Origin of the sequence: Mycobacterium sp. IS-1556 (assembly GCF_001499985.1) — a bacterium.
Lineage (GTDB): Bacteria > Actinomycetota > Actinomycetes > Mycobacteriales > Mycobacteriaceae > Mycobacterium.
Genome location: NZ_LQIM01000006.1, coordinates 57,672 through 114,735, shown reverse-complemented (window position 1 = coordinate 114,735; position 57,064 = coordinate 57,672). Strand labels below are relative to the sequence as shown.

Annotated in this window: 59 protein-coding genes (2 of these 59 only partly in view); 36 read left to right on the top strand and 23 right to left on the bottom strand. The window is 65.9% G+C overall.

Annotated elements, in window-relative coordinates:
• Together AU187_RS06670 and AU187_RS06665 are read right to left on the bottom strand one after the other, a co-directional pair.
• Window positions 1-344: the 5' portion of a CbbQ/NirQ/NorQ/GpvN family protein gene (locus AU187_RS06670; protein ID WP_059101968.1), read on the bottom strand. The gene continues 505 nt to the left of window position 1, outside the view; only the first 344 of its 849 coding nucleotides appear in the window; it begins with the start codon at window positions 342-344; the stop codon falls past the left edge of the window.
• Window positions 345-1,508, bottom strand: a complete 1,164-nt coding sequence (locus tag AU187_RS06665) for a spirocyclase AveC family protein (RefSeq protein WP_059101967.1) — start codon at window positions 1,506-1,508, stop codon at window positions 345-347.
• Between the two features lie 130 nt (window positions 1,509-1,638).
• Here AU187_RS06665 and AU187_RS06660 point away from each other — a divergent pair, with 130 nt between their 5' ends.
• On the top strand, window positions 1,639-2,241 hold the full coding sequence (locus tag AU187_RS06660; protein WP_059101966.1) for a TetR/AcrR family transcriptional regulator: 603 nt from the start codon (window positions 1,639-1,641) through the stop codon (window positions 2,239-2,241).
• 1 nt (window position 2,242) lies between these two features.
• On the opposite strand, the gene AU187_RS06655 is transcribed toward AU187_RS06660, so the two are convergent.
• The gene (locus tag AU187_RS06655) at window positions 2,243-3,409 is read right to left on the bottom strand and encodes a spirocyclase AveC family protein (protein ID WP_059101965.1); all 1,167 of its coding nucleotides are present in this window, start codon (window positions 3,407-3,409) and stop codon (window positions 2,243-2,245) included.
• A gap of 91 nt (window positions 3,410-3,500) precedes the next feature.
• Between AU187_RS06655 and AU187_RS06650 the strand changes: the two genes are divergently transcribed.
• A complete protein-coding gene (locus AU187_RS06650) occupies window positions 3,501-4,103 on the top strand; it encodes a TetR/AcrR family transcriptional regulator (RefSeq protein WP_059101964.1) in 603 nt (200 codons plus the stop codon).
• Between the two features lie 30 nt (window positions 4,104-4,133).
• On the opposite strand, the gene AU187_RS06645 is transcribed toward AU187_RS06650, so the two are convergent.
• Window positions 4,134-5,615: an aldehyde dehydrogenase gene (locus AU187_RS06645; protein WP_059166407.1), complete on the bottom strand. Its 1,482-nt coding sequence runs from the start codon at window positions 5,613-5,615 to the stop codon at window positions 4,134-4,136.
• A gap of 127 nt (window positions 5,616-5,742) precedes the next feature.
• On the opposite strand from AU187_RS06645, the gene AU187_RS06640 reads away from it, so the two are divergent.
• The 12 genes from AU187_RS06640 to AU187_RS06585 all read left to right on the top strand — a co-directional run bounded on the left by AU187_RS06640 (window position 5,743) and on the right by AU187_RS06585 (window position 15,350).
• On the top strand, window positions 5,743-7,008 hold the full coding sequence (locus AU187_RS06640) for an aromatic ring-hydroxylating oxygenase subunit alpha (RefSeq protein ID WP_059101962.1): 1,266 nt from the start codon (window positions 5,743-5,745) through the stop codon (window positions 7,006-7,008).
• Between the two features lies 1 nt (window position 7,009).
• Entirely contained in the window at window positions 7,010-7,348 is a 339-nt protein-coding gene (locus AU187_RS06635; RefSeq protein ID WP_059101961.1) for a hypothetical protein, read from the top strand.
• Window positions 7,345-8,607, top strand: a complete 1,263-nt coding sequence (locus tag AU187_RS06630; RefSeq protein WP_059101960.1) for a metal-dependent hydrolase family protein — start codon at window positions 7,345-7,347, stop codon at window positions 8,605-8,607. The genes AU187_RS06635 and AU187_RS06630 overlap by 4 nt, the downstream gene beginning before the upstream one ends.
• Window positions 8,608-8,629: 22 nt before the next feature.
• Window positions 8,630-9,082, top strand: a complete 453-nt coding sequence (locus AU187_RS06625; RefSeq protein ID WP_059101959.1) for a MarR family winged helix-turn-helix transcriptional regulator — start codon at window positions 8,630-8,632, stop codon at window positions 9,080-9,082.
• An 80-nt stretch (window positions 9,083-9,162) separates the two neighbouring features.
• The gene (locus AU187_RS06620) at window positions 9,163-10,182 is read left to right on the top strand and encodes a ferredoxin--NADP reductase (RefSeq protein ID WP_059101958.1); all 1,020 of its coding nucleotides are present in this window, start codon (window positions 9,163-9,165) and stop codon (window positions 10,180-10,182) included.
• 25 nt (window positions 10,183-10,207) lie between these two features.
• A complete protein-coding gene (locus AU187_RS06615; protein WP_059101957.1) occupies window positions 10,208-10,951 on the top strand; it encodes an SDR family NAD(P)-dependent oxidoreductase in 744 nt (247 codons plus the stop codon).
• Window positions 10,952-10,981: 30 nt separating this feature from the next.
• The gene (locus AU187_RS06610) at window positions 10,982-12,241 is read left to right on the top strand and encodes an aromatic ring-hydroxylating oxygenase subunit alpha (RefSeq protein ID WP_059101956.1); all 1,260 of its coding nucleotides are present in this window, start codon (window positions 10,982-10,984) and stop codon (window positions 12,239-12,241) included.
• A gap of 2 nt (window positions 12,242-12,243) precedes the next feature.
• A complete protein-coding gene (locus tag AU187_RS06605; RefSeq protein ID WP_059102102.1) occupies window positions 12,244-12,579 on the top strand; it encodes a hypothetical protein in 336 nt (111 codons plus the stop codon).
• Window positions 12,580-12,598: 19 nt separating this feature from the next.
• Window positions 12,599-13,444, top strand: a complete 846-nt coding sequence (locus AU187_RS06600; RefSeq protein ID WP_059101955.1) for a TauD/TfdA dioxygenase family protein — start codon at window positions 12,599-12,601, stop codon at window positions 13,442-13,444.
• Between the two features lie 114 nt (window positions 13,445-13,558).
• Window positions 13,559-14,857 carry a cytochrome P450 gene (locus AU187_RS06595; RefSeq protein WP_059101954.1) on the top strand — a complete coding sequence of 433 codons (1,299 nt, stop codon included), beginning with the start codon at window positions 13,559-13,561 and terminating at the stop codon, window positions 14,855-14,857.
• Complete coding sequence (locus tag AU187_RS06590) at window positions 14,854-15,045, top strand: ferredoxin (RefSeq protein WP_059101953.1); 192 nt, start codon at window positions 14,854-14,856, stop codon at window positions 15,043-15,045. Before AU187_RS06595 ends, AU187_RS06590 begins: the two co-directional genes overlap by 4 nt.
• Before the next feature lie 17 nt (window positions 15,046-15,062).
• Window positions 15,063-15,350: a DUF1330 domain-containing protein gene (locus AU187_RS06585; protein ID WP_059101952.1), complete on the top strand. Its 288-nt coding sequence runs from the start codon at window positions 15,063-15,065 to the stop codon at window positions 15,348-15,350.
• Window positions 15,351-15,448: 98 nt separating this feature from the next.
• Here the strand turns inward: AU187_RS06585 and AU187_RS06580 are convergent, their stop codons facing one another.
• The 10 genes from AU187_RS06580 to AU187_RS06535 form a co-directional block, all read right to left on the bottom strand.
• On the bottom strand, window positions 15,449-16,216 hold the full coding sequence (locus AU187_RS06580) for an alpha/beta fold hydrolase (protein ID WP_059102101.1): 768 nt from the start codon (window positions 16,214-16,216) through the stop codon (window positions 15,449-15,451).
• The gene (locus tag AU187_RS06575; protein WP_059101951.1) at window positions 16,216-17,421 is read right to left on the bottom strand and encodes a cytochrome P450; all 1,206 of its coding nucleotides are present in this window, start codon (window positions 17,419-17,421) and stop codon (window positions 16,216-16,218) included. The genes AU187_RS06580 and AU187_RS06575 overlap by 1 nt, the downstream gene beginning before the upstream one ends.
• Window positions 17,418-17,618 (bottom strand): ferredoxin, encoded by a 201-nt coding sequence (locus AU187_RS06570; protein ID WP_059101950.1) that lies wholly within the window; start codon window positions 17,616-17,618, stop codon window positions 17,418-17,420. Before AU187_RS06570 ends, AU187_RS06575 begins: the two co-directional genes overlap by 4 nt.
• A 28-nt stretch (window positions 17,619-17,646) precedes the next feature.
• On the bottom strand, window positions 17,647-18,849 hold the full coding sequence (locus AU187_RS06565; RefSeq protein WP_059101949.1) for a cytochrome P450: 1,203 nt from the start codon (window positions 18,847-18,849) through the stop codon (window positions 17,647-17,649).
• 112 nt (window positions 18,850-18,961) lie between these two features.
• Window positions 18,962-19,753 carry an NAD(P)-dependent oxidoreductase gene (locus AU187_RS06560; protein ID WP_059101948.1) on the bottom strand — a complete coding sequence of 264 codons (792 nt, stop codon included), beginning with the start codon at window positions 19,751-19,753 and terminating at the stop codon, window positions 18,962-18,964.
• On the bottom strand, window positions 19,750-20,568 hold the full coding sequence (locus tag AU187_RS06555) for an NAD(P)-dependent oxidoreductase (RefSeq protein WP_059101947.1): 819 nt from the start codon (window positions 20,566-20,568) through the stop codon (window positions 19,750-19,752). Before AU187_RS06555 ends, AU187_RS06560 begins: the two co-directional genes overlap by 4 nt.
• Window positions 20,568-21,413: an alpha/beta hydrolase gene (locus tag AU187_RS06550; RefSeq protein WP_059166406.1), complete on the bottom strand. Its 846-nt coding sequence runs from the start codon at window positions 21,411-21,413 to the stop codon at window positions 20,568-20,570. Before AU187_RS06550 ends, AU187_RS06555 begins: the two co-directional genes overlap by 1 nt.
• A 74-nt stretch (window positions 21,414-21,487) precedes the next feature.
• Window positions 21,488-23,143, bottom strand: a complete 1,656-nt coding sequence (locus AU187_RS06545) for a thiolase C-terminal domain-containing protein (RefSeq protein WP_059101946.1) — start codon at window positions 23,141-23,143, stop codon at window positions 21,488-21,490.
• Complete coding sequence (locus tag AU187_RS06540; protein ID WP_059101945.1) at window positions 23,140-23,454, bottom strand: ferredoxin; 315 nt, start codon at window positions 23,452-23,454, stop codon at window positions 23,140-23,142. The genes AU187_RS06545 and AU187_RS06540 overlap by 4 nt, the downstream gene beginning before the upstream one ends.
• Complete coding sequence (locus AU187_RS06535) at window positions 23,451-24,752, bottom strand: NADH-ubiquinone oxidoreductase-F iron-sulfur binding region domain-containing protein (RefSeq protein WP_059101944.1); 1,302 nt, start codon at window positions 24,750-24,752, stop codon at window positions 23,451-23,453. The genes AU187_RS06540 and AU187_RS06535 overlap by 4 nt, the downstream gene beginning before the upstream one ends.
• Window positions 24,753-24,788: 36 nt before the next feature.
• Between AU187_RS06535 and AU187_RS06530 the strand changes: the two genes are divergently transcribed.
• On the top strand, window positions 24,789-25,271 hold the full coding sequence (locus AU187_RS06530; RefSeq protein ID WP_059101943.1) for a hypothetical protein: 483 nt from the start codon (window positions 24,789-24,791) through the stop codon (window positions 25,269-25,271).
• Between the two features lie 40 nt (window positions 25,272-25,311).
• Here AU187_RS06530 and AU187_RS06525 read toward each other — a convergent pair whose 3' ends face one another.
• The 4 genes from AU187_RS06525 to AU187_RS06510 form a co-directional block, all read right to left on the bottom strand.
• Window positions 25,312-26,220: an alpha/beta fold hydrolase gene (locus tag AU187_RS06525; RefSeq protein WP_059101942.1), complete on the bottom strand. Its 909-nt coding sequence runs from the start codon at window positions 26,218-26,220 to the stop codon at window positions 25,312-25,314.
• A 112-nt stretch (window positions 26,221-26,332) separates the two neighbouring features.
• Window positions 26,333-26,725 carry a Rieske (2Fe-2S) protein gene (locus AU187_RS06520; RefSeq protein WP_059101941.1) on the bottom strand — a complete coding sequence of 131 codons (393 nt, stop codon included), beginning with the start codon at window positions 26,723-26,725 and terminating at the stop codon, window positions 26,333-26,335.
• Window position 26,726: 1 nt separating this feature from the next.
• Window positions 26,727-27,869 carry an amidohydrolase family protein gene (locus AU187_RS06515; RefSeq protein ID WP_059101940.1) on the bottom strand — a complete coding sequence of 381 codons (1,143 nt, stop codon included), beginning with the start codon at window positions 27,867-27,869 and terminating at the stop codon, window positions 26,727-26,729.
• A 46-nt stretch (window positions 27,870-27,915) separates the two neighbouring features.
• Window positions 27,916-29,010 carry an amidohydrolase family protein gene (locus tag AU187_RS06510; protein ID WP_172800179.1) on the bottom strand — a complete coding sequence of 365 codons (1,095 nt, stop codon included), beginning with the start codon at window positions 29,008-29,010 and terminating at the stop codon, window positions 27,916-27,918.
• Between the two features lie 282 nt (window positions 29,011-29,292).
• Here AU187_RS06510 and AU187_RS06505 point away from each other — a divergent pair, with 282 nt between their 5' ends.
• From AU187_RS06505 to AU187_RS06465, 9 genes are all read left to right on the top strand, one after another.
• The gene (locus tag AU187_RS06505; protein WP_059101938.1) at window positions 29,293-30,300 is read left to right on the top strand and encodes an acyl-CoA dehydrogenase family protein; all 1,008 of its coding nucleotides are present in this window, start codon (window positions 29,293-29,295) and stop codon (window positions 30,298-30,300) included.
• Complete coding sequence (locus AU187_RS06500) at window positions 30,284-31,459, top strand: acyl-CoA dehydrogenase family protein (protein WP_059101937.1); 1,176 nt, start codon at window positions 30,284-30,286, stop codon at window positions 31,457-31,459. Before AU187_RS06505 ends, AU187_RS06500 begins: the two co-directional genes overlap by 17 nt.
• Before the next feature lie 5 nt (window positions 31,460-31,464).
• Window positions 31,465-32,241 carry an enoyl-CoA hydratase/isomerase family protein gene (locus tag AU187_RS06495; protein WP_059101936.1) on the top strand — a complete coding sequence of 259 codons (777 nt, stop codon included), beginning with the start codon at window positions 31,465-31,467 and terminating at the stop codon, window positions 32,239-32,241.
• 18 nt (window positions 32,242-32,259) lie between these two features.
• Entirely contained in the window at window positions 32,260-33,558 is a 1,299-nt protein-coding gene (locus AU187_RS06490; RefSeq protein WP_059101935.1) for an acyl-CoA dehydrogenase family protein, read from the top strand.
• Window positions 33,559-33,573: 15 nt separating this feature from the next.
• A complete protein-coding gene (locus AU187_RS06485; RefSeq protein ID WP_059166397.1) occupies window positions 33,574-34,350 on the top strand; it encodes an SDR family NAD(P)-dependent oxidoreductase in 777 nt (258 codons plus the stop codon).
• An 82-nt stretch (window positions 34,351-34,432) separates the two neighbouring features.
• Entirely contained in the window at window positions 34,433-35,560 is a 1,128-nt protein-coding gene (locus AU187_RS06480; protein WP_059101933.1) for an LLM class flavin-dependent oxidoreductase, read from the top strand.
• Window positions 35,557-36,723, top strand: a complete 1,167-nt coding sequence (locus tag AU187_RS06475; RefSeq protein ID WP_059101932.1) for a sulfotransferase family protein — start codon at window positions 35,557-35,559, stop codon at window positions 36,721-36,723. The genes AU187_RS06480 and AU187_RS06475 overlap by 4 nt, the downstream gene beginning before the upstream one ends.
• Before the next feature lie 40 nt (window positions 36,724-36,763).
• A complete protein-coding gene (locus AU187_RS06470) occupies window positions 36,764-37,489 on the top strand; it encodes a sugar phosphate isomerase/epimerase family protein (RefSeq protein ID WP_059102099.1) in 726 nt (241 codons plus the stop codon).
• A 9-nt stretch (window positions 37,490-37,498) separates the two neighbouring features.
• A complete protein-coding gene (locus AU187_RS06465) occupies window positions 37,499-38,707 on the top strand; it encodes a DUF1214 domain-containing protein (protein ID WP_059101931.1) in 1,209 nt (402 codons plus the stop codon).
• A gap of 11 nt (window positions 38,708-38,718) precedes the next feature.
• Here AU187_RS06465 and AU187_RS06460 read toward each other — a convergent pair whose 3' ends face one another.
• From AU187_RS06460 to AU187_RS06440, 5 genes are all read right to left on the bottom strand, one after another.
• Entirely contained in the window at window positions 38,719-39,162 is a 444-nt protein-coding gene (locus tag AU187_RS06460) for a hypothetical protein (RefSeq protein ID WP_059101930.1), read from the bottom strand.
• A 67-nt stretch (window positions 39,163-39,229) separates the two neighbouring features.
• Window positions 39,230-40,591, bottom strand: coding sequence for a cytochrome P450 (locus AU187_RS06455; protein WP_059101929.1), 1,362 nt, complete (start codon window positions 40,589-40,591; stop codon window positions 39,230-39,232).
• A 43-nt stretch (window positions 40,592-40,634) separates the two neighbouring features.
• On the bottom strand, window positions 40,635-40,826 hold the full coding sequence (locus AU187_RS06450) for a ferredoxin (RefSeq protein WP_059102098.1): 192 nt from the start codon (window positions 40,824-40,826) through the stop codon (window positions 40,635-40,637).
• Between the two features lie 18 nt (window positions 40,827-40,844).
• Window positions 40,845-41,705, bottom strand: a complete 861-nt coding sequence (locus tag AU187_RS06445; protein ID WP_059101928.1) for a mycofactocin-coupled SDR family oxidoreductase — start codon at window positions 41,703-41,705, stop codon at window positions 40,845-40,847.
• Window positions 41,706-41,734: 29 nt separating this feature from the next.
• Window positions 41,735-42,433 (bottom strand): SDR family NAD(P)-dependent oxidoreductase, encoded by a 699-nt coding sequence (locus AU187_RS06440; protein WP_059101927.1) that lies wholly within the window; start codon window positions 42,431-42,433, stop codon window positions 41,735-41,737.
• Between the two features lie 332 nt (window positions 42,434-42,765).
• Here AU187_RS06440 and AU187_RS06435 point away from each other — a divergent pair, with 332 nt between their 5' ends.
• The 12 genes in view from AU187_RS06435 to AU187_RS06380 are tightly spaced (at most 19 nt apart) and all read left to right on the top strand, a layout consistent with a single transcriptional unit that may run on beyond the window.
• Entirely contained in the window at window positions 42,766-44,253 is a 1,488-nt protein-coding gene (locus AU187_RS06435; protein ID WP_059102097.1) for an aldehyde dehydrogenase family protein, read from the top strand.
• Window positions 44,253-45,461, top strand: a complete 1,209-nt coding sequence (locus AU187_RS06430; RefSeq protein ID WP_059101926.1) for a CaiB/BaiF CoA transferase family protein — start codon at window positions 44,253-44,255, stop codon at window positions 45,459-45,461. The genes AU187_RS06435 and AU187_RS06430 overlap by 1 nt, the downstream gene beginning before the upstream one ends.
• A gap of 19 nt (window positions 45,462-45,480) precedes the next feature.
• The gene (locus tag AU187_RS06425; RefSeq protein ID WP_059101925.1) at window positions 45,481-46,656 is read left to right on the top strand and encodes an OB-fold domain-containing protein; all 1,176 of its coding nucleotides are present in this window, start codon (window positions 45,481-45,483) and stop codon (window positions 46,654-46,656) included.
• On the top strand, window positions 46,653-47,822 hold the full coding sequence (locus AU187_RS06420; protein ID WP_059101924.1) for a thiolase C-terminal domain-containing protein: 1,170 nt from the start codon (window positions 46,653-46,655) through the stop codon (window positions 47,820-47,822). Before AU187_RS06425 ends, AU187_RS06420 begins: the two co-directional genes overlap by 4 nt.
• Complete coding sequence (locus tag AU187_RS06415; protein ID WP_059101923.1) at window positions 47,809-48,621, top strand: MlaE family ABC transporter permease; 813 nt, start codon at window positions 47,809-47,811, stop codon at window positions 48,619-48,621. Before AU187_RS06420 ends, AU187_RS06415 begins: the two co-directional genes overlap by 14 nt.
• 9 nt (window positions 48,622-48,630) lie before the next feature.
• The gene (locus AU187_RS06410) at window positions 48,631-49,488 is read left to right on the top strand and encodes an MlaE family ABC transporter permease (protein WP_059101922.1); all 858 of its coding nucleotides are present in this window, start codon (window positions 48,631-48,633) and stop codon (window positions 49,486-49,488) included.
• Between the two features lie 10 nt (window positions 49,489-49,498).
• The gene (locus tag AU187_RS06405) at window positions 49,499-50,695 is read left to right on the top strand and encodes an MCE family protein (protein WP_059101921.1); all 1,197 of its coding nucleotides are present in this window, start codon (window positions 49,499-49,501) and stop codon (window positions 50,693-50,695) included.
• The gene (locus tag AU187_RS06400) at window positions 50,692-51,717 is read left to right on the top strand and encodes an MCE family protein (protein ID WP_059101920.1); all 1,026 of its coding nucleotides are present in this window, start codon (window positions 50,692-50,694) and stop codon (window positions 51,715-51,717) included. Before AU187_RS06405 ends, AU187_RS06400 begins: the two co-directional genes overlap by 4 nt.
• Window positions 51,717-52,820 carry an MCE family protein gene (locus AU187_RS06395; RefSeq protein WP_059101919.1) on the top strand — a complete coding sequence of 368 codons (1,104 nt, stop codon included), beginning with the start codon at window positions 51,717-51,719 and terminating at the stop codon, window positions 52,818-52,820. Before AU187_RS06400 ends, AU187_RS06395 begins: the two co-directional genes overlap by 1 nt.
• Complete coding sequence (locus AU187_RS06390; protein ID WP_059101918.1) at window positions 52,804-54,303, top strand: MCE family protein; 1,500 nt, start codon at window positions 52,804-52,806, stop codon at window positions 54,301-54,303. The genes AU187_RS06395 and AU187_RS06390 overlap by 17 nt, the downstream gene beginning before the upstream one ends.
• Complete coding sequence (locus AU187_RS06385) at window positions 54,300-55,643, top strand: MCE family protein (protein WP_059101917.1); 1,344 nt, start codon at window positions 54,300-54,302, stop codon at window positions 55,641-55,643. The genes AU187_RS06390 and AU187_RS06385 overlap by 4 nt, the downstream gene beginning before the upstream one ends.
• Window positions 55,643-57,064: the 5' portion of an MCE family protein gene (locus AU187_RS06380; RefSeq protein ID WP_059101916.1), read on the top strand. It continues 282 nt past the right edge of the window; 1,422 of the gene's 1,704 nt are visible here — the first part of the coding sequence; the start codon lies at window positions 55,643-55,645; its stop codon lies beyond the right edge, outside the window. The genes AU187_RS06385 and AU187_RS06380 overlap by 1 nt, the downstream gene beginning before the upstream one ends.

Below are 57,064 nucleotides of genomic sequence, written 5' to 3'. Positions count from 1 at the left end.
TGGCGCGCCTCGACCACCTCGTCCAGATAGAAGATGGCGCCCTCGCGCACGGCGCGGGTCAACGGCCCGTCCACCCAGACCGTCTCACCGCCCTTCAACAGGAATCGGCCGACCAGGTCCGCCGACGTCATGTCCTCGTGACCGGCAACGGTGATCAGATCCCGGCCCAGCGCATGTGCCATCGCCTCCACGAATCGTGTTTTCCCGCAACCGGTAGGGCCCTTCAACAGCACCGGCAACCCTCGGCGGGCCGCCGCGCGGAAGACCTCCACCTCGTCGCCGACCGGACGGTAGAACGGTGCGTTCGAAACGGGGGTGACGACCGCGGATGTGCTGTTGTGCATTTACTCTCCTCGCTCGAGCGGAACGTTCTCGGGGAGCTCCACGCCCTCAGGGAGGACGAGTTCACCTTCGTGGTTGATGTACCCGGAATTCGTCAGCGGCATCGGCAACGCCGGGTCGGGGCACGGCCGATCGGTGTCTTCACCGCAGATGCCCATCAGGAAGTACGAACGCTTCAGGATGTCCTCCGGCCAGGGATCCTGGTGCATGGCGAAGAACTGTGCCGGAATGTTGTAGAACACGAAGAAGAAGGCGCTGCAGGCGGCGAAGATCGCCAGGAAGCGGGTGAGCTGCTGCCGGACGAAACCCCCTCGCACGCGGTCGAGTCCCCGCTCGACGAACGTGCGGCCACGGTCGTCGGTGAAGTAGCGCAAGCAGCAGAGGCCCGCCTGGACACCGCCCCACATGAGCCCCTCATAGAGCGGCCACTGGTAGTAGGTGCCGGCATTGACCGACAGCGCCTGAATGGCGCCGGGATAGGTGAACAGCCCCATCGGCATGAGGAACAGACCCTCGATGACGAAGTCGAAGACGAAGGTCCAGGCGATCACCACGCCGATCAGGCCCAATGTATTCATGTTGGGGAACCGCTTCTTGGCCAGGCGCATGACCCAGCAGCCGAGCATGGTGCACAGCAGGACGAAGAAGTAGCCCGGGGCGTTCATCAGGATGGGCTCGGCCATCATGGCGCCCGGTTCCCCGTACGACACCCAACCCGGAATGTCCTGGACCCAGGAGCCCATGTTCCACATCCAGGTGTTGTAGGTGCTCCACGTGTTGAAGTAGTTCAACAGCGGGTCTTGGAACCACAGCAGGCCGCAGGACACGAACAACATGCCGTCGAGGGTGATCCGCCGCTCCCGACGCCACGGCCGAATGAGGAACCACCAGATGGCAATTGGCATGCCGATCACGATCACGGCGGTCCAGGTGAACAAAATCGCCTTCATGAACGTCGGCGGATCGGTCGGCCCCGCGGGGACCCGTTCGAAGTGGGGCCCGGTCACCCATTTGCCCCACACGAACAGCTGGAAGGCGAGAATCAGGCCGCCGACGGTGGCCCAGATCTTCACCGCAGGGATCTTCGATTGAGGCTGCGTGGCAAGCGCCGCCTGGCTCAACGATTCGGTGAGAACGGGCGTGTTCTTGCTTGAAAGATCGCTCACCGCACCGTCTCCTCTGCATCTGTCGCTCGCATGGACCTCAGCGCTCCTCCCGGCAGTGGCTGATGCGCCGAAAATATACCAGTCAGTATCTGAATGACCAAGGAGTCAAAAATTGTGGCAAGATGGCGGCATGGTTGAGCGTTGGACGCGGGAGCGGCGCCTCGAGCGCACGCGCTCGTTGCTGCTGAATGCCGCAGAGCAGGTGTTCGCTGAAAGAGGCTTCATACCAGCAACTCTCGATGACATCGCCAAGGCGGCCGGATACTCCAAAGGCGCCATCTACAAATACTTCGCCACCAAGGAAGACCTCTTCCTGGCCGCCAGCGACCGGTACTGGCGCCGGTATTTCGACAATTTCGCCGAGGTGATGTCGTCGGCGGATCACATCGGAGCACGCGAACTCGAAGACATCGCCGAGCGCTGGCGCCAGCTGAGCCGCGACCGCGGCGCCGAACACGCGGCACTGGGCCTGGAGTTCAACCTGTACCTGCTGCGCAATCCGGAGGCGCGGGAACGGGTGGCCGCCAAGCGTTCTGAGGTCGTCGACCAGCTCGCCCGCTACATCGTCGAGGGCATCGACAGTCTGGGCGCGACCCTGTTGATCCCTGCGACGACGTTCGCGCACATCATCATCGCCACGACGGACGCCATCGAGTTGGGCAGCCACCTCGACGACATCGACCTTTACCCGGCCATGGTCGAGATGTACGTGTCCGCCGTCAAGATGGGTTGACTCATTCCCCTCGTTCGAAGGGGACGGGTTCGGGAATCTGCGCGCCTTCCGGTAGGACGAGCTCACCCTCGGTGTTGATGAAGCCCGACTCTCGCGTCGGGAACGGCAGCACCGGATTGGGGCATGGCACATCGGAGCCCTCGCCGCAGAGGCCGTTCATGAAGTAGGAGCGCTTCTGGGTGTCCTCGGGCCAGGGGTCAGGGTGCAAGGCGAAGAATTGGATCGGAAGGTTGAAGAAGAAGAAGAAGCAAGCGCTGATCGCGGCGAAAATCGCCAGAAAGCGGGTCAGTTGTTGCGCGACGAAACCGCCTCGCACATGGTCCAATCCGCGCTCGACAACAGTGCGGCCACGGTCGTCGGTGAAGAAGCGCAGACAGCACATGGCCGTCTGGACGCCGGCCCACATCATGCCCTCATAGACAGGCCACTGGTAGTAGGTGCCTGCGTTGAATGACAGCTCCCGAATGGCACCGGGATATGAGTACAGCCCGGTGGGCAGCAGAATAAGGCCTTCCATGACGAAATCGAGTAAGAACGCCGCCAGATAGGTGACGAGGATCAGCCGCAGATTGCTGATGTTTGGCCAGCGGTTTTTGATCTTGCGCATGACCCAGCATCCGAGGATGGTCAGCATGAGAACACCGGCGGCGTAACCGGGTGAGTTCGTGAAAATGGGTTCCGGCACCATCCGGCCCGGCTCGTCGGGTGAGACCCATCCGGGCACGTACGGGGTCCACGCGCCGAAGTTCGGCAGCCAACTGTTGTAGGTGCACCAGGTGTTGATGTAGTTCAGGAACGGATCCTGGAAGAACATGAGTCCCATGGAAACCAGGAGGATGCCGTCGAGGGTAATTCTGCGTTCGCGCATCCAAGGCCGGATGATGAACCACCACACCGCGATCGGGAAACCCACGCAGACGACGACCATGTTCAAGATGAGCGGGATCTTCATGTACAGCGGTGGATCGGAGGGGCCGGCGGGCACCCGTTCGAAATAGGGCCCGGTGATCCACCTGGTCCACACGTACAACTGCAGCAGCAGGATGGCGCCGCCGAAGACGGCCCAGATTCGGACGACGTTGCTCGGCCGTTGGGTCGAGGTTCCGAGGTCGACGACCTTCGTGGCCGACTCGGTCACGGCGGGCTTCTTGTCCGACAGATCGCTCATGACGCCTCCTGGATGTCTGCGTTCGTCGAAAGATACCAACCAGTATCTTGGTAGCCAATAAGATTCTCAGAATCTGTGGCAGAATTTTTTCATGGTCGAGCGGTGGACACGGGAGCGACGTCTCGAGCACACGCGCTCATTACTCCTCGACGCCGCCGAGGACGTGTTTGCCGAAAAGGGTTTTGCTCCAGCGACTCTCGACGACATCGCGCACGCTGCCGGCTACACCAAGGGCGCCATCTACAAGCACTTCGCCACGAAGGAGGACCTTTTCCTGGCGGTGAGCGACCGGTACTGGCGCCGCTATTTCGACAATTTCGCCGACGTGATGTCCTCGGCGGAGCAGATAGGGTCACGCGAGCTCGACGAGATCGCGGCGCGCTGGCGCCAACTCAGCCGTGACCGCGGTGCCGAGCACGCCGCGCTGGGCCACGAGTTTTCGCTATACCTCCTACGCAACCCCGACATCCGCGCGCGGGTGGCCGACAAGAGGTCGGAGGTCGTCGAGGCGCTCGCGAGATTCATCGTCGACGGCATCGACAGGCTCGGCGGAGCGTTGCTGATTCCGCCGTTGACTTTTGCGCAGATACTCGTGGCGACCAGTGACTCGGTCGTGCTCGGTAGCGAACTCGACGACGTCGACCTCTACCGGCCGGTCATCGAGATGTACGTGTCGGCGATCAAGTTGCCGTGAGCCTGCCGGCCCGCCGCGTCTGAAGTGCCGTCACGCTCCCTTGCCCGCGGCTGCTGCGGCCGTATCCTTTTTCGCCGCAACGGAGATCGACTTGGTCTCGGTGTAGCCGTCGATGCCCTCGCGACCGAGTTCGCGGCCGTAGCCGCTGCCCTTTACCCCACCGAAGGGCGCGAACGGGTCCATCGTGTAACCCTGGTTGACGCCGAAGGTGCCGGTGTGGATACGGGCGGCGACGTCGAGGCCGCGTTCGGTGTCCTCGGTGAACACCGACCCCGCGAGGCCGTAGTCGGAGTCGTTGGCGATCGCGACCGCCTCGTCCTCGTCGGAGTAAGGGATGACCGTCAGCACCGGGCCGAAGATCTCCTCGCGGGCGATGCGCATCGAATTCGTCGCGTCGGCGAACAGGGTGGGCCGTACGTACCACCCCTTGTCGACGCCGTCGGGCATCGCGGTGCCACCGGTGACGAGGCGCGCGCCCTCAGCGCGCCCGGCGTCGATGTAGCCGCGCACCCGTTCCTGCTGGCGTTGTGCCACCAGAGGGCCGACCTGCGTGGCGGCATCAGTCGGATCGCCGACCACCAGGGGCGCCATCTCGGCGGCCAGCGCATCGGTGAATTCGTCGGCCCGGCCGCTGGGGACCAGGATGCGGGTGAGCGCATTGCAGATCTGGCCGCTGTTGCTCAGGCTGGCCGACCGCACGCCGGTGGCAACGGTGGCGGGGTCGGCGTCGTCGAGCACGATCGCGGCGGACTTGCCGCCGAGTTCGAGGCTGACGCGCTTCAGGTCGGCCGCACATGCTGCGGCGACGGTCCGGCCCGCGGCCGTCGACCCGGTGAACGAAACCTTGTCCACCCCAGGGTGTCTCACCAGATACTCGCCGATCGATCCGTCGCCGGGCAGCACGCTCACCACGCCCGGCGGCAGGTCGGACTCGGCGATCATCTCGGCCAACAGCAGCGCATTGAGCGGTGACTCCGGAGCCGGCTTGAGAACCACGCTGCAGCCGGCGAGCAGCGCGGGGATCAGCTTCGTGACGATCAGGAACTGCGGCATGTTCCACGGCACGACGGCGGCGACGACGCCGACCGGCTCACGGCGGATGTGGATGTCCGCGCCGTACATTCCCGGGCGTACCTCACGCCACGGATAGCCGTCGGCCAGATTGCAGAACGCGGTCATCATCATCGCGGGCAACCCGACCTGGGCCCGCTGCGCGAAGCTGATCGGCGCGCCGATCTCCGACGTGATCACCTCGGCCATCTCGGCGCGACGTTCGTCGTAGAGGGCGGCCAGTCGCCGCACGACAGCGATGCGTTCGGCGGGGTCCAGTCGCGGCCACGGACCGGAGTCGATCGCCGATCGCGCGGCCGCCACCGCGTTGTCGACATGCTCGGGGCCGGCAGCAGCCACCTTCGCCACAGGTTCCTCGGTGTGAGGGGAGACGACTTGGATGCGCTGTCCGGTGCTCGCCTGCAACCATCTGCCACCGATGAACAGCTCATCCGAATGCACCTGCCCGACTCCCTTCGGCACCGACTCATGGACCAATATCAACTACTTGTGATTGCCTCGTTCAGGATATATCGTCGGTTAATCAGGCTCCCGCCGAATGCCGAAAAAGCAATGACAGGAGAAGCCGATGGCTCGCTTTCCCAAACCCCCGGAAGGCAGTTGGACAGAGCACTACCCGCAGCTGGGAACGGAGCCGGTCTCCTACGAGGACTCGATCAGCCCCGAGTTCTATGAGATCGAGCGTCAAGCCGTCTTCAAGCGGGCCTGGCTCAATGTCGGTCGCGCCGAGCAGGTTCCACGCAAAGGCAGCTACTTCACCAAAGAGCTCAAGGTGGTGAACACGTCGATCATCGTGGTCCGTACGACCTCGGGCGAGATCAAGGCGTATCACAACATCTGCCGCCATCGCGGCAACAAGCTGGTGTGGAACGACATGCCGCTGGAGGAGACCAGCGGTGTGTGCAGGCAGTTCACCTGCAAGTACCACGCATGGCGCTACGACCTCGACGGCAACCTGACTTTCGTTCAGCAGGAGGGCGAGTTCTTCGACCTCGACAAGAGCCGCTACGGTTTGGTGCCGGTCCACTGCGAGGTGTGGGAAGGCTTCATCTTCGTCAACTTCGCCAAGCAGCCCGAGCAGTCACTGCGTGAGTTCCTCGGTCCGATGATCACCGATCTCGAGGGCTATCCGTTCGACAAGATGACCTCGCGGTTCTACTACCGCTCCGAAGTAAAAGCCAACTGGAAGCTCTACATGGACGCGTTCCAGGAGTTCTATCACGCACCCGTACTGCATGCGAACCAGTCACCCACCGCGTACTCGAAGGCCGCTGCGGAGGCGGGTTTCGAGGCGCCGCACTATCGCATCGAGGGGCCGCATCGGTTGGTCAGCACCTCGGGTATCCGGGCGTGGGAGATGGCCGACGAGATGCGCAAGCCGATCGAGGACATCTGCCAGAGCGGCCTGTTCGGGCCCTGGGACAAACCGGATCTGGGGGAGATGCCCGTCGGACTCAATCCGGCCAAATGCGATCCGTGGGGGCTGGACTCCTTCCAGCTGTTCCCCAATTTCGTAATCCTGTTCTGGGGCCAAGGCTGGTATTTGACGTATCACTACTGGCCCACGTCACACAACACGCACCTCTTCGAGGGCACGGTGTACTTCCCTCAGGCGAGGACGCCTCGCGAGCGAATCGCCCAGGAACTCGCTGCGGTGTCGTTCAAGGAATACGGCCTCCAGGACGCGAACACGCTGGAGGCGACGCAGAGCATGGTCGAGTCGCGGGTCATCGACGAGTTCCTGCTGTGCGATCAGGAGGTGCTGATTCGCCACCTGCACAAGGAAACCGCGGCCTGGGTCGAGGACTTCCAGCGCAAGACGGCGGCGGTGTGACATGACGACCACGACGGCCAAGCTGCCGCCCGAATTCGCCGACCTGGAACAGTTTTCCGACTGGTGCCTGCCGACCGAGGCGGAGCGGTACGCCAAGCGACTGGCCAGCACCATGCAGGAGTTGCAGGCCTTCTATGACGCCATCACCGCGCGAGCAGAGGAGGCCATCGCTTATTGCGACAAGTTCTCGCTCGACGACATGCCCGAGGACGTACTCAACCTGATGCACCTGCTGTACTCGATGATCCAAGCGTCTTTCCCGGTCGAGTGCTGGAAGCAACCGAAGGTGCCCGACTCGGGCGCCACGACGCTGGACTGCGTGTCCGAACCCGTTCCGTGACCAGCCCCACCGTCCTGCGCGCCGCGCGCTGGGCCGATGTCGAAGCCGGCGAGGTGCGCTCACCGGCCGTGGTGGTCGTCGAGGGCAACCGCATCTCTGCGGTGAATCCGCCTGAACCGCCGCCGAATTCGACGATCGTCGAGCTGGGCGATGTCACGCTGCTGCCCGGCCTGATGGACATGGAGCTCAACCTGCTCATCGGCGGGCCCGGCGGTCCCGAGGGATTGCCCAGCCCGATGCACGGCGTACAAGACGATCCGGCGTATCGCACCCTGCGCGGTGCGGTGAACGCCCGCACCACCCTCGAGGCAGGTTTCACCACGGTGCGCAACCTCGGCCTGATGGTCAAGACCGGCGGCTACCTGCTCGACGTCGCCCTGATGCGCGCAATCGACCAGGGGTGGCACGTCGGCCCTCGAATCTATCCGGCCGGCCACGCCGTGACGCCGTACGGCGGGCATCTCGATCCGACCGTGTTCCAGCGACTCGCACCGGGGATCATGCCGCTGTCGGTGGCCGAGGGCATCGCCAACGGCGTCGACGACGTCCGCGCTTGCGTGCGCTATCAGGTACGGCACGGTGCCAAACTCATCAAGGTATCGGCGTCGGGCGGCGTGATGTCGCACAGCACCGCGCCCGGCGCGCAGCAGTACTCCGACGACGAGTTCGCCGCGATCGCCGACGAGGCTCACCGCGCCGGGGTACGGGTCGCCGCGCATGCGGTGGGCGACAGCGCGGTTCGCGCCTGCATCAGGGCCGGTATCGACTGCATCGAACACGGCTTTCTCGCCAGCGACGAAACCATTCAGCTGATGGCCGACACCCGGACATTCCTGGTCTCGACCACCTACCTGACCCAGGCGATGGCGATCGACCGCATCGCTCCGGAGCTGCGCAAGAAAGCCGAAGTGGTCTTCCCCCAGGCGCAGGCCATGCTGCCCAAGGCCATCGCTGCGGGTGTGCGCATCGCCTGTGGCACAGACGCACCCGCGATACCGCACGGGCAGAACGCCAAGGAACTCTGCGCGTTGGTCGAGCGCGGCATGACCCCGATGCAGGCGATCCGGGCCGCGACGGTTACCAGCGCCGAGTTGATCGAGGCCGACGACGAATTGGGCCTTCTCGCACCGGGATATCTCGCCGACATCATCGCCGTGCCGGGCGATCCGTCCGCCGACATCGCGACCACGCTGGACGTTCGGTTCGTGATGAAGGACGGACAGATCTACAAGCACGACGGGGGTGAGGGCCGTGGCTAGGGAGACAAACCCAGAACTGGGTATGGAGCTCGGCGACAACATCCTGTGGCATCTCAAGCAGGCGTGGTACTTCTCGCTCACCGCAGTCAACGACGCAGTCAGCCAACACGGCGTCAGCACCGCGCAGATCGGTGTGCTGCGCCAGCTCACGAACGAGCCGGGGCTGTCGGGAGCCGAGCTCGCGCGTCGGCTGTTGATCACGCCGCAGGGTGTGCAGCTCGCGATGAAGGCGCTCGAGCAGCGCGGGTTCGTCGAGCGCAAACCCGACCCGCAGCACGCGCGAATTCTGAAGGCCTACCTGACCGAGGAGGGGCGCAAGGTCGCCACCGCGGTCGTCAGCGACGCGATCGCCGCGCACGAGGCGGTGTTCGGCGTGCTCACCCCGGAAGAGCAGCAGACGTTGCGTGACCTGTTGGCGCGCGTGGTCGAGAAGGGCACCGGGCACACGCTGGTCGACGACCACATCGGCGACTAGCGGCTCAGCCATTTCCGAAGCCGATCCGGCTACGAGCTACTCCTTGAAACCAATCACAAGTACTTGATACTCTATGGGTGATGTCGGAACAAGCCGTCGAATTCGCGCCACTGCGCATCAAGCGGGTGGTGCGCGAAACCAGTGATGCGGTGTCGCTGGTGCTCGACGTGCCCGCCGATTGTTCGCAGCGGTTCCGGTACAGGGCCGGCCAGTTCCTGACCCTGCGGGTGAAAGTCGCCGGGGACGATCACCGGCGCTGCTACTCGATGTCGTCGTCGCCCCACAACGGCGAAGACCTGCAGATCACCGTCAAGCGTGACCCCGGAGGGCTGGTCTCCAACTATCTCAACGACACCGCATCCGCCGGCGACGAGATTCACGCCGCGCCGCCGGAGGGCCGCTTCGTCCTGGGCGAGGCCGAGCGCGACATCGTGGCCTTCGCGGGCGGCAGCGGTATCACCCCCATCTTCTCGCTGATCGGTTTCGCGCTGGTGAGCACCGACCGACGCGTCAAGCTGTTCTACGCCAACCGAAGCCGTGACTCGGTGATCTTCGGCGAGTCGCTGAGTGCCCTCGCCGATGACAATTCCGACCGATTGGCCGTGACCCATCACTTCGACGAGGAGTCCGGGGTGGTCCAGCGCGCCGCGGTCGAGGCGTTCGTCGATTCCGGTCGCGACGTCGAGTACTACATCTGCGGTCCCGGACCGTTCATGGACACCGTGGAAGCGACGCTTCTCGAGGCAGGGGTTCCGCGTGACAGGTTGCATCTCGAGCGGTTCGAGGTCGCGCCGCCGCCCGTTGACGTCGTCGAAGCCACCGAACAGACCGAGGAAGTGGTCATCGAGCTGGACCGCAAGACCGTCACCGCGCCCTACCGGGCGGGTAACACGTTGCTGCAGACGGCCCGCATCGCGGGGCTGCGGGCGCCGTCATCCTGCGAAACCGGTTCCTGCGGAACATGTATGGCGCGGATCGAGTCGGGCAGCGCCCGGATGCTGAACAACGATGCGCTCGATGACGACGAAGTGGCCGAGGGATGGGTGCTGACGTGCCAGTCCCTGCCGACCAGCCGAACAGTCCACGTGATCTACGAGTAGGGGTGCTGAAGATGAGGCGGAGGCGATGACACGGGTCGCGGTGGTGACGGGCGGCGCGTCGGGCATGGGGGAGGCAACCTGCCACGAGCTCGGCAGGCGGGGACACAAGGTCGCGGTGCTCGACCTCAACGGTGACGCGGCGCAACGAGTCGCCGAAGATCTGCGCGCACAAGGCTTCCCGGCGCTCGGCGTCGCGGCCGATGTCAGCGACCGCCAAGCGGTGGAGGATGCCTTCGCCAAGGTGCGAACCGAGTTGGGACCGGTGCACATCCTGGTCACCAGCGCCGGCGCGGTGGACTTCGCGCCGTTCACCGAGATCACCGTGCAGGCCTGGCAACGGCTGGTCGATGTGAACCTCACCGGAACGTTTCACTGCTGCCAGGTGGCGGTGCCCGACATGCTCGACGCGGGTTGGGGCCGCATCGTGATGATCTCGTCGTCGAGCGCCCAGCGCGGTTCACCTGGCATGGCCCACTACGCCGCGTCCAAGGGTGCATTGCTGTCGCTGACCAGATCGCTTGCCCGCGAATACGGTCCGGCGGGCATCACCGTCAACAACATTCCACCGTCAGCCATCGAGACGCCGATGCAACACCAGTCCCAGGCCGCCGGCCACCTTCCGCCCAACGAGCAGATGGCCGCGAGCGTTCCGCTCGGTCATCTCGGCACCGGCGAGGACATCGCCGCCGCCGTCGGGTTCCTGTGCTCCGAGGAGGCCGGCTTCATCACCGGTCAGACCCTGGGCGTCAACGGCGGGTCGGTGATGTGATGAGAGTTCAACCACGACAGGGAGGTTCGCATGGGAAAGTGGCCTAAGCCGGCGGAGGGCAGCTGGACTGAGCACTATCCGGATCTGGGTACCGGGCCGATCTCGTTCCGCGATTCCATCTCTCCCGAGTTCTACGAACTGGAATGTGAAGCGGTTTTCAAGCGGGCCTGGCTCAATGTCGGCCGGGTAGAGGATGTGCCGCGGGTCGGCAGCTACTTCACCAAGGAGATCGACGCCGCCCGCACGTCGGTGATCGTCGTCAGGGGCAAGGACCAGCAGATCCGCGCCTTCTACAACGTCTGTCGGCACCGTGGCAACAAACTGGTGTGGAACGACTATCCCAATGAGGAGGTCAAGGGCACCTGCCGCCAGTTCACCTGCAAGTACCACGGATGGCGCTACGACCTCAAGGGTGATCTCACCTTCGTCCAGCAGGAGGGGGAGTTCTTCGGCCTGGACACTTCGCGGTACGGGTTGAAGCCGGTGCACTGCGACGTGTGGAACGGCTTCGTCTTCATCAACTTCGATCCCGAACCTCGGTGGAGCCTGCGCGAGTTCCTCGGGCCGATGATCACCGCGCTCGATGACTACCCGTTCGACCTGATGACCGAGCGCTACGAATTCGAAGCGCACAACAACAGCAACTGGAAGATTTTCGCCGACGCGTTCCAGGAGTACTACCACGTACCGTCGCTGCACTCACAGCAGGTGCCCAGTGCGGTGCGTCAACCGAATGCGACGTTCGAGTGCGGACACTTTCAGATCGACGGGCCGCATCGCCTGGTGTCCACGGCGGGCACCCGGCGGTGGCTGCTCGATCCCGAGTACATGTACCCGGTCGAAAGGGTCACTCGCAGTGGTCTTGTCGGCCCATGGCGGACACCGGAGACCCACCAGTCGGCCGGTCTGAACCCGGGTGGGATCGAACCGTGGGGCATCTCCAACTTTCAGATCTTCCCGAATCTGGAGATCCTCATCTACCACGGTTGGTACCTGCTGTACCGGTACTGGCCGACGTCGCACAACACCCACAAGTTCGAGGCGTACAACGCTTTTCACCCGGCGCGCAACGTGCGTGAGCGCATCGAACACGAGGTTGCCTCGGTCGTGCTCAAGGAGTTCGCGCTACAGGACGCCGGGATGCTCGGCGGAACGCAGGCGGCGTTGGAGTATGACGTGGTCGACGATTTTCCGCTCAGTGATCAGGAGATCCTCGTGCGACATCTGCACCACGAGGCCGTCAAGTGGGTCGAGGAGTACAAGGCCGAGCGCAGTCCGGTGGGGGTGTGACCATGCCGCAGACCCGACTGCCCAGCGCATTCGCCGAGTTCGAGCCGTTTGCCGAGAAGTGGTGTCTGGCAACGGAACCGGAGCGATGGGAAGCGCGGCTGAGCACACCCATGCAGGAGATGCGGAAGTTCTACGACGCGTTCTCGCCCCGCTTCGAGGAGGCAATCGACTACTGCGACAAGTTTCCGCTCGACGATGTCCCCGACGACGCGCTGAACCTGTTGCATCTCGTCTACTCGATGATCATGGTCTCGATGGCCGTCGAGATCTTCGGTACGCAGAAACCCATCGACTCCGCTGACGCCGAGATGCACCGCGTCAGCGCGCCGGTGCCGTGATGACCAGGACGGGACGACCATGACTGTGCTGACGATCAACAAGCTCACCGCATCAGTCGGCGCCGAGGTGCTCGGCCTGGATTCCGACGCCCTGGCAGGAGACGATGCGCTGGGCGCCGCCGTCCTCGACGCCCTGGAAGACAACGGCGCGCTCGTGTTTCCGGGTCTCGGCCTGACACCGCAGGCACAGGTGGCGTTCTGCCGGCGACTCGGCGACATCGACCACTCGTCCGATGGCCACCATCCGGTGGCCGGCATCTATCCGGTGACGCTGGACAAGTCGAAGAACTCGTCCGCGGCGTACCTGCGCGCCACGTTCGACTGGCATATCGACGGTTGCACTCCGACCAACGGCGAGTGCCCGCAGAAGGCGACCGTGCTTTCCGCCAAACAGGTGGCCGAGCGCGGTGGTGAGACGGAGTTCGCCAACTCGTATGCGGCGTACGAGGCGTTCAGTGACGAGGAGAAGGAGCGCTTCGGAGCGCTGCGGGTGGTTCATTCGCTCGAGGCGTCGCAGCGCCGGGTCACGCCGGATCCGTCGCCGGAGCTGGTGGCCAAGTGGCGTTCGCGTCCCACCCACGAGCATCCGCTGGTGTGGACCCACCGCAGCGGTCGCAAATCGCTGGTGTTGGGCGCTTCGGCGGACTACGTCGTCGGCATGGATCTCGACGAGGGCCGAGCCTTGCTCGCCGACCTGCTCGACCGTGCCACCCGGCCTGACCTCGTCTACAGCCACCGGTGGTCCGTCGGCGACACGGTCATCTGGGACAACAACGGTGTCCTGCACCGCGCGGCGCCGTACGACCCCGATTCGCCGCGCGAAATGCTGCGCACGACGGTGCTCGGCGACGAGCCGATCCAATAGTGCTGAGCGGTTGCACAGCACCGGTCGTTGACGACGGCATTGCCGTATGGAAATCTGATACCCCGATATGAGAATCACGTTCTCGCCTGCTGAGATCGTCGAAACGGAGGGCCAATGACGGAGGACCTCACCTCGGTCGACTTCTTCCGGGACGGCCGTCTGACCGACGACCCGTACCCGTTCTACGCGGCACTTCGCGACAAGTGCCCGGTCAGCCGGGAGGACCACTACGGCGTGACGATGGTGACGGGCTGGCAAGAGGCCGTCGATGTCTACAACGACGCCGAGACGTTCTCGTCGTGTATCTCGGTGACGGGCCCGTTCCCCGGTTTTCCGGTCGCGCTCGACGGCTTGCAGGACGACGACATCACGGAGCTGATCAACCAGCACCGCGACGAGATCCCGTTCAGCGACCAGTTGCCGACGCTGGACCCGCCGACGCACACCAATCACCGCGCCCTGCTGATGCGGCTGATCACGCCCAAGCGCCTCAAGGAGAACGAGGATGCGATGTGGCAGCTGGCCGACGACATCCTCGACGAGTTCCTGGCGCCGGGTGAGGGCGAGTTCATCAAGGGCTTCGCCGGGCCGTTCACGTTGCGCGTCATCGCCGATCTGCTCGGCGTCCCCGACGAGGACCGCCCCGAACTGCTCGAGCGGCTCGCGCGCGGCACCCACGGCGGCGGGCTCGGCAACGCCGAGAAGACGCTCACCAAGACGCCACTGGAATACCTGTACGAGGTGTTCGCCGAGTACGTCGAGGATCGTCGTCGTGAGCCACGTGAGGACGTGCTGACCGGCCTGGCGACGGCCACGTTCCCCGACGGGACGATGCCCGAGGTGGCCGACGTCGTGCGGGTGGCGACCAACGTGTTCTCCGCCGGGCAGGAGACCACGGTGCGGCTGTTGTCGACGGCGCTGAAGGTGATGGGCGACAATCCCGACATCCAGCGCAAGTTGCGCGAGGACCGCAGCCTGCTGCCGAACTTCATCGAGGAGTGCCTGCGCATCGAAAGCCCCGTCAAGGGCGACTTCCGGCTGTCGCGGGTGCCGACGAACATCGGCGAGCAGTCGCTCGGCGCCGGCTGCACGGTGATGGTGATCAACGGGGCCGCCAACCGCGACCCGCGCCGCTTCGAGGATCCCGACAGGTTCGATCCCGAACGTAAGAACGCCCGACAGCATCTGGCGTTCGGTCGCGGCATCCACAGCTGCCCGGGAGCGCCGCTGGCCCGCGCCGAAACGCGTGTCGGGCTGGAGCGATTGCTGGACCGTACGACCGATATCCGGATCAGCGAAAAGCACCACGGCCCTGCCGGTTCGCGCCGCTACTCCTACATCCCGACATACATCCTGCGAGGCCTGACCGAACTGCACCTGGAGTTCGATCTCGTCGACGGTGGTGCCCGATGAAGGTCACCGTCGACGAGGACCGCTGTGCGGGCCACGGCATGTGCCTGACATTGTGTCCCGAGGTGTTCGAGATGACCGACGACGGCTGGGCGGTCGCCGATCCGGGCGACGTGCCTGTCGGCCTGGAGGATGCCGCCCGCGATGCCATCCAGAACTGCCCCGAGCAAGCGATCCGCGAAATCGATTGACCACGAAGGAGTTTTCAGTGCCCAAGGCGTACATCCTCATCACCGAGGACGTGAAGGACCCAGCAGGCATGGCCGAGTACGCCAAGCTGGCCGGCAAGGCGATGGCCGGCTCCACGCTGCTGTCGTTCGACCAGAAGCCCGAGCTGCTCGAGGGCGAGTGGCACGGTACGCAGACCGTGTTGCTGGAGTTCGAGTCGGAAGAGGCGGCCCGCGAGTGGTACAACTCCGACACCTATCAGGAGGCCGCCAAGTTACGCCAGGCCGCCGCGGACTGCAACGGGGTCATCTTGCACGGCCTCGGCTGATTTCTATCGCCCAAACCGACGTTCTGGCGGGAAAGTCCGAGTGAAACCCGCCAAAACGTCGATCTCGGCGCAGCGGTGAGCGGCGGTGATCAGCTGGGTCAGTGGGGCACCAGCGGGCCGCTCGGTGACGTGGTGGTGGCGTGCACCAATAGCCCGGCGAGCTCACGCGGCTTGCTGAGGAACGGCGAGTGCGACGCGTCGATCGTCAACTGCTCGACGCCGAGGCGGTGTGTCACGGTATCGGCCAGCCAGCGTGGCATCGAGCGGTCCTGCATACAGCGGATGAAGCTGCGGGGCAACTCGGCGGCCCAGAACGACGGCACCGACACCGGCGTCACCGTGGTGTCGCCGAACCGCTCCGGGCCGAGGCGGTCGAACGCCCAGCGCGCGGTGGCCTCGTCGCAGTCGTGATAGAAGTACTGCCACGCGCCGTCGAAATCGGCGAACCACATCGCACCGTCGTCGTCGAACTTCAGATAGCTCAACATCTCTCCGACGTCGGCATCGAACTCGCCGTCTTTGATATCGCTTGAGTCCCGCATCGCCATCGCCTCGGGATAGGTGCGGCCCTCGCGGGGTAGCGCCGCCGCCAGGTAGACGATGTGGCTGACCAGATCCGGGCGGGCGTCCGCGGCCAGGGTGGCGTCGAACCCGCCGCCGGAGTGCCCGACGAGCACGTCACCGGGTTGCATGACCGACACGATCGCGTCGCGCCGGTTGGCCAGCGTCGACTCCTGCTCGGTGCGCGCGCCGTGGCCGGGCAGGTCGACGGCCACCGCGTCGTGGCCCATCTGATGCAACTCGGCGATCGTGTGTTCCCAGCACCAGGCGGCGTGAAAACCGCCGTGCACGAACACGAAACGCATCAGTGCAGCACTCGCACCGGCACACTCGACCAGCCGGCGACGTTCTGCGCCGCCACCCGCCGGCACTCGTCGAACAGCACCTCGTAGCGCGGCATGAAGTCCAGAAGCTTCTCCAGCGCGATGGCACTCTCCATGCGGGCCAGCGCCGCACCCAGACAGCTGTGCACGCCGTAGCCGAACCCGAGGTTCTGCGCCTCGGTGCGATCGCGGTCGATGTCGAACGTGTCGGCGTCGGTGAATGCCTCGGGGTCCCGGTTGGCCGAACCGGCAAGCAGGAACACCGGTTTGCCGGCCGGGATCGTCACCCCGTGCAGGTGCACTTCCCGCATGGAGCGCCGCACGTTGTACTGGTTGGGCGCCTCGTAACGCAGCAACTCTTCCACCGCGGCCGGAACCTTGCTGCGGTCGTCTAGCAGCTTGCGCCACTGGTCGGGGTTGCGCGCGAACGTCACCGCGGCGTTGCCGACAAGTTTGGTGACGGTTTCGGCGCCCGCGCCACCGAGAAGGGTGGCGAAGCCGGCGATCTCGAAGTCGTCGAGCTGCTGCTTCTGGCCGTCCTCCCGCTCGATCTCCGCGGTGATCAGGCGGCTGAACATGTCGTCGCGCGGTTCGGCCCGTCGCTGTTGAATCAGGTCGTAGTACAGGCCCATCAACTGGCCGACGGCCTGTAGACCCTCCTCGGACATCTCGATCTGGCCGGGTTCGCGACGCAGCGAGATGTCCACCCATTCGCCGACCTGCTGGCGGTATTCCTCTGGTACACCGAGCATCTGGGAGATCACTTCGACCGGGAAGAGCGCCGAGAAATCCTTGACGACGTCGAAGCGGTCGGGATCGACCCGCGACAAGTACCGCTCGATGGTCTCGGAGACCATGGGTTTCAGCGCCTGGATGGCTCGGGGGGTGAACACCTTGTTGACCAGGCTGCGCATCTGCCGGTGTTCGGGCGGGTCCATGACGATGATCATCTTCGCGGCCATCGGTTCCTCGGACCGCACCGTCGCGAGGTCGAGGCCGTACGCCGACGAGTACGTCTGGAAGTCCTTGTACGCCGCGGCCACATCCTCGTGCCGGGACAGCGCGTAGAAGTCGTGCTCCGCGTTGTAGTAGACCGGCGCCTCCTCTCGCAGGCGGCGGTAGATCTCCCAGGGTCCGTTGAAGAACGCCTCGGAGAACGGGTCGAAGACGAGTTCGGTTGTCGTCATTCGTCTTCGATCGAGATCGCCTGCCGCGGGCACTGGCGCACGGCTTCTCGGACCTGCTGCTCGTTCTCCGGCGTCACTTCTTCCTGTAGTACATGAAGGTAGTCCTGGTCATCGAGGTCGAACACCTCGGGGATGATGCCCATGCACACCCCGTTGCTTTCACAGAGCCCGAAGTCGACGACGATCTTCTGAGTCACAGAAGCGCCCTCCTCCTCACCCAAGCGGTCACGTCAACACCTTCACGGGGACGTGGTGGTACCCGGCGACGTTCTGCATGTGCACGCGTTGCAGGCCGTCGAAATCGACCTCGTAGCGCGGCATGAAATCGAGCAGGTGCTCGAGCGCGATGGTGGTCTCCAACCGGGCCAGCGCGGCACCGAGGCAACTGTGGATGCCGTAGCCCAGGCCCAGGTTCTGCGCCTGCGTGCGGTCACGGGTGATGTCGAACGTCTCGCCGTCGTCGAACGCGCGGGGGTCACGGTTGGCGGCCGCTTTCATCAGGAACACGGGCTTGTGCGCGGGAATCGTGCCGCTGGGCACTTCGGCTTCCCGGAGGGTATAGCGCACGTTGTACTGCACCGGGCCCACGTAGCGCAGCAACTCTTCGACGGCAGCAGGTACCAGGCTTCGGTCGTCGAGCAGCATCTGCCACTGCTCGGGATGCCGCGCGAATTCCACCACGGCGCTGCCGACCAACTTGGTGACGGTTTCGGCGCCCGCGCCGCCGAGTAGTGCGACGAAGCCGGTGATCTCGATGTCGTCGAGTTTGCGCATTTCGCCGTTCTCGCCGGGAACCTCGGCGGCGATCAGGCGGCTGATCATGTCGTCCTGGGGGTCCTGCCGGCGCTCCTGCACGAGGCCGAAGTAGTAGACCCCCGCGTCCATGTTGGCCTGCATGTTCTCTTCGGACAGGTCCACCTGTCCGGGTTTGACTTCCAGGCCCTTGTCGATCCAGTGCCGCACCTGCTGGCGAAACTCCTCGGGCACCCCTGCCATCCGGGTGATCACCTCGACGGGGAACGGACCGGAGAAGTCCTGCACCACATCGAAGTTGTCGGGATCCACCTTGGACAGATAGTGCTCGACGAGTTCGACGACGGTGTCGCGCTGCGCCTGGATCGCCCGAGGGGTGAACGCCTTGTTGAGCAGGCTGCGCATGAAGCGGTGTTCGGGCGGATCCATGAAGATGATGGATTTCTGGAACCCTTTGCCGGACTTGATCATGTTCAGGTGGCATCCGCGGGTCGATGAGAACGATTCGTGGTCCTTGAGTGCCGCCGCCACGTCCGCATGCCGCGTCAGCGCGTAGAAGTCCTGCTCCTCGTCGTAGTAGATCGGCGTCTCGTCGCGCATCCGGGCGTAGATCTCATACGGGTCGTCGAAGTACTCCTGCGAATACGGGTCGAACACGAGTTTCGGCTTGGTCATGATCTCCTCTTTCGCGGTGGGCTGGTGACCGCTTCCGTTACGCGAGGGCGCAATTGTGTAACGTCAATAGTATCCCCCACGGGAAGGGTTTGAGTAGGGAGAATCGCTGTCTTCATCGTCGAATTCCGGCGTTGATGACGTCGTCGAGTAAGCCCAGGTCGCGGCCCAGCTCAGCCGCCGTCTTGCGGACCACGTCGACGTCCTTGCCGATGAACTCGGCGACATCGGTTACGAACCCGGACACCGATCCGCGAGCGGAGATGAACTCGCCGACGCGGCTTGCCCCGCTGCCATGGGATATCGACGCCAGCAGTTTGGTCTCGTCCACCCCGAGGGAAGCGCCCAGCGTCACGGATTCGGCGAGCAAACCGATCTGCGCGGCGAACAACGCGTTGTTGATCAACTTGACGGCTTGGCCCGCGCCGAGCGGACCGACATGCAGGATCGGGTCGCCGTAGGCGCCAACCACCGGTTGCACCCGCGTGACCGCCTCATCGGAGCCGCCGACGAACAGGGTCACCTCGCCGGCGGCGATGTTGTGCGGGCCGCCGCTGACCGGCGCGTCGACGACGTCGACATCGGGGAACTGCGCGGCGATGGTCTGTGCGGTGGCGGGGCTTCCGGTCGTGTGGATCACGAGCGAGGCGCGCGGGGGCATCGCCGCCACCAACCCGTCGTGCAGGCAGATCTGTTGCACCTGCTCGTCGGTGAAAACGCACACGATCACCACGTCGGCGTCGGCGGCTTCGGTAGCGGTGCCGACCGGACGCGCGCCGAGATCGCGCACGGCAGCGCGCTTGTCATCGGTCCTGCCAAGAGCTGCGACGTCATGACCGGTTGCGACGAGACGGCGCACCATCGGGGCGCCCATCCGGCCCGCCCCGACGAAGCCGACGCGGGTCACCGCGGATGGTCCATCGACTCCAGGGCGGTGTCGGCCACGGTGAACACCGAACCCTCCGGCACCGACGCGCTGGCGGCGATGTTGGCGGCGTGCCGAACGTCTTTCTGCAGCAGCGCTCCTGCGATCGGGGCGAGGCCCTCCACCGTGCCGCCGAACATGGAGATGCTGCCGAGCGCTTTGCTGGTGGCCGATCCGCCGTTGAGGACCTCAGCGAGGCGCATCCGCGGGATGCCCAGCGACTCACCGAGATCCAGAGTGCTCAACGCTGCGCCGAGGTTAGCGGTGAACAACAGGTTGTTGAGGATCTTGGTGACCTGTCCGCTGCCCAGCGGACCGAGGTGCACGATCGGGTCGGCATAGGTGGCGAACACCGGACGGCAGCGTTCGACGTCCTCCTCCGCACCGCCGACCATGACCAGCAGCTTGCCCTCCTCGACGGCGGGAGCGCCACCGCTGACCGGCGCATCGATTACCGAAACTCCCTGCTCTGCAGCGGCTTTGGAGATCTCCCGGCAGGTGTCGGGATGTACGGTGCTGTGAATGGCGACGATTCCGCCGGGGGCCAGGCCGGCGAGCACGCCGGACTCGCCGTTGAGCACCTCGCGGACGTCGTCGTCCCCGACCACGCAGAGGCAGACCAGATCGCTGGCGGCGCCCAGTTCGGCGGGTGAGCTCGCCGTCTTCGCGGGGGTGTCGTTGTAGGGTTCCAAGCTGGCCTCCCGGCGGGCCCACAGCGTCGTCTCGAAACCGCCTTCGGCGATCCGGCGTGCCATGGGACCGCCCTGGCTGCCCAGCCCGATGAATCCGACGCGCATCAACCCGCCTCCAACTTCGTTTCTGCGCTCAAGTGCGCGACTACACATTCCTCGACAAACGACAAGACCTTCAGGTGGTATGCCGCAGCGCTGACCGACAACGACATGTTGTGTCCGGCATTGCGTTGCTCGTCGAACACGAACCTGGGTGCGGCCGTGAAGACGGCGGCGATGTCGGCCAGCGCGTCGGGATCGGTGCGCCACACCCGTTCGTGCTCGGCGACGACGAACTGCACCGGAACGCTCACCTGCGCCGCGAGCGCCGGGAAGTCCTGTCGCGGCCAGGTTTTGGTGGTCTCCGCTTCGTACTGCGCGCCACCGGAGGAGTTGGTCATGCCGGAGAGCACCTCGGGTGGATAAAGGTGCGCGGGCCGCCACAGCAGTTCGCGTAACCCGACCGGTCGCCGGGTGGCGGTCGCGGTCTTCATCATCTCGGCGGCGTGATCGCTGTACCGCAGACCGGTACCGGCCAAGCTGAGCCCGAGAACGCCTGCATCGACAGCATTTTCACTTGCGGTCATCCGCACTGCCAGCTCGCAGCCGGCCGAGTGGCCGAGCAGGACCAGCCCGGCGCCGCGGGAACCGTCAGCGAGGACCTTCTCGACGGCGCCGTAAGCCAGCGAGACGCGTTGGTCCGGTTGCTGCATCGCGTCCGGATACGGCGCCGAACTCCCGTAGCCCGGTCGGTCCAGCGCGACGACGGTGAACCCCAGCGCGGCGCCGATGCGAAGCAGCGACAGCCGGGGATGGCCGGGGCAGTCGAAATACGCCGCGGTGCTGGCTCCACCGTGAAAAGCGATGATCACGGCCCTCGGTTCGTCGACGGCGGCGACGAGCCCCGACATCGGCACGCCGTCGACGAGGACGACGCGGGGGCGGGGAGCCGCCCCGGCGGCGACACCAGAGCGGGGGCTCACACTCACGAGTCGGTCCGCATCAGGATCGCCCCGCTGGGCGTCAGTCCGCCGCTGCTGACCACGGCGACGCGCGCATCCATGACCTGTCGGTCGCCGGCGTCGCCGCGCAACTGCGTGACCGCCTCGTGGATCAGGCCCATGCCGTGGGTGCGGCCGTGGGACAACTGACCGCCATGGGTGTTCAACGGGATCACGCCGTCACGGGCGATCGCCTGACCACCGTCGAGGAAGTCCTTGGCCTCGCCGATACCGCAGAAGCCGAGCGCTTCCAGCCAGGACAGGCAGTTGAACGAGAAACCGTCGTAGAGCTCGGCGACGTCGACGTCCTTGGGCCGCAGTGAGGTTCGCGTCCACAGGTGCGCCGCCTGGCCGAGCACCTGGGGCTCGTGGGTGAGCGTGCTCTGGTCCCAGTCCGTGCGCTCGACGATCTGCGTGCCGACGGCTTCGAAGAGCACGGGTTTGCGCGGCATGTCCTTGGCGGCATCGACGGCCGAGACGATCACCGCCACGGCGCCGTCGCACGGCACGTCGCAGTCGTAGAGCCCGAACGGCGTGGTGATCATCCGTGCGCCGAGGTAGTCGTCCATGCTCATCGGATCGCGGTAGATGGCGGTCGGGTTCAGCGCCGCATTCGCGCGCTGGTTCAACGCGATCCAGCCGAGAGTCTCCCGCGTCGTGCCGTACCGGTCGAAGTGTCGTTGCGCGTTCAGGGCGAGCGTATGCGCTGCCGACATCGCGCCGAACGGCATCTGCCAACTCGATGTGCGGGCACCACCGGGAGGCGAGGCCTTGCCTTCCTTCATCAGCTGCTGGAAAGTGGCCTCCCACAACGTCCGAAAGCACAGGACGTGACGGGCCATGCCGGTGGCGATCGCCATCATTGCGGCGATGACGGAGCCGCCGGGACCGAACGTGTCCATGCCGCCGTTGATCCACGCCGGACGGATGCCCAGCGCGCCCTCGAGCGCGCTGACGCCGCCCTCGCCCATGCCCGCGATGTCCAGGCCCGGATAGGTGGAGAGCCCGTCGATGTCGTCGAAGGTCAAGCCCGCGTCTACGACCGCCGCCTCGCACGCCTCGATGGTCAGCGACAGCGGCGGCACCATCAGCCGGCGGCCGAGCCGGGACGCGCCGATGCCGGTGATCGCGGAGTGTTCCTCGAACCGCTGTGTGGTCGGCGGGGCGCTGACGTGCTTGGCGAAATCCTGCGGCGCGATCTCGTCCTCGGGAAGCGGACCGGTCCGCTTGTCGGCGCTTGGCCGAAACATCGGCAGGAAGACGGCTCCGGCTTGATCGGCGAGCTTCTCGAACGTGACCTCGACGAGTTGGCCGAGCTCGAGAGCGTCGGGATCGCAGTCGACGATGTTGGTGGTCAACCGAACTCGCGGATCCTCGACGACGGCGACCTGAGCCACCACATACGGCGGCGGCAGGTCGGGGAAGCCGAACCGATGGTTGACCGTGAAAGCCGACAGCGTGGCCGTGCCGGACACGTCGCGAACGCCCATGTTGTGGCTGCGGCAGTACCGGCACACCGGCTGCGGCGGGTGGATCAGCGCGGAGCAGTCGCGGCACTCCTGGATGCGCAACACATTGTCAGCGCCTGCGGTCCAGAAGAACTCGTTGAGAACCGTGAGTTCCGGCAGCGGCCGGGTCACCGGACGAATCCCGAGATCGCTTCGTTGCTGTCGCCGGCCGTCGGATCGGGCTCGGGGGACTCGCGCGGTTCTTCGCGCACGGCGTTGTCGTCTGACGGCCGGTGTTCACCCATGTAGATGATCGCGTGGACGGGACAGTCGAGCAGGGCCCGCATCACCGCGTCGCGGTCCTTCTCCGGCACCGTCCCGTCGCCGATCAGCGACGCGTAACCCCAGTCGTCGAGCGAGAAATACTCTGGCGCGTGCCTGGCGCAGATGCCGAAGCCGTCGCACAGCGTGCGGTCGAGCCGAATCCTCAAGCCGTCACTCATGATTGGGCCACCGCCTCCACTTCGTAGGGTCGGGCTGCTTCGAAGGTGCCGGCGCGGCACGTCTGGCAGTCGTCCGCGAGATGGCGGGCGATCGCCTGAGGGAACTGGCGCAGCAGGCTGGCGGCGATGTTGGTGGCGCCGTCGAGGGTGCCGCAGGCGCCGCGGCCGCGCAACACCACCGACCACCGTTCCAGGCGTGCGACGTCTTCGTCGGTCGCCACCCCGTCGCGTAGTGCCGAGGTGACCGCGCTCATAGCGGCGGTGCCGTTGAAGCAACTCCCGCACTGGCCGGCGTTCTCGCGGTCGAAGTAGGCCATCACCGACGCGGCGACCGCCACCGGGCAGTCGTCGGTCAGGATGGTAATGGCCCCGCAGCCGAGGCCACTGCCCAGCCGGCGCATCGATTCGTGGTCGAGCGTCGCGTCGAGGACGTCGGTGTTGAGCAGGCCGGCGAAGTAGCCGCCCATCAACGCTCCGGTGACGGCTTCTTTGTCGACCCCGTGCACCTGCAGCAGCTCGGAAAATCGTGCGCCGTGGGGAATCTCGTAAAGTGTGGCCGGTCGAGCACCACCGGTGATGGTGGCGAGGAACGTTCCCGGCGACATCGGCGTGCCCACCGACCGGAACGCCTGCGCACCGTGGGCGTGGATGAACGGCAGGTTGGCCAACGTCTCGACGTTACTGACCATCGTCGGCAGCCCGGACACCCCCTCCTCGAAGGGCCGCGGCGGCTTGTCGGTCGGCTTGGCCTGCCCGCCGTTGATGCGCCGCACCGCCGCGGTCTCCTCACCGGCGACGTAACCCGGTTCGACGGTCACGACGGTGACCTCAGTTCCTCCGAACGTGTCTCGCGGAAGTTGGCTCAACGCGGTGCTCACCGCGCTGGCCGCGGGGGAGTCGGAGACGTACACGTAGGCGCGCCCGGCTCCGGCGACAGCGGCGGCCAAGCGTAGTCCGTCGAGCACCAGGTGCGGGCGGTGGCGCAGCAACCAGCGGTCTTTGATCGACGCCGGCTCGCCCTCTTCGCCGTTCGCGACGACTACGGTGTCCGATCCGCGCTGATGTGCGTCGCGCACGGAGCGAAGTTTGGTGCCGATGGGAAAAGCTGCGCCGCCGCGACCCAGCAGTCCGGACAGGTCTACCTGCTCGGCCAGCGCCTCGGCGTCGGACAGCGACTGGTAGCCACCGGCCTGTACGTAATCGGCGTAATCCTCCGGGCCCGAGCCCGCGCCGCGCAGAAGGCGTGGCGCGCAGTCCGGCCAGGCGGTGACGGTGAGTTCGGTAGCGGTGGAGGTCATGAAACGCCCTTGCAATCCGCGGATAGGCTGACGGCCATGAGGACTGCGGTGGTTCGCGTCGGCGTCGACCGCGCAGGCGAACTCGATTCTGCGCAGCTCGATGAGGGTGCGGCCCGCCTGCGCGAGCTGGCCGGCGCGGCAGGCATCGAACTGATCGAGAACAAGCTGTCCGGCCTGCCTGCCCATCGCCGCGAGGTGGAACTGCTTATCGAAGGCGACGATCCCGCGACGCTCACGCGTACCGCTGTCGAGTTGTGCGCTCGCGCCTTTGGCGAGTTCGGCACCACACCGGTACCCGGCGTGGTGACGTTCATCAGTCGCGGCACCGACGCCGATGCGCGCGGCGTGCTCGCCGGGCTGGGCCTGGCCGGCGACATCGAGCGGGTGCCGGGCGACGACGGCTGGGACGTCGTGCACGTGACGTTGCGCAAGGCCGACCTCGAGCGCGTGCCCGAGAGCCGCGTCCACACCGCGCTCGAGGCATCACTGAACTGCGAGGTGCGCATCCGGTCCGTATGAACCGGCGCATGTGCCCCCACGGGGGACGGTCGCCCGCTCACTAGCTGTCCAGGAACTTCAGGATCGCGGGCGCAGCCTGCACCCACGTGTCGAACATGTTGAATCGCTTGACCTTTCCGGAGGCGCGGGCCTCGCCGGCGCGCTCCCAGGCGTCCTCGGGCCACGGCGGGTCGATCAGCTCGGAGCCCTTGATCAGGCAGCTCACCTCGAGCGAGGTCCGCTTCGGATGGTCGAGGTCGTTCTCACCGCCGCGGATGATCAGCGTCGGAACCTTGATGTTGTCGAACATCTCGTCCTCGACGCCGGGGATCGTCTGGCCGGGCTTGGGGACGAACGCGTTGAGCCACCGCAGCATCAGCTTGAGGAACTGATCGGGGTCCTGACCGAGGATACGGTCCCGGTTGGCCGGGTTTTCTTCAATGCGCTGTTTCCATTCGTCGACGGCGGCAACCGCCTTCATGCCAGCGCCACGCACCGCGAGGATGCTCGGCACGATGTAGTACGAGCCCAGTACGAACGAGCCGTACACACCGCCGACGATGTTCCACACCACCAGCTTTCGGACGATCTCGGGATACAGCATCGCGGTCAGCATCGAGTCGCGGGCGCCGCCCGAACCGCCGGCGATGATGCACGGGCCGATGTCGAGACCGGTGATCAACGCGTGCAGGGTGTCGGCGCGCATGTGCGATTCGCTCTGCCCGTAGAACTGGACGTCGGACTTGCCGCAGTTGGGCCGGTCCCACAGCAGCACGCGATAGCCGCCCTTGACCAGTTCCTGCGCCAACGGCCGCAGCCCCTCGATGTCCTTGCTGAACCGGCCGCCAGGGGTGAGCGCGATGAAATCGCCTTCCTTACCCAGGATTTCGTAGACGACATTGCCGCCGTTGAGCTCGATGGTCTTCTCGCCGCGCTTGAGCTTGGGGCCGGCGGACTCCGTTGTGGTCATCGAACTCCTCCGTGTGGGCTCCCGCGCAAGCGCCGAATGACCGCAAAATGCCGAAATCGGTCAGCGTGTCGTGTACGGACACGGTCACTCGCGGTACTGAGGGGTGCACCCATCATGCCTGCACCAGCACCTCGTTGCCGACCACCCGAACCGGGTAGGTGCGGATGCTCCACTCGGGCTTGACCGCGGTGGTGCCGGTGGCCAGTTCGAAACCCCACTGGTGCCACGGGCAGTAGATGTACTCGAGGTCGCGCACCATCACCGCGTCGCCGGGCACGCTGTCGTCGACGATGGTGCGACCGCGGGCGCGGCCCGAACACAGCGGACCGCCTTCGTGCGGGCAGTAGTTCGCGATCGCGTAGAACGTGCCGTTGACGTTGTACACGCCGACGCCATGGCGTCCGATCGGCACCAATTTGTGCTTGCCCGGCGGGATTTCGTCGACGGTGGCCACGACGTGCTCACGCCCCTGGGCCAGCCGGGGCGTCTTCTTCTGCTCGTCCAACTCAGAACACCCGCACCTGGCCCTCGAGGGCCGGAACCGTCTCGGGAAGGTGATACGTGGCGATGCCGTTGCGGAACATCACGGCCTCGCGGGCATGCTCGGGCAGGTGCTTGACCAGCCAGCGGGGATCATCGAAGGTCCAGTGCGGATAGTCGCTGCTGTAGAGGAGGATCTTCTCGCACTCCATCCACTCGAACGCGCGCGACAACTCCGTCTTGTCCTCGGGGTAGTCCAGCGGTTGGGTGGTGAACTTGATGTGGTCCTTGACGTACTCCGAGGGCTTGCGCTTGATGTCCAGCCACGACTTGCGGGCCTCGTAGATCGCATCCATCCGCCACATCAGCGGCAGTATCCACGTGAAGGCGTGCTCCACCAACACGATTCGCAGTGTCGGGAACCGGTCGAACAGGCCGTCGAACACCATGCTCATCACCTGGTTCGCGGCCAGCAGCGAGTAGGTGACCATGAAATCGTGGTTGTAGCTGGGGAATCCGACCGGCGGGATCGGCAGCTCCTCGTGATGGCTGCGCGACAGGTGACAGCTCACCGTGATGTCGTGTTTGGTGGCGGCCTCCCAGATCGGGTTGTACTTCGGATCTCCCCACGCCGGGCGCGGTTCGGCCTTGATCAGGACCTGGCCCATGTAGGGATGCCCGGCCCAGCGCTCGATTTCGCGGGCCGAGTCCTCGGGTGCCTCGATCGCCACGCAGACCGATCCGCGCCAACGCTCATGCCAGTTGTTGTGGCTGTCCAGCCAATGGTTGGCCTGCCAGTCGTTGAGCGCGACGCTCATCGCGTGGTTGACCTCCGGGAACCGCGCCGGGTATGCGGCCGGCTCGAGGACCGCGATGTCGGCCCCGGCCTCCATGATCAGCTGCTTGAACGCAAGGTCGGGATCGCTGCCGGCGAAGTTGCCGTCCGACGGGAACGTGTCGACACGCATCGCATAGGCGTGCGCGTAGTCCGGTGCGTCGTAGTAGATCTGATCGCCGACCTTGCGCGTCAGGAAGTACTTGCTGCGCCACGGCTCCGGGATGTACGGCGTCAACTCGCCCGCTCTCGGCGTCGGATGCACGTCGGAGTCGACGCAGCGCACCGCGACGCGCTCGGCGGCCGGCTTGCGCTCTGTCACTGTCACCGTCATCGTGGCTCCCTGCCTATCGCTGCTTGCCCAAGCTTTCCGATTCCTATCACTGTGCGCTCACAGATGCGCCGACGTCTATGCCGTACAGCTCCGCGGCATTGCGCCAGCAGAGCTTGTCGCGCTGTTCGGCGGAGTACGCGGCGGGGACCGTTAGATCGTTGAGCTGCCAGTGGGGATAGCTCGACCCGTACAGAACCATGTCGTCCTTGCCGGTGAAACCCAGCCATTCCCCGGCATAGTCCACGTCGCCGGGGCCGTCCATCGCCCCCTGCACGAAATACGTGTGGCCCGGCAGGTAATCGCTGGGCATCCGTGGCGCCCACGGCGTCTGCTCGAGGTGTGGCCGGCCGAAGCAGTCCATCCGCCACATGAACGGGGTCATCAGGTCGGCCGCCCCGTCGGCCCACACGAACTTCAACGTCGGCATCCTTTCGAATACCCCTTCGACGATGAGATTCATCAGGTGGTACAGGTAATTCAGCGCCATGAAGCTGACGTAGTTCTCGTATGTCCTGGGCACCCCGGACGGTGTCGGCGCGAACTGGATACCGGCGCCCACCTCGATGTGCACCGCAACCGGCAGGTTCGCTTCGACTGCGGCCTCCCACAGCGGCCAGAACTGCGGCTTGCCGTACAGCTCCCGGGACTGCAGCGGGACACCGATCTGCACCACCCGCGGATGGTCGGCGTACTTGGCGATCTCCCGCAGCGCACCGGTGATGTCGTCGGGGTTGACGCGGATGGTGCCGCGGAACCGGTCGGCGTACGGATTGTCATCGAGCCAACGCGTGACCATCAGCTCGTTGTGTGCCGCGGCGATCGCGGTGCCGAGATGGCGATCCGGCATGATGCCGCGCGTCATCGGGTGCAGGACAGCGACATCGACGCCACGTTCCTCGAACAGCTGCCGGCCGACGAAGTCGGGGTCCGACCCCGGATACATGCGTTCGCGCTCGGTTTCGGGTGCGTACTCGCCGCCGGGCGCGCCGTACCAGTCCATCTCGTAGTCGGGGAATCCGCGGCTCTTGAACGGCTCGCGCATGAAGCTGCGCAGGTCTTTGTTCGACTTGCTGAAGATGTGCACGCTGGCGTCGATGAGCGGCGTGTCGACGGGCGTCGAACTCCCGTCCGGGTGTTGCATCACCAAGGCTGTCCTCCGATGTCATCCGGCGGTCGGCGCGCGCAGGAGAGCAGCGCGCGAAACGCCGGACACCTCCAGTGTAAAGCGTTGTTCTTCAATCGCAAGAATCTAGTTCTCAACGAATCGCTTACTTTTGCGCAGGTCAGGGTGCGCGCTGGTCAGCTGCACGACACGCAGGCCACGAAACGGGGTAGTCAAATCGGGAGAACGGTTACGACGCCATAGGAGAATGTTATTCTCGCCGGGACGCGCTGCACATCTCTGAGGTCCCCGGGAGGCTTGGTGTTACTGGAGTTCGACGCCGATCAGCGACTCTGGCAGGAGACCGTGCGCGACGCGGTCACCAAGCAGTGCCCGGCCTCGCTGGTGCGTGGCATCGCCGAGAACGGGGTCGACCCGACCCCGCTGTGGAAGACCTACGTCGACGCCGGCTGGACCGAGTTGGCCGATCCGGAGAACGCGGTCGAACTGGCGATCGTGCTCGAGGAGCTGGGCCGTGCCACCGACCCGACACCGTTCCTGGCCACCCTGACGCAGTTCGCGCCGTTGGCCGGGGAGCGTTTCGATCCCCAACAAGCCGGCACGGCGGTGTACGACGGCGTCGCCGCGCACCGGGTCGCCGACGGCTGGGTGCTCAACGGTACGGCCCGGCACGTCCTCGACGGTGACCGCGCCGAGCGGTTCGCCGTCGTGACCGAGGCCGGGGTGTTCGTCGTCGACGCCGAGCGGGCCACTTCACGCCGTAGCCCGGTCTTCGATCCGGTGTTGCACGTCGCCGAGGTGTCGTTCGTCGACGCCCGGGTGCCCGACACGGACCGGGTGCGAGTGGACGCCGAACGCGCCCGCCACGTCGCGCTGACCGGGATGGCCATCACCACGGTCGGCGCGTGCCAACGCATCCTCGACCTGGTGCTCGAACACGCCAAGCAGCGCCAGCAGTTCGGCGTCGCGATCGGTTCGTTTCAGGCGGTGCAGCACAAGGCCGTCGACATGCACGTCGCGACCGAACGTGCGCGGGCGCTGTCGTACTTCGCGGCGCTGACGATCGCGGCCGACGATCCGCGTCGCCGGTTGGCCGCGGCGATGGCCAAGGCGTCGGCGGGGGAGGCGCAGGCGCTGGTGTTCCGACACGGCCTTCAGCTGTTCGGCGCCATGGGTTTCACGTGGGAGAACGACCTTCAGTTCGCGCTGAAGCGGGCCAAGGCCGGCGAGCTGCTGCTCGGCGGCGCCGCCGAGCATCGCGCGGTGATCGCGGAGGAATACAGGAGTAACGGTGCAGCTGACTTTTGATTCCGATGTCGAGGAGTTCCGCGCCGAATTCGCGGCCTTTCTCGACGAGCATCTGCCCTCCGAGGCGCAGACGTTGGAGCGGCCGCGGTCGGTGTCGCACATGCCGCAGTGGGCGCGCGACTGGCAGCGCCTGCTGTTCGACAACGGTTGGCTGCTGCCGGCGCAGCCCCCGGAGTTCGGCGGGCGCAATGCCACCGTCGTTCAGCAGTTCGTCCACCTCGACGAGCTGTGCCGTCGGCGCATCTACCACAGCTTCAACCCGCAAGGCGTCAACATCATTGCGGCGTCGTTGATCTCGTTCGGCTCGGATGAGCAGAAGCACCGTTGGGCGGTGCCAGTGCTCAAGGCCGAGATCACCGCGTCACTGGGGATGAGCGAACCGAGCGCGGGCTCCGACCTCGCCTCGCTGCGCACCCGTGCGGTTCTGGAGGGCGACCATTTCGTGGTCAACGGCCAGAAGGTGTGGACGTCCGGCGCGCACGACGCCGACTTCCTGCTGACCTTCGTGCGCACCGACCCCGATGCGCCCAAGCACAAGGGCATCAGCGCGCTCATCATCCCAACGGACACACCCGGTGTGGTGTGCCGCCCGTTCGCCGACATGACCGGACAGGACAACCTCGACTTCAACGAGGTGTTCTTCACCGACGCCCGCGTACCCGCCGAGAACCTCGTCGGACCGCTGAATGGCGGCTGGGGTGTCGCCAACGGGTCACTCGGCCACGAGCGCACGATGATGTGGCTCGGTTTCGCCGACCGGATCGACAACATGATCGCCGACTTCCGGCCGCACACCGAACTGCAGCGCGACCAATACGCCACCACGATCATGGACTACCAGGCGCTACGGGCAATGGGCTCGGCGGCGTTGGCGCGCGCCGCGCGCGGCGAGATGGACACCGCCTCGGTGTCGGTGCTGAAACTCTTTGGCTCCGAGGCCGAACGCCAGGCGATGGAGAACGCGTTGGCCGCCGCCGGCGCCGACGGGCTGATCCATCCGTCGACCTCCGGGCCCTACGAGCACATGAACCTCGACCACTACTTCGCGAGCTGGTTCGAGCGCTACGCCCGCAGTTTCGGCGGCACCATCGCCGGAGGCACCTCGGAGATCCAGCGCAACATCATCGCCACCCAGGTGCTCGGGCTGCCACGGCGCTGACGACGGTGACCGAGACGCTGGATATCGACCGGTCGAAGCCCGGCATCGTTGTCCTGCAACTGAACCGGCCCAACCAGCTCAACGCGATCAACGAAGTCATGCGCGACGAGCTCGCACGGACGCTCGACGGGATCGCCGCGGACACGGCGGTGCATTCGGTGGTGTTGACCGGCGCCGGGCGCGGGTTCTGCTCCGGTATCGACGTGCGGAGGTTCGGCCCCGGGGTGCCCGAGGCGTCGGCGCCGGCGATCGACCGGATGCGTTTTCAGGAGGCGATGGCTGCGCTGCCGCAGGCGATCCGCGCGCTGCCGCAGCCGGTGATCGCGGCGGTGAACGGCCCGTGTGTCGGAGCCGGGTTGGCCTTGTGCCTGGCCGCCGACATCCGCATCTGTTCGACCGCAGCGACATTCGGCAACGCCGCGATTCTGCTCGGCCTGTCCGGCGCCGAGATGGGGATGAGCTACCACCTGCCCAGGATCGTCGGGACCAGCGTCGCGGCCGACTGGATGTTGTCCGGGCGCACCGTGAGCGCCGAGGAAGCCGACCGCCGCGGACTGGTCAGCGAGCTCGTCGAAGCGGACCGGCTCATCGAGCGAGCAGTCGAACTGGCCACGACGATTGCGGGCCTCTCGCCGCTGGGCGTGCAGCTGACCAAGCGCGCGCTGCAGGCCAACACCGACGCGCCGCTGGACGCCGCGCTCGAACTGGAGAACCGCAACCAGGTGCTCAGCCACGCCACCGACGAGGCGGCGCAGCGGCGGCGCACGTGGTCAGACACCTGACGCACGAAAGGACGACCTGTGGCGTGGGACTTCTCGACGGACCCAGAGTGGGCGGAGCAGCTGGCGTGGGTCGAGGAGTTCGTGCGCGAGGAGTGCGAACCGATCGACTACATCGTCAAGGAGTCGCACGACCTCAATGACCCCGTGCGCCAGGCACTGATCCCGCCGCTGCAGGAGATCGTCAAAGAGCGGGGGCTGTGGGCCACCCACCTGGGGCCGCATCTCGGCGGGCCCGGCTACGGTCAGGTCAAACTGGCGCTGCTCAACGAGATCCTCGGCCGATCCGAGTGCGCGCCGATCGTGTTCGGCTCGCAGGCACCCGATTCCGGCAACAGTGAGATTCTGGCGCACTACGGAACACCCGAACTCAAGCAGCGGTATCTGGAGCCGCTGCTGGACAACCGGATCGTGTCGTGCTTCTCGATGACCGAACCCCACGGCGGTGCCGACCCGAAAGTGTTCACCACCACCGCGGTTCAGGACGGCGAACATTGGGTGATCAACGGCGAGAAGTGGTATTCGTCATTCGCGTCGATGGCGTCGTTCATCATCGTCATGGCCATGACCGACCCGGATGCGCCGCCCTATCAGCGGTATTCGATGTTCGTGGTGCCCGGCGGCACTCCGGGTGTCAACGTGCTGCGCGACGTCGGGCTCGGTTACCAACCGCTCGGCGGTGGCGGGCGCGAAGGGTATGTCCGCTACGAGAACGTCCGCGTACCCGACGATCACATGCTGGGACCGCGCGGCGGCGCCTTCGTCGTCGCGCAGACCAGGCTCGGCGGCGGACGCATCCATCACGGCATGCGAACGGTCGGTCTGGTGCGGCGGATCTTCGACATGCTCACCGAGCGCGCGGTGTCGCGCTATACCCAAGGCTCTGTGCTGGCCGACAAGCAGATGGTTCAGGAGATGATCGCCGACTCGTGGATGGAGATCGAGGCGTTTCGGCTGCTGACCCTGCAGACCGCGTGGAAGATCGACAAATACAACGACTACAAGGCCGTGCGCGCGGACATTTCGGCGGTCAAGGCGATGATGCAGAAGGTGTTACACGACGTGTCGGCACGGGCGCTGCAGTTGCACGGCTCGCTGGGCACGTCGCACGAGATGCCGTTCGTGCAGTACCTGACGGAGTCGTTCGTGCTCGGTCTGGCCGACGGGCCGACCGAGGTCCACAAGGTGACGTTGGCGCGGCTGCTGCTCAAAGACGTCGCGCCGGCGCCTGACGCGTTTCCGTCCGAGCACCTGTTGCGGTTGCGGGCAGCCGCCGAAGCCAAGTTCGCCGACAAGCTCGCGGGTATCCCGCGGAACTGACTGGGAGGGCTCTCGATGTCCTGTGACGGCAAGGTCGCGCTGGTGACCGGCACCAGCCGAGGGCTGGGTAAGGCCATCGCGATGCGGCTCGCCGCCGAGGGCGCGACCGTCGCGTTGACGGCCCGCACACTCGAGCCGGACCCGAAATACCAAGGCTCCCTCAGCGAGACACTGGCCGAGATCGAGACCGAGGGCGGGACGGCGGTCACGGTGGCCGCCGACCTGTCCCAAAGCGACGAGCGCGAGCGGCTGTTCGCCGAGGTGGTCGAAAAGGTCGGAGCCCCCGACATTCTGGTCAACAACGCGGCGGTCACCTTCTTGCGACCGCTGGACTCGTTTCCCGAGCGGCGGGTCCGCCTCATGACCGAGATGCACGTGATGGCCCCGCTGCACCTGACGCAGTTGGCCATTCCGGCCATGCGTGCGCGCGGCCGCGGCTGGGTGCTCAACGTGACGTCTGTCGGCGGCGACCTGCCCACCGGTCCGCCGTTCTCCGAGTTCGACCGCACCGCCGGTTTCGGCGTATACGGGACGGTCAAGGCCGCGCTGAACCGGCTGACCAAAAGCCTTGCCGCCGAACTGTACGACGACGGAATCGCGGTCAACGCCGCCGCGCCAAGCAATCCGGTCGCCACCGAGGGCGCGGGCGCGCTCGACCTCGCCAAGACCGACACCGAAGACATCTCGCTGATCACCGAAACCGCGTTCCAGTTGTGCACCGGCGACCCGAAGACGCTGACCGGTCGCATCGCCCACACCCAGACGTTCCTGGCTGAGATCGGCCGGCTATGACCCGCGAGTGTGGGATCGTGTCACGCCATCCGGCGGTTCCGCGTGACGGTAACCCACGTTCGGCGCAAGGAGGGGCCGTCGAATGAAAGTCCAGCCCGCCGCGTACCTGCGCACCACGCTGCCGCTGGACCTGTCGAACCTCGAAACGCTCGACAGCGGCCGCTACCACTCGATCTGGCTGCCCGACCACATGGTCAGCTTCTGGCCCGACTCCATCTGGACACCCGAATTCACCGATCTGGCAAGCGTTTCGCCGTCACCGCACCGGCACCTCGACGGGATGGCTGTTGCGGCCGCCGCTGCGGTGATGACCCGTAACGTGCCCCTTGCGACCAGTGTCGTCGACACCGTCCGGCGCCACCCGTCACTGCTGGCGCAGAGCGCGCTGACCATCGACCACCTCGCCAACGGCCGCTTCATCCTGGGCCTGGGTAGCGGTGAGACCGAGAACACGGTGCCGTACGGCTTCGACTTCAGCAGACCCGTCAGCAGGTTCGAAGAGGCACTGCGCGTCATCCGGCTGCTGTGGCAGAGCGACGGTCCCGTCGACTTCGACGGCCGGTTCTACCGCCTGCGGCACGCGCGTCTGGACACCGAACCGTACGACGGACGCTTCCCATCGATCTGGATCGGCGGCAGCGGGCCCCGCACGCTCGACATCGTCGGGCGCTACGCGGACGGATGGTGGCCGACGGGGGCGTGGACACCGGAGGATTACGCGGAAAAGCTTGCCGCGGTGCGGCTGTCCGCCGACAAGGCTGGCCGCGACCCGGCGGCGATCACGCCGTGCTTCATCCAGGTGTGCCTGGTGGGTCGTGACGACGCCGCGATCGCCGAGATCCTGGACGCGCCGCTGGTGAAGTCCTTCCTGCTGCAGGTGTCCGCCGAGGTGCTGCGCAAGGCGGGCTTCGAGCATCCGATGGGCGAGGGTTGGCGCGGATACCAGGACATCGATCCCGCGGTGCTCACCCGCGAGCGCATCGTCGACTTCCTCGACCGCGTGCAACCGGAGATGGTCTTGGCGATGGTGCCGCACGGCACACCCAAACAGCTCGCCCGCGTCATCAAGGAGTACGTCGACGCGGGCTTGCGCGTGCCGAAGGTCATGGATTACGGCGCCATGGCGGGCCTGCGGTACACCGCGCAGTCGGCGCAGAACGTGCGCGAGGTGGAGGACGAGCTGATGAACCTGTGCGGAGACGTGCAATGACTCATCTCGACGCCGGGGAGATACTCGCCCGCGCCGAGGCTGAAACCGGGTTGCACGACTACGGCGATCCGACACTCCCCGAGCGGTTTTCGTTGGTGGTAGACCATCTGAATTCGGTCGGCATGGACGCCGACGGTCAGCGGCGGGCCGCCGAGGTGTGCCACTGGCTGCTGGCCTCGCGGCTGGAGTTCTTCGCCGACCGACGCCGCTATCCGCTCGCCGCGGAGGTCGTCGAGGCGCCGATGTTCGTCACCGGCGAACCGCGCTCGGGCACCACGCTGATGCACGCGCTGATGTCGGTGGATCCGGAATCCCGCGCGCTGCGGTTCTGGGAGGTGATGTACCCGTCACCGCCGCCGGGCACCGTCGAGGGCGACGATCCGCGGCGCGCACGCGCGGACGCCGACTGGCGCGAGATCAACGCCAAACTGCCGAAGTGGTTGCACAGCCATCCCTACAACGACATGCTCGGCGACGGCCTGCCCGAGGACGAACGGACCTGGGCGTTCGACTTCCGGGTGCTCACGCCCACCGCGTGGTGGCGGGTGCCCATGCAGACCGTCGTCGGCGGGTTGCCCACCGACCCGTCGGCGCAGTACCGGATCCACAAGGCGATGCTGCAGCAGTTCCAGTTCGGTCGGCCCCGTAAACGGTGGGTACTCAAGGGGTTCCACGGATTCCGGCTGAGAGAGTTCTTCGACGTTTATCCCGACGCGACATTGCTCTGGTTGCATCGGGACCCGGTCCAGGTCGCGGCGTCGCGCACGATGATGATGGCCGACATCGGTGAGGGCATCGTCGGCCCCGTCGATCTGCAGGCCGCCGCGAAGATGCACCTGCAGTTGACCCGCGAGAGCATCGCCAACACGATGACCAATCCACTGGTGGACGATCCGCGGATACTGCACGTGCGCTACACCGACTTCGTCGCCGATCAGGTCGGCACCGTGCGTCGCTACTACGAGTTCGCAGGCCGGGCGCTGAGCGCGGATGCCGAGACCGCGATGCGCGCCTACCTGGCCGCCAACCCGGGCGATCGGCACGGAAAGTTCCGGTACTCCACTTCGCTGCTGACCGACATCGGCGAAGATCTCGACGCCTTGCACGATGAGTTCCGGCCATTTCGGGAGCGTTTCGGCGTCGAAATCGAGAAACGGGGCTGAGGTGACCGACGACCGGGTGTCGGTGCACAGCGTCACGTTCATGGGCGCGTCGCTGCGCGAGATGGAGTCGCACTGGCGGGCGCTCGGCGTCCGGCGGCTCAGCTTGATCGACTCGCAGTTGGCCGAGCCGGAGCTGGCCCCGATGGTCGCGAGCGGGTATTCGGTCGAAACGGTGTATCACCTGTTCTCGTCGCGTGATTCGCTGTTGCGGGTCATCGACACGGCCGCGGCAGCCGGAACGCGGGTGGTCTACATGCTGACCGGCGGACGCGGTGGGCTTGACTGGGCCGCCGCCGCCGAGCGGTTCCGCGATGCGGTCACGCCCTGTGTGGCGGCCGCCGAGCAAGCCGGTGTGGCGCTGGCGATCGAGAACGCGTCCAGTCTCTATGCCGACATCCACATCGCCCACAGCCTGCGCGACACCATCACACTGGCAGAGATGGCCGGCCTGGGCATCTGCATCGACCTGTTCCACTGCTGGGCCGAGGCGGAACTGCCGACGCTGCTCGAACGCGCGTTACCGCGAACGCAGGCGATCCAGTTGAGCGACTACGTGCTCGGCGACCGCGCCCTGCCCGCGCGTGCCGTGCCCGGTGACGGCGCCATTCCCATCGAGCGCTTCGTCGGCGCGGTGCTCGAGGCGGGATATCCCAACCATTTCGACCTCGAACTCATCGGGCCGCGCATCGAGCGGGAGGGCCGCCTGGAGGCGTCCCGGCGCGCGTGCACCGTGGTATCGGCGATGCTGGAAGAACGCGACGGCTAGGAGACGGCGATGGCGTTCGGAGACGGCCCGGATGATGCGGCGCTGAAGTCGGCGTGGGAGTCGTTCTGCGACCGGTTGAAGGCGGCGGGGGATCGGGTTTTCAAGGACCACAACCCGGTGTCCGGCGCCCAGCGTGTCGACGGATTCCGGTTCCTGACACAGAATCTGGGCCAGGCCTTCGACTTGGCACTGGAGACCCGGGACACGCGATACCCGATGATCCACACGTTCTGCCATCCCAGCCGCAAACTCGGTGGCGACTGTGCGGACTTCCTCTATCAACAGGCGTGGATCGACGGGACGTCGGCATACCGCATCACCGGTGAACGCGGCACGGCCAGCTTTCTCAACATCACCGTGCAGGGGCCACGCCGCGAAGGACCCGGTGTGTTGCACGAACCGTTCGGCGATGCGCCCGAGGCGAACCTGACCGGCGCGGAACTGCACACGGCGCCCGACGGAGACTTCGACGTCTACATCGGCGGGGCGCGGCGCGACCGAAACTGGCTGCCCACCACGCCGGGGACGCGAAAGCTGTTCATCCGCCAGGGTTTCGACCGCTGGGACGAGCGCCCGGCCCGGATGCACATCGAGCGCGTCGACATGGATTCCCCCCGACCGCTGCCCACTACGGCCGACATGGTGACGGCGATCGACTGGGCGGGCGACTTCCTGACCGGAATGATGGCCGACTGGCCCGAATATCCCTTCGCCTACGGGGGAGTCGACGCCGACCGGCCCAACGCGTTTCCAGAAATCGCGTCGACGGGCGCGGACGCGAAGCGAGGCCGCGCCGCGGTGAACATGCACTGGCGGCTGGCGCCCGACGAGGCGTTGGTCATCGAGTTCGCCGCCCACGACGGGCTCTGGATGCTGACCAACATGGGGGCATTCTTCACCAGCATGGACTACCTGTACCGCCCGGTGAGCTACACGCCCAGCCGCACCGCCGTCGACGACGACGGCCGGGTGCGAATCATTCTGTGCCACGACGACCCCGGCTATCACAACTGGTTGGACACGCAGGGTTTCGAACGGGGGAACGTGACCTACCGGCACATGCTCGATGGCGAGCCCGCAACGCTGACGACGCGGCTGATCAAGCGGACCGACCTGGCCGAGGCGCTGCCACCGGACACCACGACGGTGACGCCGGCGCAGCGCGCCACCCAGCTGTGGGATCGGTTTCGCGGTGTTCGGCAGCGCTACGGGTGGTAGCGCGGCCGCGGCTACAGCCGTTGCAGCTTGAACGTCCAGAACTGCATGCCGGGCGGACCGTTGAAACAGCCGACGTTGTAATGCGACTCGATGGTCCCGACCAGCGAAACCTCGTCCCACGAGTAGGTTTCGCGAGTGGGAAGTACCTGGCCGGGGCAGCGCAATCCGTCGGGCACGTCCACGGTCATGGTGTAGCGACCATTGACCGCCCGGGCCTGACCTTCGTAATACGCGTAGAACTTCAGCCGCGGCCGCGCGCTGACATATACGCAATCGGGCTGCTTGTCCGGCCAACAGGGATGGATGAACCACGCCCACGAAGCTCGGTCGTACCTGTTGGTGAGCAGATCGTAGTTACCCCAGGTCATCGTCGCCTGCGCCGGCGGCGGCGACACGACGAGGCCCGCGGCCATGAGGAGCGCGGCCGCCACGACAAAGATCCTCAAGCGCTTCAACGTCGGTCCTCCCGATACCCCGGCCCGCTGCTCATCAAAGCATCTCGCTGTGCGCCACGCCTACCGATCAGGCGATGACGGCGGCTTCCTTGCGCTCGGTGATCGGCCGCGCCAGCTCCTGGTCGTCGCAGATGCGCTGCAACTTCTCCAACGTCTCGTCGAGGCCCGGGCCGAGCGGCTTGCTCGGCGTGAACGTCGCGGGCAGGTTGCGCATACCCTGGATGACGCCGATCGTGTCGTAGTGCACGGTGCCTTCGGGGTCGCACACGTAGTCGGGCATCCGGTCCAACACGGCGGTCAGCATCGACTTGAAGACGGTGCGCGCCACGTTGGAGCCGACGCACCGGTGCACGCCGATGCCGAAGCTGAAGTGCCGGTTGCCCTTCCGGTCGAGAATGACCTCGTTCGGTTTCTCGAACACCGACGGATCGCGGTTGGCCATTGCCCACGACAGCCAGAGCCGCTCGTACTGCTTGAACCGCTGACCCTCCACCTCGACGTCTTCGGAGAACGTCCGGCCGTCGCCGGGCGCCGGAGTGAAGAAGCGCAGGAACTCCTCGGTGGCCGGGTGCAGCAGCTTGTCCCGCTCGCGGCTGAGCCGTTCCCGTTCGTCGGGGTGCTCGCCGAGCCATTCCAGCGCGTGCGCGGTCAGTGCGGTCGTGGTGTCGAAACCTCCGCCGATGATCAGCCCCAGGTTGCCGAGGATCTCCATGTCGGGCGCGGGTTCGCCGTCGATGCGCAACTGCACCAACGCGTTCACCAGCCCGGGGCGCGGATTCTCGCGGATCTCCATCATGTTGTTGATGAGGTCGATCCCCATTTCGCGGTGCTGCTCGTTGATCTTCTCGCGCTCGGGGGAGTGTTCGGGTGTGTACACCGAGGCGTGGGTCGGCTCGCTGTAGACGTTCCACTTCTTGAGATCGATACCCATCATCGCCAGCGTGAAGACGGCGGGCACCACGTTGGCGAGGTGTTCGACGAAGTCGATGCGACCCGTTTCGATGTGCTCATCGAGGGCCGCACGGGTGATCTCGTCGACGAAGGGTTCCCAGCGTTTGATCGCGGCGGGAGACAGGTACGGGTTCAGCGCACCGCGGTAGGTACTGTGCTCGGGCTCGTCCATCTCGAGGATGCCGCCGCGAACCACCGTGGCACGGCTGGCCTTCGGGATCGTGATGCCCTGAAACGGCGTCTCACCGGTGATGTCATGGTGATTGGACACCGCCGGGCAGCGGGCCAGTTCGAAGACATGCCTGCTGTCGGCGGCGACCCAGTGCCCGTTGTAGGTATCCGTCCAGGCCATCGGGCACCGGGACTGCATCTCCTCGGTGATCTTCTCGAACTGCAGCCGGTATTCCGGTGTGTGCCGGTCGAAGTGGTACCTGTTCTTCTTGCGGTCGTCGTCGGTCGCGACATCCTCGATGGTCACGGCGCGTCTCCTATTGCGTTCTCGGCGGCCGGCGGTAGCGGCGTCATTCGATGACGATGGCCTGTTCCGGACATGACTGCGCCGCCTCCCTCACCAGCTCCTCCTGATCGGTGGGCACCACTTCGTTCACCGGCGATGAATGGCCGTCGACATCGTCGAGTTCGAACGAATCGGGTGCGATCATCGCGCACAGCGTGTGTCCCTGGCAGCGCGTTCCGTCAACCGAAACCTTCACTGTCGCCACTCCTTTCGCCTAGTTGTGGTAGTCGTACCACTTCAGGTAACCGCCGGCGTCGACGCGCAACTGCGCACCGGTGACGAAGCGCGCTTCGTCGGAGGCCAACCACAGCACCGCATTGCTGATGTCCTCCGGCTCGATCCACGGCACCTTCATGGCCTGCTGGACGTAGAACACCGGCTCGGCGTCCTTGAGCTCGGGCTTCTCGAGGTCGGGCCGGAAAGAGCGGTACATCGGCTCGCTCTGCAGCATGTTGGTGTTGCAGTTGGTGGGATGCACGACGTTGGCCCGGATGCCGCGCGGTGCGAGCTCGGTCGCAAGATCGTGCACGTAGGCCGACAGTGCCCGCTTGGAATGCACGTAGGCCATGCCGCCGGGGTCGTTACCCGGGTCGTTCTTCTGATGGGTGTCCATCAGCGCCGCCGTGGATCCGGTCGCGATGATCGACGCGCCCTCTTTGAGGTGCAGCAGCGACACCTGGATCGCGTTGATCGTGCCGATCAGGTTGGTGTTGATGACGTCGATCCAAGCCTGAAGGGGCGGTTGGCCTTTCATCCCCGCGACGCCGGCCTGTGCGACGACGATATCGAGCCCGCCCAGCTGGGAGATTCCGTCCTCCAGCGCCGCCTTCAACTGCGAGGCTTCGCGCACGTCGGCCTTGGCGGTGACCACGCGCTGACCGGTCTTCTCGATGAAGGCCGCGGTCTCCTCGAGATCCTCCGGGGTGGCCATCGGGTAGCCGATGGTGTCGATGTTCTCGCAGAGGTCCACCGCGATGATGTCGGCGCCTTCCTCGGCCAGCCGTACCGCATGGCTACGCCCCTGCCCACGCGCCGCACCGGTGACGAATGCGACCTTGCCCTGTACGCGTCCCACTCGAGATCCTTTCCTGTTGTCTTCGCTCGCTATGTGTTTCGGCCGCCGTTGACGCCCAAGATCTGCCCGGTGATGTAGCCGGCCTCCTCGGAGACCAGGAATGCGCATGCGGCCGCGATGTCCTCCGGCCTGCCGATCCGGCGCACCGGGGTGGTGTCGATGTTCTGTTGCACCACCAGGTAGCCGCGCTCCTCGGACTTGCGCAGCATCGGGGTGTCGATGAATCCCGGAGGCACCGCGTTGACCGTGATGCCGCTGGGCCCGTATTCCAGCGCAAGCGACTTCGTCAGCCCGTTGACCGCCGACTTGGCCGCCACATATGACGACATGTAGGGCTGCCCGGAATGGGTGCTCGACGAGGAGATGTTGACGATCCGGCCCCACCCGGCCTCGACCATGTCGGGCAGCACCGCCTGGATGCAGTGGAACACCCCGTTGAGGTTGACGTCGATCACGCGTTGCCAGTCGGCGAATGTGAGATCGGTGAAGCGTTTGAACTTCTCCATGCCGGCGGCGTTCACCAGAACCGTCACCGGTCCGAGTTGGGCCCGCACCGCGTCGAGCGCCTCGTCCACCTGAGCCCGGTCGGTCACGTCCGCGGTGAAGGCGAACTCTTCGTCCGAGGGGTTGATATCGATGACGGCAACGTGCATGCCGTCAGCGCGCAGGCGGTGCGCCACGGCCTGTCCTATGCCCGAACCACCTCCGGTCACGACGGCGTTCTTCATGACTCCGCCTGGGCTTCGGTCATCGTGCTCTCCCCCTGCCCTTCGGGCGGGCGGTACCCCCATGCGTGCGCGACGCCATCAAGAATCGTCCTTTCGATTATGAGAACCGTACTCTCGCGCTTCGCAACTCCGCAAGACACGACGCCGCTGCGATTCGCACTGGTGAGACGGTTGGGGGCCGATTGTCGCACCGTTATCCGCAGGCAGTGGCGATTCCCGCCATTTCCTTGAGTTCTCTCCAGGCGAATGTATGATTCGCCGGTGATGAGAATGAAGTTTCCATCACACCACAAGCACATTAACCACGCCGGCAAAGGCTGCTGAGGAGGATGATGCAGGAAGCGACGACCATCTCGGGTGACGAAGCGGCTCCGGAATCCGCAGTCGAGCGGCGGCTGCTCATCGGCGGAAAGCTACTCGAGACCTCCCGGACGTTTCCTTCCATCAACCCCGCCACCGGCGAGGTGCTCGGTCATGCGCCGGACGCCACGGTCGCCGACGCCGAAGCCGCCGTGAGTGCGGCACGCCGCGCGTTCGACGAGACCGACTGGTCGACGAACACCGAACTGCGCATCCGTTGCCTCGAACAGTTCCACCGGGCACTGGTCGAGCACCGTGACGAACTCGCCGCGCTGACGATCGCCGAAGTCGGTGCCACCGAGGCGCTCTGTCAGGGCGCACAGCTGGACCAACCCATCGAGATCGTGCGCTACTACGCCGAGCTGTTGAAGAGCTATCCGCTGACCGAGGATCTCGGCAATATCGAGAGCCGCGGCATGCAGCACCACCGTTGGGTGGAGAAGGAAGCCGCAGGTGTGGTGGCGGCGATCATCGCCTACAACTATCCGAACCAGCTAGCACTGGCGAAGCTGGCGCCGGCCCTGGCGGCCGGGTGCACGGTGATCCTCAAGTCCGCGCCCGACACCCCGCTGATCACCCTGGCGCTCGGTGAGCTGATCGCCGAGCACACCGACATCCCAGCCGGCGTCGTGAACGTGCTCAGCGGGGCCGACCCCGACGTCGGCGCAGCGTTGACCACCAGCGCGGACGTGGACATGGTGACGTTCACCGGATCCACGCCGACCGGCCGCCGGATCATGGCGGCCGCGAGCGAGACGCTGAAGAAGGTCTTCCTGGAACTGGGCGGCAAGTCCGCCGCGATCGTCCTCGACGACGCCGACTTCAACATGGCCGCGCTGTTCAGTGCGTTCAGCATGGTGACCCATGCCGGGCAGGGCTGCGCGTTGACGTCGCGGCTGCTGGTGCCGCGTTCGCACCACGACGAGATCGTAGAGATGATCAAGAACAACTTCGGCCTCGTGCGTTACGGCAACCCGGCCGAACAGGGCACCTACATGGGCCCGCTGATCAGTGAGAAGCAGCGCGACAAGGTCGACGGCATGGTCAAGCGTGCCGTGGCCGCGGGCGCCACGTTGGTCACCGGCGGCGAGAAGGTCGACCCGGGCTACTTCTATACGCCGACGCTGCTGACCGACGTCGATCCCGACAGCGAGATCGCGCAGGAGGAAGTGTTCGGTCCCGTACTGGTCGTCATCGCCTACGACGACGATGAACACGCGGTGCGGATCGCGAACAACTCGATCTACGGACTGTCGGGCGCGGTGTTCGGCAGCCAGGACCGGGCGCTGGCCGTCGCGCGTCGGATCCGCACGGGCACCTTCTCGATCAACGGCGGCAACTACTTCAGCCCCGACAGTCCGTTCGGCGGATACAAACAGTCCGGCATCGGCCGGGAGATGGGCACCGCGGGACTCGAGGAGTTCCTGGAAGCCAAGACCTTTGCAACGGTGGTGAATTGATGAGTAGGCCGCTCGAGGGGATTCGCGTCCTCGAAGTCGCGATGTACGGTTTCGTTCCGTCGGCAGGCGCGGTGCTGCGCGAGTGGGGCGCCGACGTCGTCAAGGTCGAACACGCGGTGACGGGTGACCCGCAGCGCGGGCTGCGGCAGACCGGCCTGCTGCGCGTCGAAGGCGACCCGAATCCCAACATCGAGCACGCCAACCGGGGCAAGCGCAGCATCGGCCTGGACATGTCGGTGCCCGAGGGGCGCGAGATCTTGCTGGTCCTGGCGAAAAATGCCGACGTCTTCTTGACCAGCTTCCTGCCCGGACATCGGCAGAAGTTCGGCATCGACGTCGACGACATCCGCGCCGTGAATCCCGACATCATCTACGCCCGCGGCAGCGCGCTGGGCCCGCGCGGCGAGGAGTCGGTCAAGGGCGGCTACGACATGACCGCGTTCTGGTGCCGGGCCGGCACCGCGGCCACGATCACGCCGCCCGGCACGCCGGGCATGGTCGGGCCTCCCGGACCGGCATACGGCGACACCATCTCGGGTACGAACCTGGCCGGCGGGATCGCCGCGGCACTGCTGAAACGCGAGCGCACCGGCGAGCCGTCGGTGGTCGACGTCTCGCTGCTCGGCAGCGGGTTGTGGTCGCTCGGGCACACCGTCGCGCTGACCAAGCATCTCGGCCAGCGCATGGAGGCCTTCCCGCCCGGTGTGCACGGCTCGCCGATCAACCCGCTCGTCGGGCTCTACCCGACCGCCGACGACCGCTACATCTCGTTCGTGATGATGCAGCCCACCAAGTTCTGGGCCGACGTCTGCACGCACATGGACCTCGACGAGCTCGCCGACGATCCCCGGTTCGCAACGGTCGAGTCGATCGCCGAGAACACCGAGACGGCCGCCGAAATCCTCAAGGAGGCGATGTCCAAGCGGCCGCTGGGCGAGTGGAGCGAGCGGTTCGCGACGCTGCTCGGGCCGTGGGCACCGGTGCAAGACACCCTGCAGGCCGCCGAGGACGCGCAGATCCGGGCGAACGAGTACCTGGTGCAGGCGGGCGAACTCGAACTGGTCGCAAACCCCGTGCAGTTCGATGTCGCCGCTCCGCAATCCGGACCCGCGCCCGGCTTCGCGGAGCAAACCGACGAAATTTTGCTGGAACTCGGGTTGGATTGGGACCGCATCATCGAGCTCAAGACGGCCGGCGCGGTCACCTAGGTTCGAGGAAGAGTCACCAATGCCCTTTGTCGCGTCGATCGGCACGTACCTGCCGTGTTGGGGTACGCCCCAACGCCGCGTGCCCGGCGACGACGAGGACGCGATCACCTTGGCCGTCGAGGCGGGCCGGGCGGCGTTGATCGCCAGCGGAGCCGTGGAGCGGCTGGTGTTGGTCAGCCGCGATCTACCGTTGCTGGACAGCAGTAACGCCGCGGTGCTGCTTGCCGGGCTCGGGCTCGACCCGGAACTGGAGGTCGACGAGCGGCTCGGCGGTGCGCCGGCGACACTGGACGCGGTCAGCTCGGCGCGGCCGCGGACGTTGATCATCGGCACCGACCTCGACCCGGCGGGAGCGGCAGCGATCCTGACCGCGGAGCGCGGCCTGCAGGTACGCACGGCGGCCCGTGTGGCGCGCAGCCTTCCGGTTCGCACACGCAAGGCGACCGGCGATGTGCACGACTACGGCGACCCCCGACTCCTGCACGAACGAGGCCTCATCGCCTCGTTGGAAGCGGCTTGGCTCGACACCCCGGCCGCGGTCGCGGGCGTCGACCATGCCTGGGCGGCCGAGCTGACGCTCGGTGACCCGCCCGAGTTGCCGACCACCGGCGCGAGTGCCAGCTTGTTCGCGTTGGCCGGGATGTCCGAGCGGAATTCGACCGGCCCCCTCGTCGCCGTCGAGCAGGCCAGCCTCTCGGGCATCACGGTCACCGGCGGTGTCGCCGAGCTGCACCGGCGCGAGCCGACCGCGCGTCCCCAACCAGAGGGAACGGTCGTCGGGGATGCCGAGATCCCGATCTCGCTGGCCGCCTACGAGCGGGCCTTCGAAGCCAAGGTGCGCTGGGAAGCCGGACGTCACCCCGATTCCGAGGAGCTGGACTTCCCGCCCCGCTACCGGTTGGCCGACAACGGCACGCTGTCGACGGGCTACGAGCTGATTCCGTTGCCGCGCACCGGGACCGTGTACACGGAGGCGACGGTGCACATTCCGGTGCCGGGTCTGCGGTCGCCCTACTCGCTGGTGATCGTCGAGCTCGACGGCGTCGGCGTGCGGGCGCTGGTGAAGGTCACCGGCGCCGAGCCGGGGTCGGTTGACATCGGCACCCGCGGCCGACTGGCGCTGCGCCGCGTCGCCGTGCGGTCGGGGGTGCCCGACTACGGTTACATGTTCGAGCCGGAGACGGTGGCGGCGTGAGACGGGTAGCAGTTGTCGGCGCCGGAATGACCGCATTCGGTGAGCATTTCGCGCTCGGGCTCAAGGATCTTCTGCCGATGGCCTTCGCCGAGTGCGCGGCCAGCGTCGACAAGGGCCTGGACAAATCGGATCTGCAGGCCGCCTGGTTCGGCGCGATGGGCACCGCCGACGGCTTCCCGGCAGGCATCCTTGCCGACACGCTCGGGCTGCCCGACCTGCCGGTGACTCGCGTCGAAAACTCCTGCGCCACAGGCAACGACACGATCCGCAACGCCTTGTTCGGCGTCGCTTCGGGTGCGTTCGACGTCGCACTGGTGATGGGTGCCGACAAGCTGCGCGACACCACGTCACGAGACATGTTGTGGCAGTGGGAGGCGATGGCCCGCGACATGGCCTGGGACTATCCGCTCGGCGTGGTCTCGCCCGCCGGCTTCGCGTTGCACGTCCGTCGCTACCTGCACGAGTCGTCCGCGACCCCTGAGCACCTTGCAATGGTGGCCGTGAAGAACCATCGGCACGGCGCGAACAATCCCAAGGCGCGGCTGCGGTTCGAGATCACAATGGAACAAGCGATGGAAGCGCCGATCGTCGTCACTCCATTTCGGCTCTACGACTGCGCGCCCCAGAGCGACGGCGCGGCCGCCCTCGTGCTCGCCTCCGAAGACGTCGTCGACCGATTCACCAACCGGCCGGTCTGGATTCGCGGCGTCGGCCTGGGCCTCGACTCCGTGATGCACCAACACAAAGCGGACATGACGACGATGCCCGCGACGGTGCGGGCCGCCAAGCAGGCTTTTGAGATGGCCAGTCTTGTTCCTGGAGATGTCCATGTTGCTGAAGTTCACGATTTCTTCACGGGCATTGAGCTGATCAGCTATGAAGATCTGGGATTCGCCGAGAGGTTCGGGGGCCACAAACTCGTCGAAGCAGAAGTGACGACTATCGGCGGGGGGTTGCCCGTGAACCCGAGCGGAGGACTGAAGGCCAAGGGGCATCCGCCAGGCGCGACAGGTGCCGCGCAATGCGTCGAGCTGTTCGCACAACTTCGCGGTGAAGCCGTGAACCAGGTGGACGGCGCCCGGATCGGCCTTGCCCATAACATTGGCGGGCCAACCGCGGTCGCGGCGGTGACCATCCTGGAAGGAGACGGCAATGGCGCAGGGTAGTGGCCCGGAGCGCTGGTCTGCCGGCTTGCCGCCGTTGCGGAATCTGGCCGGGCCGATGCAGGCGGTCGGCGCGCTGTTCGCGATGTCGGCGGATGCCGTGCGGTTTGTGTTTCGGCGGCCGTTTCAGTGGCGGGAATTCCTGGAGCAGTGTTGGTTCATCGCGCGGGTGTCGTTGGCGCCGACGTTGTTGGTGGCGATTCCGTTCACGGTGCTGGTGAGCTTCACGCTCAACATCTTGTTGCGGGAGTTGGGTGCTGCTGATCTGTCGGGCGCGGGTGCGGCGTTCGGTGCGGTGACGCAGGTGGGTCCGATCGTGACGGTGTTGATCGTGGCCGGTGCGGGGGCGACGGCGATGTGTGCCGATCTGGGTTCGCGCACGATCCGCGAGGAGATCGACGCGATGGAGGTGCTGGGTATCAACCCGGTGCAGCGGTTGGTGACGCCAAGAATGCTTGCTTCAGGGTTGGTCGCCTTACTGCTCAACAGTTTGGTGGTGATCATCGGAATCCTCGGTGGTTACACGTTTTCGGTGTTCATTCAGGATGTGAATCCGGGGGCGTTCGCGGCGGGGATCACGTTGTTGACCGGGGTGCCCGAAGTGATCATCTCGTGTGTCAAGGCGGCGTTGTTCGGGTTGATCGCCGGTCTGGTGGCGTGTTTTAGGGGGTTGACCATCACCGGTGGCGGCGCCAAGGCGGTGGGGAATGCGGTCAACGAGACGGTGGTGTATGCGTTCATGGCGTTGTTCGTGATCAACGTGGTGGTCACGGCGATCGGTATCCGGATGACGACGGGCTAGGGCGGGTCGATGGGCACAGTGGCGGTTATCCGCAGTACCTATCCGCGCCTGACGCGCGGGGCCAAGCGGCCGGTGGAGTTTTTGGGTCGCATCGGCGATCACATGTTGTTCTACCTGCGGGCGTTGGCCGGGGTGCCGCATGCGGCGGTGCATTTCCGCAAGGAGATCGTGCGGTTGATCGCCGAGATCTCCATGGGTGCGGGCACATTGGCGATGATCGGTGGCACGGTCGCGATCGTTGGGTTTTTGACGTTGGCCGCCGGTGGCACGCTGGCGGTGCAGGGCTATTCGTCGTTGGGCGATATCGGGATCGAGGCGCTGACCGGGTTCTTGGCGGCGTTCATCAACGTGCGGATCGCCGCGCCGGTGGTGGCCGGGATCGGGTTGGCGGCCACATTCGGCGCCGGGGTGACCGCGCAGTTGGGCGCGATGCGCATCAACGAGGAGATCGACGCGCTGGAATCGATGGCGATCCGACCGGTGGAATACCTTGTCAGCACTCGGATTGTGGCCGGGATGGTCGCGATCACGCCGCTGTATTCGATCGCGGTGATCTTGTCTTTCGTCGCGTCGCAGTTCACCACGGTGGTGTTGTTCGGCCAGTCCGGTGGCCTCTATGACCACTACTTCGACACCTTCTTGAACCCGATCGACCTGTTGTGGTCGTTTCTGCAGGCAGTGCTGATGGCGATCACGATCTTGTTGATCCACACCTACTTTGGCTATTTTGCATCCGGCGGCCCCTCTGGTGTCGGGGTCGCGGTCGGCAACGCGGTACGCACCTCACTGGTCGTCGTCGTCTCGGTCACTCTGCTGGTCTCCTTGTCCATCTACGGTTCCAACGGCAACTTCAACCTCTCGGGATAAGGTCGCGCCGATGAAGAGCAGTGTCGTTCGCCCCCTGACGGGCCTGGGCTTGATCGTGGCCATCGGCCTCATCATCGCCCTGGCCGTCAGCCTGTTCCGGGGGGATTGGGCCGATACCGTTCCGGTGACGGTGATCTCGGATCGCGCCGGGCTGGTGATGAACCCCGATGCCAAGGTCAAGATGCGCGGCGTCCAGGTGGGTCAGGTCGACAAGATCGAACGGCGTCCCGACGGCACGGCTGCGCTTCATCTGGCGATGGATCGCTCTGCGCTGCATCTCATTCCGAACAACGTGAACGTCGACATCACATCGACGACCGTCTTCGGCGCGAAGTTCGTCCAGATGAACGCGCCGCAAGATCCGTCCTCCGAAACGCTGCGCCCGGGGCAGGTCATCCAGAGCAAGCACGTCACGGTCGAGATCAACACCGTGTTCCAGCAACTGGTTCAGGTGCTCGACAAGATCGACCCCGCCAAGCTCAACCAGACGCTCGGTGCAATCGCGACAGCGTTCAACGGCCGCGGCGAGAAGTTCGGCCAGACGCTGGTCGACTTCAACGCGTTGTTGGCGAAGATCGAACCGAGCCTGCCCAATCTCGCCCACGACATCGAGGCTGCGGTGCCGACGTTCACCGCCTACGGCGACGCGGCGCCGGATCTGATGTCGACGATCCAGAGCACGACACAGATCAGCAACTCGATCGTCGACCAGCAGCAGAACCTCGACGAATTCCTCATCAGCGCAATCGGTCTGGCCGACCTCGGCAACGAAGTCATCGGAGGTAACCGCCAAGGGATCACCGACGTCGCACATGTGCTGGTGCCGACCGCTGAACTGCTCAACACCTACCGGGCCTCGCTGCGGTGCGGTATCGGAGGCCTGGTCCCGTTCGCGAAGTCCCCGCCGCAGTACTCCGGGATCATCGTCAACGCGGGCCTGACACTCGGCGTGGAACGGTATCGCTATCCGCGTGATCTGCCCAAGGTTGCCGCCAAGAGCGGCGGCCGCGACTACTGCGACGAACTGCATCTGCCCGAACTGGAACCGGAGTTCGTGCCCCCGATGCTCATCGGTGATGTCGGCTCCAACCCCCAGCAGTACGGAAACGCGGGCATCCTGCTCAACTCGGAGGGCCTGAAGAACTGGCTGTTCGGGCCACTCGACGGTCCGCCCCGCAACACCGCACAGATTGGGATGCCGGGATGACGCGATCAACGGGCACGCTGATCAAATTCAGCATCTTCGGGTTGGTGATGACGGTGCTGACCGCCTTCCTGTTCGTGGTGTTCAGCGAGTCGAGAACCGGCTCCACTGAGGGCTATTCGGCCGTCTTCAACGACGCGTCGCGCCTCAAGGCAGGCGATAGTGTGCGGATCGCCGGTATCCGCGTCGGCACCGTGCAAGACGTTTCACTGCGGCCCGACCGGAAGGTACTGGTCAAGTTCGACGCCGACCGCAACACCAAGCTGACGACCGGCACCAAGGCCGCGATCCGCTATCTCAACCTGGTCGGCGACCGCTACCTCGAACTCATCGACACCCCGGACTCCGCGCGGATTCTGCCCGCCGGCGCTCAGATTCCGGAAAGCCGCACCGCCCCCGCGCTCGACCTCGACCTGTTGCTCGGCGGCCTGAAACCCGTTATCCAGGGCCTCAATCCGGAGGACGTCAACGGTCTCACCTCCTCGCTGATCCAGATCCTGCAGGGTCAAGGCGGCACCCTCGAATCGCTGCTCTCGAAGTCGTCGTCGTTCACCAACGCGCTCGCCGACAACAACCAGGTCATCGAGCAGCTGATCGACGAGTTGAAAACCGTGCTGGACACGCTGTCCAAGGACGGCGACGAGTTCTCCGGAGCCATCGACAAACTCGAGCAGCTGATCAAGGGGCTGGCCGCGGACCGGGATCCGATCGGCACCGCGATCGAGTCGCTGGACAACGGCACGACCTCGCTGGCCGACCTGCTCGGCCGCGCCCGGTCGCCACTGAACAACACCGTCGATCAGCTGGCTCGGCTCGCCCCGAACGTCAACAACGACCTCGAGCGGCTCGACGCCACCATCCAGCGCCTACCCGAGATCTACCGAAAGCTGGCGCGCGTCGGCGCCTACGGTGCGTTCTTCCCGTACTACATCTGCGGTGTCACGTTCCGAGCGAGTGATCTCGAGGGCCGCACTGTGGTGTTCCCGTGGATCCGGCAAGAAACGGGAAGGTGTGTGGACGAGTAATGCTCAAGTACCGCGGAGCGCAGCTGATGAGGGCGGGCTTCATCGGCGTCGTCCTGATCATCTTGGTGATCACGGTCGGCCTGCAGCCCGAACGGCTGATTTCCTGGGCGACCTCGCTGCGGTACGAGGCGTTGTTCACCGAGGCCGGCGGCCTCGTCGGCGGTAACGACGTCACCGTGTCCGGTATCAAGGTCGGCTCGGTCTCGTCGGTCGAACTCGTGAACGGGGTTGCGCTGGTCGGCTTCACGATCAACAGCAAGTACGCGCTCGGTTCGGACACCACCGCGCACATCCGCACCGGGACCCTGCTCGGCGAGCGCGTGCTGGCCCTGGAGTCCGACGGTAGCGGCACCTTGGATCGCAACAAGCCGATCCCGACGTCGAGGACCTCCTCGCCGTATTCGCTGACCGACGCGGTCAGCGAGCTGACGGCGAACACCGCCGCGACCGACACCGACACGCTCAACCAATCTCTGGACACGCTGGCGGCCACCCTCGATCAGGTTGCGCCGCAACTGGGTCCGACATTTGACGGCCTGTCGCGGTTGTCCCAGTCGCTCAACAACCGCAACGAGAGCCTGGCCGAGCTGCTGCGGACCGCCGGCGACGTCACCGGCATCTTCGCCGAGCGCAGCAAGCAGGTCAACGAGCTGATCCTCAACTCCAACGACCTGCTCGCGGTGCTCAACGAACGCCGCTACGCGATCACCAGCCTGCTCAACGCCACTGCGGCGGTCTCTCAGGAGCTGACCGGCCTGGTCGCCGACAACGAAAAGGAACTGGCCCCGACATTGGAGCAGCTGAACACGGTCACCGCGATGCTCGAGAAGAACCGGGACAATCTCGCCAAGATGTTGCCCGGCGCCGCCAAATACTATTTGACGCAAGGCGAGATCGTGGCCAACGGTGCCTATTACAACGCGTTGGTGCCCAACCTGGCGTTCGGGCAGATCCTGCAGCCGTTCCTCGATTACGCGTTCGGCTTCCGGCGTGGCATGAACGCCGGCCAGCCGCCGGACCAGGCCGGCCCGCGGGCCGAGCTGCCCTTGCCCCGCAACGGTATTCCGCAGCCAGGAGACCTTCCCGATGATGGCAACCCGTAAGCGGCTGAAGGTCAGCACCGCGATCCTGCTGGCCATCGGTCTGATCGCCGGCGCGGGCTTCCTGGTGCGCCAGATGTTCTTCGGGCCGACCACCATCACCGCCTATTTCCCCACTGCGACGGCGATTTATCCCGGTGACGAGGTGCGAGTTTCGGGCGTTCAGGTCGGCACGATCGAATCGATCACACCCCAGGGCACCGAGACCAAGATGACCCTCAAAGTCGATCGGGGCGTGCCGATTCCGGCCGATGCCAAGGCGGTGATCGTCGCGCAGAACCTCGTCGCGGCCCGCTACGTGCAACTCACCCCGGCCTACCGCAAGGGGGACGGGCCGACCATGCCCGACGGCGCGGTCATCCCCAGCGACCGGACCGCCGTTCCGGTGGAGTGGGACGAGGTCAAGACCCAGTTGATGCGCCTGTCAACCGAATTAGGCCCGAAGACCGGTGTTTCGGACACGTCGGTGTCCCGGTTCATCGACAGCGCGGCCAACGCGATGGGTGGCAACGGCGAAAAGCTGCGCCAGACGCTGTCCCAACTGTCCGGGGCGGCAAGGATCTTCGCCGAAGGCAGCGGCAACATCGTCGACATCATCAAGAATCTGCAGATCTTCGTCTCCGCGCTGCGTGACAGCAAGGAGCAGATCGTGATGTTCCAGAACCGGTTGGCGACCTTGACGAGCGTGCTCGACGACAGCAGGTCGGATCTCGATGCGGCACTTACGAATCTGTCGGTCGCCATCGGCGAGGTACAGCGCTTCGTCGCGGGAAGCCGGGCGCAGACCACCGAACAGGTCCAGCGGCTGGCCAACCTCACCCAGATCCTGGTCGACAACCATCTGGCGCTGGAGAACGTGCTGCACATCACGCCCAACGCGATCGCGAACTTCAACAACATCTACTACCCCAACGGTGGTTCGGTGACCGGGGCGTTCTCGATCGTCAACTTCTCGAGCCCGGTGGACATGTTCTGCAGCATGATCGGGGCGGTCGCCAACACCACCGCACCGACAACCGCAAAGCTGTGCGCGCAGTACCTGGGCCCGGTGCTGCGACTGCTCAACATGAACAACATTCCGCTGCCGATCAACGCCTATCTGCGCCCGGCCGTCAGCCCCGACCGGCTCATCTACACGGATCCCAAGCTCGCGCCGGGGGGCGCAGGCCCGGGCGACCCGCCCGAACCACCGCCGACGGTGTCCGCCTACACCGGTGCGGGGGACGTGCCGCCGCCGCCCGGCTGGGGTCCGAAGCCGCCGGGACCGCCCGGCCTCTACAAGCCCGACGACGACGCGCCGGCGATCCCGTCGCCGCCGTTGTTCCCCGGCGCCCCGATTCCCCCTCCACCCAACGTGTTGAGCAATGTGCCCGCGCAACCGCAGACCGTCGAGGGCATGCTGCTCCCGCCCCCGGCGCCGGGCGCTCCGCCGCCGGTAGCGCCGAACACACCCCTGTTGCCTGCGGAAGGGGCGCCGCCAGCATGACCCGCCGATACGTGAAGCGATTGGTGATCGCCGGGTCCTGCCTGGCGCTGATGGTGACCGGCTGCTCGTTTCAGGGGGTGAACTCGCTGCCACTGCCTGGAGCCGTGGGACGAGGACCGGACGCCGCGACCTACCACGTCGAGGTCGCCAATGTGGCGACGCTGGAAGCGAACTCGCCGGTGATGATCGACGACGTGGTGGTCGGCAGCGTCCGCAAGATGACGGTCGACGACTGGCACGCCGACGTCGAGATCTCGGTCAAGCCCGACGTCGCAGTGCCCGCCAACGCGGTGGCCACGGTCGGACAGACCAGCCTGCTCGGCTCGATGCACCTCGCGCTCAACCCCCCGTTGGGCGAAGAGCCGCAAGGTCGGCTCCAACCCGGCGCCACTATCCCGCTGAGCGACTCGTCGACCTATCCATCCACCGAGCGGACGCTGTCCTCGCTGGCGACCGTGGTCAACGGTGGCGGGCTCGGGCAGATCGGCGACGTCATTCACAACTTCAACACCGCGCTGTCCGGTCGGGAACCGCAGATCCGCGAACTGCTCACCCGGCTCGACAACTTCGTGGGTGTCCTTGACGCGCAGCGCGACAACATCATCGCGTCGATCCAACAACTCAATCGGGTGGCGGGTACCTTCGCCGGGCAACGCGACACGATCGACCGCGCGCTCAAGGAGATCCCGCCGGCGCTGGACGTGCTGATCCGGGAACGGCCAAAGCTGACCACTGCGCTGCAGAAGCTGGGACAGTTCGGCGATACCGCAGCCGGACTGGTCAACGATGCGGGCGATGCCCTGGTGAAGGATCTCGAAAACCTCGGGCCCGCCCTCGGCGCACTCGCCGACATCGGACCGGATCTCAACCTCGCGCTGCTGTGGGCCACCGCATTCCCGTACGGCCCGACGTTCGCCGACCGGATCACGCGAGGGGATTACATCAACCTGTTCGCCACATTCGACCTCACGTATCCACGGCTGAAGAGGACGCTCCTGCTCGGCACAAGGTGGGGTGACGAGAACGCCAGATTCATTCCGGCGCCCGGTGATCCGTACTACGCCAACTACTCGTACAGCCCGATGACACTGGGAGTCGCGCCGCCCCCGACTCCGCCGCCGCCCGACGGCGCGCCACCGGCCGACCCTGCGGCCGCGCCGCCGATGCCGCCGGTCACCGAACCGCTGCTCCCGGTGTCCCCGCCGCCGCCGGCAGCACCCTGGCTGCCGCAAGCGACGATCAGCACGTCGGCGGAGATCTTCGCGGGACCGTACGGAGCCGCAGAGCCGGCACCGCCCGCTCCGGTGGAAGCCCAACCGACTCCGGGAGGCGGTGGCTGATGCTGACCCGCTTTGTACGAAATCAGTTGATCATCTTCACCATTGCCTCGATCGTCGGTGTGACGGTGATGTTGTTCGTCTACATGCAGGTGCCGACGCTGCTCGGCATCGGCCGGTTGACGGTGACCATGGAGTTGCCCGCCGCAGGCGGTCTCTACCGCTTCGGCAACGTCACCTACCGCGGGGTGCAGATCGGCAAGGTCACAGAAGTGAGACTGACCGAGAACGGGGCCGAGGCCACGTTGTCGCTCGACACGTCGCCCAAGGTTCCCGCGGACCTGCAGGCGGAGGTACGCAGCGTCTCCGCGGTCGGCGAGCAGTACGTAGATCTGCGTCCGCGAACCGACTCCGGACCGTACCTGCAGGACGGGGCGCGAATCCCGGTCGAGGACACCACCATTCCGCAGGAGATCGGCCCGGTACTGGAGGGCATCAACAAGCTGGTCGGCAGTATCCCGGGGGACAGGATCTCCGATCTGCTCGACGAGTCGTTCAAGGCGTTCAACGGGGCCGGCCCGGATTTCCAGTCGCTGCTGGACTCTGCGGCCAAGGTGAGCGCCGATGCCAGCACCGTCTCCGATCAGACTCGCGCGCTGATCGATGACAGTGGGCCGCTGCTTGATTCGCAGGCCGAAACGGCCGATTCGATCCGCACCTGGGCGAGAAGTCTTGCCGGCGTGACTGGTCAACTACAGCAAAATGATCCGCAGATCAGGACACTCTTGCAACAGGGACCCGGCTTCGCACAGGAGGTTTCGGCGCTTCTCAACGAGGTGAAGCCGACGCTTCCGATCCTGCTGGCAAACCTCACCACCGTGGGTCAGATCCTGGTCACCTATAACCCGTCGTTGGAGCAGCTGCTGGTGATCTTCCCGGGCATCATCGCCGCACAGCAGTCGTTCGGCCTGCCGGGCAACAACCCGACCGGCCTGCCCACAGGCGATTTCGCGCTCACCATCAACGACCCGCCGCCGTGCACGGTCGGCTTCCTGCCGCCGTCGCAGTGGCGAAACCCCGAGGACATGACCTCCATCGACACCCCGGACGGTCTGTACTGCAAGCTGCCGCAGGATTCGCCGATCGCGGTGCGCGGTGCGCGCAATTATCCGTGCATGGAACACCCCGGCAAGCGGGCGCCGACCGTCCAAATCTGCAACGATCCCGAGGGATATCAGCCACTGGCCATGCGCCAACACTCGTTGGGGCCGTACCCGATCGACCCGAACCTGATTTCGCAGGGTGTCCCGCCGGATGACCGGGTGGACTTCTCCGAGCGGCTCTACGCACCCGTGGAGGGGACTCCACTGCCGCCGGGTGCAGCACCGTCGGGAACGCCGCCCGGAATGCCGCCGCCACCGCCGCCGGTTGCCGGTGCGCACGGTCCCGCTCCCGGTCCAGGTGTCTCCGCGCCAGGTGTGCCG

Coding starts and splice junctions, on each gene's coding strand:
- AU187_RS06660 (WP_059101966.1), top strand. CDS start 1,639: ATGGTTGAGCGTTGGACGCGGGAGCGGCGCCTCGAGCGCACGCGCTCG.
- AU187_RS06655 (WP_059101965.1), bottom strand. CDS start 3,409: ATGAGCGATCTGTCGGACAAGAAGCCCGCCGTGACCGAGTCGGCCACG.
- AU187_RS06650 (WP_059101964.1), top strand. CDS start 3,501: ATGGTCGAGCGGTGGACACGGGAGCGACGTCTCGAGCACACGCGCTCA.
- AU187_RS06640 (WP_059101962.1), top strand. CDS start 5,743: ATGGCTCGCTTTCCCAAACCCCCGGAAGGCAGTTGGACAGAGCACTAC.
- AU187_RS06635 (WP_059101961.1), top strand. CDS start 7,010: ATGACGACCACGACGGCCAAGCTGCCGCCCGAATTCGCCGACCTGGAA.
- AU187_RS06625 (WP_059101959.1), top strand. CDS start 8,630: ATGGAGCTCGGCGACAACATCCTGTGGCATCTCAAGCAGGCGTGGTAC.
- AU187_RS06620 (WP_059101958.1), top strand. CDS start 9,163: ATGTCGGAACAAGCCGTCGAATTCGCGCCACTGCGCATCAAGCGGGTG.
- AU187_RS06615 (WP_059101957.1), top strand. CDS start 10,208: ATGACACGGGTCGCGGTGGTGACGGGCGGCGCGTCGGGCATGGGGGAG.
- AU187_RS06610 (WP_059101956.1), top strand. CDS start 10,982: ATGGGAAAGTGGCCTAAGCCGGCGGAGGGCAGCTGGACTGAGCACTAT.
- AU187_RS06605 (WP_059102102.1), top strand. CDS start 12,244: ATGCCGCAGACCCGACTGCCCAGCGCATTCGCCGAGTTCGAGCCGTTT.
- AU187_RS06600 (WP_059101955.1), top strand. CDS start 12,599: ATGACTGTGCTGACGATCAACAAGCTCACCGCATCAGTCGGCGCCGAG.
- AU187_RS06595 (WP_059101954.1), top strand. CDS start 13,559: ATGACGGAGGACCTCACCTCGGTCGACTTCTTCCGGGACGGCCGTCTG.
- AU187_RS06590 (WP_059101953.1), top strand. CDS start 14,854: ATGAAGGTCACCGTCGACGAGGACCGCTGTGCGGGCCACGGCATGTGC.
- AU187_RS06580 (WP_059102101.1), bottom strand. CDS start 16,216: ATGCGTTTCGTGTTCGTGCACGGCGGTTTTCACGCCGCCTGGTGCTGG.
- AU187_RS06575 (WP_059101951.1), bottom strand. CDS start 17,421: ATGACGACAACCGAACTCGTCTTCGACCCGTTCTCCGAGGCGTTCTTC.
- AU187_RS06565 (WP_059101949.1), bottom strand. CDS start 18,849: ATGACCAAGCCGAAACTCGTGTTCGACCCGTATTCGCAGGAGTACTTC.
- AU187_RS06555 (WP_059101947.1), bottom strand. CDS start 20,568: ATGCGCGTCGGATTCATCGGGCTGGGCAGCCAGGGCGGTCCCATGGCA.
- AU187_RS06550 (WP_059166406.1), bottom strand. CDS start 21,413: ATGTCGGGGCTCGTCGCCGCCGTCGACGAACCGAGGGCCGTGATCATC.
- AU187_RS06540 (WP_059101945.1), bottom strand. CDS start 23,454: ATGAGTGACGGCTTGAGGATTCGGCTCGACCGCACGCTGTGCGACGGC.
- AU187_RS06535 (WP_059101944.1), bottom strand. CDS start 24,752: ATGACCTCCACCGCTACCGAACTCACCGTCACCGCCTGGCCGGACTGC.
- AU187_RS06530 (WP_059101943.1), top strand. CDS start 24,789: ATGAGGACTGCGGTGGTTCGCGTCGGCGTCGACCGCGCAGGCGAACTC.
- AU187_RS06525 (WP_059101942.1), bottom strand. CDS start 26,220: ATGACCACAACGGAGTCCGCCGGCCCCAAGCTCAAGCGCGGCGAGAAG.
- AU187_RS06515 (WP_059101940.1), bottom strand. CDS start 27,869: ATGACGGTGACAGTGACAGAGCGCAAGCCGGCCGCCGAGCGCGTCGCG.
- AU187_RS06510 (WP_172800179.1), bottom strand. CDS start 29,010: ATGCAACACCCGGACGGGAGTTCGACGCCCGTCGACACGCCGCTCATC.
- AU187_RS06485 (WP_059166397.1), top strand. CDS start 33,574: ATGTCCTGTGACGGCAAGGTCGCGCTGGTGACCGGCACCAGCCGAGGG.
- AU187_RS06480 (WP_059101933.1), top strand. CDS start 34,433: ATGAAAGTCCAGCCCGCCGCGTACCTGCGCACCACGCTGCCGCTGGAC.
- AU187_RS06475 (WP_059101932.1), top strand. CDS start 35,557: ATGACTCATCTCGACGCCGGGGAGATACTCGCCCGCGCCGAGGCTGAA.
- AU187_RS06470 (WP_059102099.1), top strand. CDS start 36,764: ATGGGCGCGTCGCTGCGCGAGATGGAGTCGCACTGGCGGGCGCTCGGC.
- AU187_RS06465 (WP_059101931.1), top strand. CDS start 37,499: ATGGCGTTCGGAGACGGCCCGGATGATGCGGCGCTGAAGTCGGCGTGG.
- AU187_RS06440 (WP_059101927.1), bottom strand. CDS start 42,433: ATGAAGAACGCCGTCGTGACCGGAGGTGGTTCGGGCATAGGACAGGCC.
- AU187_RS06435 (WP_059102097.1), top strand. CDS start 42,766: ATGCAGGAAGCGACGACCATCTCGGGTGACGAAGCGGCTCCGGAATCC.
- AU187_RS06430 (WP_059101926.1), top strand. CDS start 44,253: ATGAGTAGGCCGCTCGAGGGGATTCGCGTCCTCGAAGTCGCGATGTAC.
- AU187_RS06425 (WP_059101925.1), top strand. CDS start 45,481: ATGCCCTTTGTCGCGTCGATCGGCACGTACCTGCCGTGTTGGGGTACG.
- AU187_RS06415 (WP_059101923.1), top strand. CDS start 47,809: ATGGCGCAGGGTAGTGGCCCGGAGCGCTGGTCTGCCGGCTTGCCGCCG.
- AU187_RS06410 (WP_059101922.1), top strand. CDS start 48,631: ATGGGCACAGTGGCGGTTATCCGCAGTACCTATCCGCGCCTGACGCGC.
- AU187_RS06405 (WP_059101921.1), top strand. CDS start 49,499: ATGAAGAGCAGTGTCGTTCGCCCCCTGACGGGCCTGGGCTTGATCGTG.
- AU187_RS06400 (WP_059101920.1), top strand. CDS start 50,692: ATGACGCGATCAACGGGCACGCTGATCAAATTCAGCATCTTCGGGTTG.
- AU187_RS06395 (WP_059101919.1), top strand. CDS start 51,717: ATGCTCAAGTACCGCGGAGCGCAGCTGATGAGGGCGGGCTTCATCGGC.
- AU187_RS06390 (WP_059101918.1), top strand. CDS start 52,804: ATGATGGCAACCCGTAAGCGGCTGAAGGTCAGCACCGCGATCCTGCTG.
- AU187_RS06385 (WP_059101917.1), top strand. CDS start 54,300: ATGACCCGCCGATACGTGAAGCGATTGGTGATCGCCGGGTCCTGCCTG.